The following is a 57,671-nucleotide window of genomic DNA, read 5'->3' on the forward strand; positions in this document are numbered from 1 at the left end:
ACCGTACCTTCTTCTTCTTCCTGCAGGGATCCTGCCAAAACTAAATCGGCATAACGTGCGGTTTCACTTAAAAAGAAGTCTATGGCTACATAGAATTCTAATTTTTCTAAGGCAGAACGTACGTAATTATTATTAGGTAAAGAAACTAAAGGATTAAAGCAAATGGATATAAGTCCTTTAATTTCTCCTCTATGGATTGCCTCAATAATTTCCCAAGCACTGTATCCTTTGTGCGGTAAATCTTTTTCATCGATTCCCCATATTTCGGAAACTACTTTTCTGTCTTCAGGATTTTCAATATCTCTGTTTCCGGGAAGTTGATCACATTTGTGTCCGTGCTCTCTACCTCCTTGTCCGTTTCCTTGACCTGTTATGGTACCATAACCACAATAAGGTTTTCCAAGTCTTCCGGTTGCCAACACTAAATTAATGCATCCAACTACATTATCTACCCCTTTGGAATGTTGCTCGATTCCTCTGGCATGTAATAAGAAGCTGGTTTTGGCTTTACCCCATATTTCGGCTGCTTTTCGTATTTTATCTGCTGAAACACCGGTTACCTCTTCAGCCCATTCTACCGTATGATCTTGAATTGACTGTAAGGTTTCTTCTAAACCTGAGGTGTGTTTTTCTATAAATTCATGGTCTACCCAATCATTGTCAAATAAGATTTTAAGTATAGCTCCATATAAAGCAGAGTCTGTACCCGGACGTAAATCTAAATGTAAGTCTGCAGTTCTGGCAAACGGGGTGACTCTTGGATCGACTACCACTAACTTTGCACCGTTATCTCTGGCTTCCCAAAGTCGATAAGTTAAAGTAGGAAACGTTTCACTCACATTTGCTCCGGCTACCATGATAACTTCCGCATGTTTTAAATCTGCCCAACTGTTGGAAGATCGGTCCATTCCGAATGCTTTTTTATTACCTGCACCGGCACTAACCATACAAAGTCTTCCGTTGTAGTCCAAATTAGCTGTTTTTAAAGCTACACGAGCAAATTTACCGATCATGTAACTCTTTTCATTGGTTAGTGAAACTCCTGAAAGCATAGCAAAGGCATTGTTTCCATATTGCCCTTGAATTCTATGAATTTCTGAAATTATCTTGTCAAATGAATCATCCCAAGAAATAGGCTTAAAACCTTCGTTTTCAACCCTTTGCATCGGATGAAGTAATCGATCCGGATGATTATCTTGCAGATAACGCTGAACACCTTTTGGACAAAGTCTTCCTTCATTAAAAGGAAACTCTTTCCAAGGTTCGAATCCGATTACTTTATTATCTTTTACTTTTAGCTGAATACCACATTGCATTCCGCAAAAACAACAATGTGTTTTTACAAGTTTATCCGGATCTGAAATTCCTTTGAAACCTTCTTTAGGTGTATAATTTTTATGAGGTCCAAATTGCTCTATAATTTTATCTCCATCTACAGGTAATTTAGCCATATAATTAATTTTATTTTATCATTATAATTACTATAGTTTCTATTTTATTATCCGAAGAAACTACCGGATTCTTTTCTAGCTTTGAGGTGAGCGATTGCAAGGGCTGATCGTTTTCCTTCCGGGCTATAGTCTAAATGACTGCTACCGTCTTCTAAGGTAAAGTCAAATCCCAATTCTTTGGTAACAGTTTTAAGGTCATTAACGTGCATTTTGGTAGCAAATTCCTCTTTGGTGTGAGGACACACCGCCATACCTTGTCTTATACCTTCTGTTTTATATATATTGGCACCTAGTTGCGCCGGACGTTGGAATATGTGGAAAAATTTTCCAAACGGCATCCATACTAAAAATAATATCACAGTAACCGCGTGAGAAACTGACATGAATTGATTGGTTTTTCCGTCCAAATAGGTATAGTCGAAAACAATTCCTATTCCTGTTAATGATATGGCTATCAACAAAAGTAGCGGTAACCAATCTCCGTCAAATGTTTGCGTTGCTATTAAGCCTCCGTTGGTAAGCCTTCTTTTCATCATCATAATTGAACCGATGATAACTAATATAGAACACCAAACCAAGGCATGAAATACTAAAAAAGCAAAGAAAGATCCTAATTGAAAATCCATTACTTTAAAACCAAACATATGAGCTTCATAGGTGGACATTGAACCTGATTCTAAGGTAAAATGTATCCAACCGAAAGTTAGCGGAAAAGTTATACAAAATGCGATCAAACAACCGGTGGCTAACATAAAATGTCCTATCCATCGGGTTCGACCTCTCGGGTATATAAATTTTTGAAAAAGTATATTTTGACAAAATAATTTAAGTCCTCTTATTGCATAAGCGATAAAATGCTTACTGAAAAAAAACTGCCAAGAACGTCTCCAATACATTTTAGTTGGCGGACGTTGCAACCAAATGGAATACCGATAGGTTACTCCAAATACACAAAAGACAGCTCCAAATAAATAGGCTATTAATGCGGCGTCAAAATTTTGAAGATTGCGCGAACCTATAAAAACTAAGGCAATAATTAAGAGTGTAGCAATAGTTGCTTTTAATAATGCCGGTTTATTAAGTGTACTAAATGATTTAAACATAATTTTTATGATTTATTTAGCTTGGTCTTTCAGCTCCTTTTCTTTGATAATAATACCAATTTATAGCAGTTGCTAAAAGTGAAAATATAAGTATTCCCCAGAAAAAAGAATTTACACTTTTCAATCCTGAAGCTTTAGATGATTGTAATTCAGCTCCAATAATCATTGAAAAGATAAACGGTCCGTAGGCTGCGATAGCTGCTGTCCACCCTATTACTCCTGCAGAATATACCGGATTATCTTTGAAAATGATAGGAAATTGTCTGAAAGTTCCCGCATTTCCCATTCCTGAGAAAAAGAATATGGTTAACATCATAGCTAAAAATAAAGGAAATTGATCTATGGAAGTCGGTGCTACCAATCCCATAGTAATCATAACTGCAATACAACCGGCAAATCCTAGACCTGTAATTGTTGTTAATACGGCTCCTCCTACTCTATCTGCAACGAATCCAAAAGCTACTCTACTGGCAGAACCGATTAATGGACCATAAAATGCATATTTTAACGGATCCGGAGCTCCCGGAAAGTCTCCATATAATGATTTTATCATTAAAGGAAATGCTGCTGCAAGTCCGGAGAAAGTTCCGAATGTCATAAAATAGGTAATTGTACAAAACCAAGTATGTTTGATTTTGAAAATCCCTAATTGTTCTTTAAAAGATGATTTTAAAGGGATGCTTCGTAAGCCAAACCAACAAACTAAAGTCATTATTATTAGTATCGGTGCATATATTAAAGCCGGGCTTTGTAGATAAATTGGTTTGGTCGTTACTTCATGAGTAATAGGATCGGTAGTTTTTAAAATTTCCGGAGCTCCTACAATGGCTACTCCCAATAAAGCCGGAGTTAAAAATTGTACGATACTTACTCCAAAATTACCAATACCTGCTTGTACTCCTAAAGCTGTTCCTTTTAAACGAGCCGGGAAAAACATATTGGTTGAAGGCATAAAAGATGAAAAGTCTCCACCTCCGAATCCCATGGTAAAAGCCAATACAGCAAATACCCAAAATGGAGTTTCAGGATTCATTACTGCTAAAGCTATACCGATTACCGGTATTAATTTTATTAAGGTAGAAAATGTAACCGTATGTCTTGTCCCGTAAATTGGGATTAAGAAAGTATGGACAATACGCAAAGTTCCGGCTGCTAATCCGGGAAGTGAAGCTAACCAGAATAGCTCTTTTTCGGTAAAGTTAAAACCTATACCCGGAAGTTTAGTTACAATACCACTCATTAAATACCATACGATAAATGATAGTGTTAGGGATATTGTAGTTATTGTCAATGTTCTCCAAGCTATTTTCTTACCTGTAGATTCCCAAAAATTATTGTCTTCAGGCTTCCATTCTTTTAGCCATGTACCCATATTTGAATTTATTTTAAGTTATAATTTGATTCTTTTATTTTTTTTCTATATCATTATAAATTTCAGGCATTTTCTCACGAGTCATTTTTAATATTACTCTGTGCATACAAATTAGACAGGTTAATGAAATAATAAATATTAATATCCAAGAACTGGTCCACAATCCTGTATAATTAAGAAAATATCCAAAAATAATTGGTCCGATGAATCCTCCCAATCCACCGATAAGGCCTACCATGCCTCCTACCACTCCAACTTCATTAGGAAAATATTCAGGTATATGTTTGTAAACAGCTGCTTTTCCTATTCCCCAAGAAATTCCTATACATATTACCAATACTAAATAAACCCACATATTTGCATCAAAACTGATTTCAGTAATTCCTTTGGCTAATAAATCTTTTTTGTTAACCTGCTGGTTTTCTTTTACAACAATTTCTTGCCAAGATTCTTTAGTTGGAAATATATCTTTTTTCTTGTCTGCTCTATCTTCTTTTTCTTTAATTACATATTCTTTAGTATCAACAGTTACGCTATTTGCCGTAATTTTAGTTACTATTCCTTTTTTGGCTGCAGAAACTCCTTGTCCATCCGTATAAATATCCATTTTAGGGAACATTAATAAGAAACTTAATGCGACAGAAGAGCCTAATACCCAATACATAACTTTCCTTGCTCCAAATTTATCTGAAAGATATCCCCCAAAGGCTCTAATTACTCCTGAAGGAAGACTAAAGTAAGAAGCAAACATTCCTGCTACTACTAGAGACGTTCCATAAACGTTCATGAAGTTGGGAACCAACCATTGAGAATAAGCTACGAAAAAACCGAATACTAATAAATAATATAAACCGAAACGCCATACTCTCCCTTTTTTTAATGGAGATAACATCTGATTCAAATTTCTGGCATTTCCAGCCGGTTTTTTATTTTTTGCAAATAGTAAAAATAAAATTCCTATAACCAACAACACTGTTGCATAAGTTATCGGAAGCATTTTCCATCCGTTATCGGGATCATTTTTTGAAAAATAGTTTAAAAGAGTCGGTGCAAAAAAAGTGGTTAAAGCTGCTCCTGCATTCCCCATTCCAAAAATTCCCAAAGCTCTTCCCTGCCATTCTTTAGGATACCAAACAGAGGTATACCCTACTCCTATAGCAAAGCTTGTTCCTACAAATCCAAATAAAAAGCTTAATAAAGCAAATACCCAAAATGATTTGGCCATAGGCAGTAAAAATAAAGGAATGGAACAAAACAGAAGTAAACCTGCAAATACATATTTACCGCCGAATTTATCCGTTAAAATTCCGATAGGTAGTCGTAAAAGTGACCCTGTTAAAACAGGAATTCCCAACAGCCATCCCGTTTCTACCACAGAAAAATCAAATATGCCTTTATCTACTAAGTAAGTTACTAAAACACCATTGAGTGTCCAACAGGCAAAGCAAACCGTAAAGGCTAATGTATTTAAAAAAAGTATTTTGTGAGATTGAAGTAATTTAGTGCTCATTTAATAAAGTAGTTTAATAATAGTTAATAGTTGTATAATAGTTAATTGTTAGACTTCTAAGGTTGAATCCAAAACATAATTTTTAAAATCGTCTTTAATTTTATAAAATTTATGATGTAAAGGACAAGGGTTTTCTGAAGAACAATCTTTTAAACCTAAAAGGCATCGATTTATAGATTTTTCTCCGTCTACCGCTATAACTATATCAGAAATCTTGATTTCCCCCAGTTCTCTGCTTAAAGTGAACCCGCCGTTTTTACCTTTCATTGAAAACAATAAACCTGCTTTAACCAATTGCTGCAAAATTTTAGCAGTAAATGGCCCGGGAGTGCCTAATGCTTCACTTACCTCTTTGACTTGACGCAAATTATCTACTGTACTGTTAGCACTTAGATATATCATAATTTTAATTGCGTATTCACTTGTTTTTGAAAACATTATTTTCTAATGCAGAAATTAAACATAGTTTTATTTCTACAAATATACAAATTTAAAAATTATAATAAGACTTTTATATCCTATTATCTTCAATATTTAAAAAGATTATAAATAACTGATTCATTTTCAATTTCTTAACTTAATACACCATTTAATATTATTATGTTTTTTTAAGATACATGTATGAATATTTTATATTTATTTTACAATTTATATATTAATATTTACCTTAATTTAATTTATTATTCTGTAAATCAAGTATTTTTATCCCATATAAATATTGATAATTTTCTATATAATAAAAGATATTTTTGTCCTTTATTATTTTTTTTATACCTTTGGCACAATTTAAATATCTAGAAATTGTTTTCGAAGAGCTGTGAATATGCTATTAGAGCGACGATATTTGTTGGTGCGCAATCTTTTAAAGGAAATAAACCGGGTTTGAAAGATATTTCTGCAGAAATTAATTCTCCGGAGGCGTTTACCGCTAAAATCTTACAAACTTTAGTTAGGCATCATATAATTACTTCCCATAAAGGACCTTCGGGTGGGTTTAGTATTCCTATTAATTCTTTATCGGAAATTAAAGTATACGACATTGTATCAGCTACTGATGGAGATTCAATTTTTACGGGATGTGCATTGGGATTACCCAAATGCTCGGAGAATCACCCTTGCCCTGCTCACCATAAATTTAAGGCTATTCGGAATCAATTACAGGATACTCTCCAATCAATCAGTATTGAAGATATGATTAGGGATGTAATTTCCGGTTTAACTTTTTTAAAAATAACAAATTAATTATAATATGGAACATAATTGGAACGCAACTATTGGAGAAATTGTAGCAGAAAATTATCAAACAGCTTCCGTTTTCTCAAAATACGGTATCGATTTTTGTTGTAAAGGAGATAGAACCATCGAACAAGCTTGTGATAAAAAATCAATTGATATCAAAGAATTAACCGATCAACTCAATGAAGCAATAGCTGTTCGCGAGGAAAACATTGATTTTAAATCTTGGCCGCTGGATTTATTGGCAGATTATATTGAAAAAATCCATCATCAATATATTCGTGAAAAAAGTCCTTCATTGTTAAAGTTTTTAAATAAAGTACAAAAAGTTCATGGTTTTAGGCATCCCGAATTAGTAGAAGTTTATCATTTATTTGAAGCCTCTGTAAACGATTTAGAAGCACATATACAAAAGGAGGAAAGAATTTTATTTCCTTTTATCCGTCAATTAAATGAAGCTAAAAATAAAAATTTACCCTTTGTAACTCCTCATTTTGGTACTGTACAAAATCCTATTGAGATGATGAAGCACGATCATGACATTGAAGGTGAACGATTTAAAAGAATTTGCGAATTAACTCAAAATTATACTCCTCCCATGGAGGCTTGCAATACGTATCGTGTATCTTTTGCTATGCTGGATGAATTTGAGCAAAATTTACACAAACATATTCATTTGGAAAATAATATTTTATTTCCAAAAGCTATACAATTGGAATCTTCTTTGAACTGATAATACAAACGATGATTAAAAAGTGGATATTTGTAAGCTTTTTAAATGTATTTGTTGCCGGAGTTCTGGGATTTTTACTCAGGATATTTCAATACTATGAGGTAAGTTTTCCGTATGGTAATTTTTTACATACTCATTCTCATATTGCTATGCTGGGAGGATTGTATCAAATATATTATGTATTAATCTATCTGTATTTTATCCCTCAAAACAAAAAAAATTTATCCTCCTATTCTGCCTTATTTTGGATTACTCAAATAACTATTTTGGGAATGTTATTGAGCTTTCCGATTCAAGGTTATGGCTTGTTTTCTATATTGTTTTCCGGTATATATATTTTATGTTCTTATTATTTCTGCTTTATAACTTTTAAGAATCTTACTCAAGAGAATGATTTGAATTCTATTTTTCTTAGATCTGCATTAACTTGTATGCTCATATCTTCTTTTGGAATTTGGGGACTGGGGATTACAATGGGAACATTAGGTAAGAACTCTGTATTGTATTCTATTTGCATACAATTTTATCTACATTTCCAAATCAACGGTTGGTTTTTATTGGGCTCTTTGGCTTTATTATTACGATTGATTACAATAAAATCTTTAAGGATTCCGCCTAAAATTGCCAGGTATTTTTATATTTTGATTTTAGGAGGTATACTTTTAACATTTGGCTTACCTCTTAGCTGGTATTTTCATTCGATTTATATTTATTTTGTATACTCTTTAGGGATTCTTTGTAACATTGCCGCTTTAGTATTGTATTTAAAGTATATTCATCCTTTTTTTGTAAAAATTAGTAAAAAAAATGATTATATCCTATATCTTTTATACGGTTGTTTTGTAATTTCCTTTGTTGCAAAAAACGTTCTCCAACTGTTTCTTTTAGTACCGGAAATGGCTCAATTATCTCATGAAATTAAAAATTTACGTATAGGATTTATACATTTGGAAGTTCTTGGAATGTATACAACTTTAGCTGTTGTTTTACTCTTGATACAATGTCAATGGATTAACTGCAGAAATAATCTTATACAGATCGGTACTTTCTTTTTCTTACTTTTCTTCTTTATTTCGGAAAGTTTATTATTTATACAAGGATTTTACATTTATTTAGATAAAGGTTCAATTCCTTATTATTCTTGTGTTTTGTCTTGGATCAGCTTGTTATTTCCTTTAAGTTTTGGATTATATTTGATGTATTTATATCAAGCTAATCTTTCTTTAAAAAGCAATAGCCAAATCCAGTAAAGTATCGAATAATAAAAATTAAAAAAGGGTTAAAAAAGGCAGAACTAGCTTAATATAGTAGCAACCAGTTTTCTGTTTCCTCCTCTATTTCTAAATTCACATAAATATAGGCCTTGCCAAGTTCCTAAATTAAGTTTACCATTGGTTATAGGTATCGATACACTCGCTCCTGAAAGTATGGATTTAGCATGGGAAGGCATATCATCTTCCCCTTCATAAATATGGGTATAGTAAGGTTCTCCTTCTTTAACTAGATGATTAAAAATATTTTCTAAATCGAATCTGACATCGGGATCGGCATTTTCATTGATGGCTAAGCCTGCAGATGTATGTTTTATAAAAAGATGGAGTATTCCGATCGGAGGAAGGGGTGGTAATTTATTGATTATTTCATCCGTAATCAAATGAAAACCTCTGGCTCGTTCTTTCAGCACAATTTCTATTTGAGATACCATCGGATTTAATGTTTAAAAATTAACCGGTGCAATGTTCAATATATTTTTCATATTTGTCGAATATGATCTTAAACCATTCAGTATAATTAGAGGGATGCAAAACAATATCTTTTTTTAAATCTGTTAAGTTTATCCACTTTATGGACTCTACTTCTAAGGGATTGATAACTATCTCTCCGTCGTATTGGCCTATGAAAACATAATCATATTCATGTTCAATAAGCCCGTCCCCTACCTCTGCTTTATAAATAAAATCGAACTTTTTGTGCAATTCACAATCAAATCCTAATTCTTCTTTAAGTCTTCGATGCGCTCCATCTAAATAACTTTCACCAATTCTAGGATGGCTGCAACAAGTATTGGTCCATTTTAAAGAGGAATGATATTTTATTTTTGCTCTTTGTTGAATTAAAAGTTCCTTTTTTTTATTGAAAATAAATATTGAAAATGCTCGATGCAATTCACCCTTTATATGGGCTTCTTGCTTTTCCATTTCACCTACTATCTCATCTTTCTCATTCACTAAAACTACGTATTCTGTCATCTTTTCAAAAATTCTTCTATCTGTAACGAAATCCTTGCGGATTTATAAAGTTTTCTATATTATATCCTAAACCTACCATTAATCCATCACCTCCTTTTTTGAAAACGTCTGTAATTCCAAAATTATATCCAAAAGTAAAATTTAACCCACCTAATTCTGCTTGTAAAAATGGTGTTACGGAAAGACCGCCGCTAACTTGAGAATCTTTGGCTGTTCTATAACTAACTCCTAAAGCAAAAGCATTGAAATCATCTTTATATTTAGCTTTCAAATTTAAATCCATCATTCTTTCGGAATTTGTATTTAAGCTCATCATAAATGAGGGTTCTAAAAAAAAGGATTCCACTAATTCCCAATTATAGCCTAAATTCAAATAATACCAAGAAGGTGAAGGTTCTATGGAGTTTACCACCGGTTTGTTTTTCCCTAAAGGTATGTCTTGTACAGAGACTCCTGCAAAGAAACCTTCGTAGGCTACGGACATCCCTAAATTCAGGTAAGGCAAAAATACAGATTTATCACCATATAATAGAGGATCATTCGCATCTTCGGGTCTCAATTTGGAATATTCAAATGATTGTGAAAAAAAACTGAACGAAGTACCGAATGAAAACTGACTTTCCGATCTGTTCTCTTCATCCGTTAAAGGAATATGATAGGCTCCAGAAATATTAGCTCCTGTTAGTGTAATCGGACCGTTTTCGTCCCTAAAAAAGTAAGCCCCCAATCCTACCCTGTCAAAAGCATTGAAATGGGTACTGATGGTTTGGGTATTCGGACTTTCATTAAAATTGCTAAATTGTTGATGATACGTAGCTTTTAATACAATATCATCGGTAGATCCTGTATACGACGGATTAATCAACACTTTATCCGACAAGAGATATTGTTGATCAAAAGGAATACTTTGTTGTCCATATAATTTTACTTTAGTTAGAAAAAATGATAGCATTAAAAATAAAAAAAGTCGAAATGATCTCATTAGCAATTATTAAATTAGAATCTAAATAAACGTTTATATATTGTACAAACTTACTAAAAAAAGAAATATTTTAAGTATTAGTAATGTTTTAATTTTTTTTTCATCAATTTTTATTATTTATTCATTTAATATTATATTTTCTAATGCTTTATTCACTTTTTTTGGTAATTCCAATACTAAAAGATGGGATCCTTTTTCTATTATTTCAAGATGGGGTTGTTGGGTAGTAGCATAACTGGTATGTATCTTCTTGAATGGAAAAATAAGATCTTTTGTTCCATGAATTTGATATATTTTTTCACATTCTTTTTCGGGTAACCAATTTACAATTTGATCAATGGACCATTTAAAATACTCTGAATTTAAATTTACCATAAATTCGTCTAACTTAATTTGATTTCTTTTTTGTTTTTTGGATGGTATTGTATTAAAATAGACGGATCTCATAAATGCATATGAAAGCATTTTCTTTCCTGTAAAAAATTTCATGGGAAACCATTTTGCGAATTTAATTTTCTTTAAGATTTTAAATAATTCAGGAATTTGGATTTTATCTTTCATACTTGCTATCAGTATGGTTTTTTCCGGTTTCATAAACTTATTCATTTCTTGAACAATGACACCGCCAAAAGAATAACCGACTAATATAAAAGGTTCGGATTGATCTATTTTTTCTGACATCTTTCGGACATAAGTAGATAAACTATCATTTTTTTCAGGAAGATGCCATTCTATATATATTTTTTCAAATCCTTCAGGTAGCTTAATGAACTTGAAACATTGACATTTTGCTCCTAATCCCGGAATGAAATATACCTTCATAGTTTTATTTATTTTGTAGTTAAGTAATTACTGTTATAATACAAATGTATTTTTTATTGTACAATGCATTAGCTTAAATATTGATACATGTTATAATTAACCTATATATTTGCAAATATTTTCATACGAAATGATTCCAAAGATAAAGTTACACAGAAATTTAATAATAGGTTTACATAAAGCCTTAGAAGAAAGTTTTTTCGAGCCAAATAAATACGCGGACAAGGTGCTGGAAAGAACCCTGAAATTCAATAAAAAATGGGGCAGCAAAGACCGTGGCTTTGTTTCTGAATCATTTTATGAGATTATACGTTGGAAAAACCAATTGGAATTTTTTGCAAATAAGAAGCTATCTCCCGAATCTATTGATAGTATAATCGCCACGTATTTACTCCGTAATAAAATTGAGCTTCAACCTTTTCCTGAATTCGAAAAAGTATATATAAAAAAGATTAAGGATCGTTTTAAACTTCCCTTTCCCACTCTAGCCATAAAATATTCTATTCCTGAATGGATGCAAAAAGTGTTGGAATCAGAATTGGGCGATTCATGGAGCCAAGAAATAAAAGCTTTAAACGTTCCGGCACAAACTATCTTAAGAGCTAATACTCTTAAAATCACAGCAGAAGAACTTAAAGACGTTTTGAGTGAAGAAAATATAACTGTTGATTTTATCAGGGGATACAAAAATGCTCTTATAATGGAAGAGAAGAAAAATATTTTCAAAACACAAGCTTTTAAAGACGGTTTATTTGAAATTCAAGATGCGTCTTCACAAAGAGTGGGAGAATTTGTTGACGTAAAACCCGGGATGAGAGTTATCGATTCATGTGCAGGAGCCGGTGGTAAAACATTACAACTTGCAGCTTTAATGGAAAACAAAGGCCAAATTATTGCCATGGATATTCATGAATGGAAATTGCAAACGTTAAAACAAAGAGCTCGCAGAAATGGTGCTCACAATATACAAACTAAAGTTATTGAAGATTCTAAAACATTAAAAAGACTTGAAAATAGCGCAGATAGAGTACTCATTGACGCTCCGTGTTCCGGTTTGGGAGTGTTAAGACGTAATCCGGATGCAAAATGGAAATTAAATGAAGAGTTTATAAGCCGTGTTAGAGAGGAACAAAGACAAATCTTGCAAAACCATTCCAAACTTGTTAGAAAAGACGGAATCTTAGTTTATGCAACTTGTTCCATTTTACCATCTGAGAATTCTTTACAAGTAAAAAACTTTTTGAAAGAAAATTCTAATTATCAGTTGATTGAAGAGAAAAAATTGATGCCATCCGTTTGTGGTTTTGATGGGTTTTATATGGCTAAAATCGTCCGAACTAGCTAGTCTGTTTGCATTTACTTTTTAAGATATTGACGGTTTGAATGACCTGATTCTTTAAATTTTCATAATCCGAATCATTATTTATATGAAAGGTGGATAATTTTACAATTTTACTCTGAGGCCATTGATGTTGAATACGTTCTTTAACTTCAGTTTCGGATAAATGATCTCTGGATAGTATTCTTTGCATCCGTAGAGAATCGGGAGAAGTAACAGCTATCGTAAAATCGCAATCCTTGTAAGAACCACTTTCAAATAAAATGGCTGCTTCTTTGATTCCAAATAGGGCATTCTGTTTACTTTTCCATAACTGAAAGTCTTGTTGCAAAGCAGTATGAACTAAAAGATTCTGCTTTTTAAGAAGTTCTTTATCGGTAAAGATTTTTTTTGCTATATATTTTCGGTTCAATGTGTCTCCTTCATAAGCCTCTTGCCCTAAAAGTGAAATTATATTCCTTTTGAGCTCATCATTTTCAACCATTAGTTCCTTTGCTCTTGTATCGGAATTAAACACCGGAAAACCAAAATCTTCAAATAAATTGGCTACCGTCGATTTTCCTACCCCCATTCCTCCTGTTAATCCAACTATTTTCATTAAAAATTTATATAATATAGTATACCATAGCGTAATGGGATGCGCTTCCTCCTAAAACAAATAAATGCCATATAAAATGAGCATAAGGCATCTTATCCCTTGCATAAAATATAGTTCCCAGAGTGTATAAGACTCCTCCCAGAACTAAAAAAAGCAAAGCCTGAGAAGTCATAGAATTTGCGATATTCTTAATGTCGAATACCAAAAGCCAACCCATAACCAAATAAAGAAGTAAAGATAACTTATCAACCTTGCCGGTCAAAAAAATTTTCATGATAATACCTAAAGCTGCTATGGTCCAAACGATAGTAAAAAGCGTCCATCCCGAACTTTTTTCCAATGTAATCAGGCAAATCGGCGTATATGTTCCTGCAATCAGTAAAAATATACTCATGTGATCTAAAACGCGAGCTTTTTTTTTCCAATTTTCATTCACAAAAAAATGATAGATGGTTGAAGAGGTATATAAGATGATGAGCGAAAGACCAAACGTCCAAATGCTTAAAGTACTGTATATACTACTATTATTATTTTTTACTAATAGAAATATTAGTCCGACAATACCCAATACAATTCCCATTCCATGCGAAATAGTATTTAAAATTTCTTGTTTATCTCTGGCTATTTGAGTCATTACCTTTAACTTTTAACAAAGTTACTAAATATATTTATCTGAAATTTAATTTTGTAATTTTTAACACTTCTTATTCATGAAAGCTTTATTCATACATACCGGCTATTACATTTATTATAAGTAATTTTGCAGTCACTAAAAACTTTATTGTCATATGTCATCAAAAGAAAAAAAAGTTTTGATTATATATTCTACTACCGATGGTCATACCATTAAAATTTCCAAGTTTATTGCTGCTAATTTAAAGGCGACGGTAACTATAGTATCAATTAATGATCCAATTCCCTCTCTTTCTAACTTTGATGGTGTAATTATCGGGGCTAGTATTCGGTATGGATTCCATAGAAATAAAGTAAAAAATTATATCAATACTCATTCTCAAGAACTAAGTTCGATGCCGAATGCTTTTTTCTCAATAAGTTTAATAGCAAGAAATAAAGAAAGAAGATTGGTTGAAAATAATCCATACGCTAAAAAATTTTTAAATAAAATTAAATGGAAACCAAACCTTATAGGTTTATTTGGTGGCTTATTAAATTATCCTGCCTATTCAACTTTCGACAGGCTCATGATTCAGCTAATTATGACAATGACTAAAGGTCCTACTGACTCTTCAACCGTAATTGAATACACAGATTGGAAACAGGTTAAAAATTTTGCCAACGAGTTTAATTCTCAAATTGATGCTATTTGAACACTATAATTTATAAAATATAACTTATTTTTGTAAGTGAAAAAACCTTGAAAATATATTTTTAAGTAATGGCAAAAGTAAAAATCGGATTGGTACAATCCAGCTGTTCCAATAATATTGAGAATAACATAGAGAAAGCAATTGAAGGAATTAAAAAAGCAGCTTCACAAGGTGCTCAAATAGTTTGTCTTCAAGAGTTATTTACATCCCTGTATTTTTGTGATGTTGAAAATTACGATAATTTTAAAATAGCTGAAACTATTCCCGGCCCCACTACGGACCGATTGGGAAAAGTAGCAGCTGAATTAAATGTAGTTATTGTTGCTTCTCTTTTTGAGAAAAGAGCCAAAGGATTATACCATAATACTACTGCAATTATTGATGCCGATGGTCAATATTTGGGAAAATACCGCAAAATGCATATTCCTGATGATCCTGCTTATTATGAAAAATTTTATTTTACTCCGGGTGACTTAGGATACAAGGTTTTTCAAACCAAATATGCTAAAATTGGAGTATTAATTTGTTGGGATCAATGGTATCCCGAAGCTTCTCGTATTACGGCTTTATTGGGTGCTGAAATTCTATTTTATCCTACAGCTATTGGTTGGGCTTCTACTCAAGATGAAGACACCAACATCGAACAATATAATGCATGGCAAACCATTCAAAGAAGTCATGCAATTGCCAACGGAGTGCATACAGTAAGTGTTAATCGTGTGGGATATGAACAAGACGGCGCGATGAAATTTTGGGGTGGATCTTTTGTTTCTAATCCATTCGGCACTATTTTACAACAAGCTTCTCATGAAAACGAAGAGGTTATGGTTGTGGAAATTGAAACCGAACAATCTGACAGTTACCGAGTGCATTGGCCTTTTTTAAGAGATCGTCGTATTGACTCTTATTCTCCTATTACCAAACGTTTTATTGATGAAGATTAATTTATAGAGTAAATCATCTAAATTTTGGAAATAACAAAAATACCTTTAGGGGACAATCTGGTAAATTTTATTCTCTTAGGATCTTTACTATTATTGATTATTTCGAGATTTTTATTAATTCCTAAAGATGAACCCATTTTCCGTTTTAGGTCCATACCTACCGAAAATGAGAATTTTACTTTGTATGTTGCTATATGTAGTTTTGTTTATACAGTTATTTTAGCTTTAACTCTTCTTCCTTTTTTTACGGTAGTAATTCCTTTTTACAATACGGAAGCTTTAAAATTAATCTCATTATTTGTAATTTTAACCATATATCAAGTATCTTCTTATACGTTAGGAAACGGCTTTCTTTTGATATTAGGAAAAAACAAAGAATATCAGATTAATTATAATAATCGATTTATCTTTTTGTTTATCAAATTGTTTATTACAATACTACTTTGTTTTACAATATATTATACAGATATTTCGGTTCAATATGCTCCTTATCTTGTGGTAGGAACGCTATCATTTTTACTGGTTACAGAATGGATTTGGCTGATGTTCTTCATTAAAAATCAAATAAAACTTCCTGGTTATTATGAATTTTTGTACCTTTGCGCTTTCGAAATCTTACCGGCACTATATGTTTTAAAATTAGTGTTTTTAGGAGATAAATTTTAATTTATTATGAAAATAAAATCCGTTTTAATCTCTCTATCAAAGCCCGCTGGCGATAGTTCACCATATTTTGACATTGAAAAAAAGCATAAAATAAAAATTGATTTTTGTCCTTTTATCCATGTGCAGGGCGCTGATGCAAAAGATGTTAGATTACAAAAAATCGATTTTTCTAATTTTACCGCAATCATATTTACCAGCCGCAACGCGATCGATCATTTTTTTAGACTGGCCGATGAAATGCGATTTACGGTACCCGATTCCATGAAATATGTTTGTCAATCTGAGGCTATTGCTTTATATCTTCAAAGATATATTGTATACCGAAAAAGAAAAATCTATTTTGGAGAGAAAGAGGCGGAAGATATGATTCCTCTTTTGAAGAAGAATCCTAATGAAAAATATCTTTTACCAACTTCTGATGTGCTTAATCAGGATATCCCTGATGCATTAGACAAATCAGGAGTAGATTATACCCGAGCTATACTTTTCCGTACAGTAAGTAGCGATGTGGCTTCACAAATTAAAGATATTAAAGAATACGATGCTTTAGTATTTTTTAGTCCTTCCGGTATCAAATCCTTATTTGATAATTATAAAGATTTTAAACAAGATTCCATAAGTATCGGTATATTTGGTCATTCCACCAAACAAGCTGCTGAAGAAACAGGATTAACTGTTAACTTCTTTGCACCAACCAAAGAAAGTCCATCAATGGCAAAAGCTTTGGATGATTTTTTACAATAAATTTATAAAATATATAAAGCTCAAATTTAAAATTAAATTTGAGCTTTTTTTTACTTTATTTTAGTTCTTACTTGCATATTAACTTTGCGTTACTTATTCCCTATTTAAATACTTGTAAGGCAGACTTACCTCTTTAGCTTCCGATATCAATTAAACTTATTCATTGATAATACACATTTTTTAACTTTCTACTTTTTATAACTGAATTTAATCAACATTATACTATTTATCAGGTATTATGACATAACCATTTGCTTAAAAAGCATTTATTAATTTAAGTTAAATTAATTAAAATGATTCAACATTTCCTTGAGTTATAATATCTTTGCAATGATTTTACTATGTCAGGACTTTATATTCATATTCCTTTTTGTGTAAAAAAATGTAATTATTGTAATTTTCATTTTTCAACTCAATTCAACTATAAATCACAATTGATACAAGCTATAGGTAAAGAATTGATTTTAAGAAAAAATGAATTGATTAGCCCCATTGAGACCATATATTTTGGTGGTGGAACTCCTTCAATCCTTAATTATAAAGAACTTGAATACTTATTTACTATAATTAAGGAACATTACGATATGTCTGAAACAAAGGAAATTACTTTTGAGGCAAATCCGGATGATTTATCTGTAGAATATCTTCAATTCCTCAAAAATCAAACTCCTGTAAATCGACTAAGTGTTGGGATTCAATCTTTTATTGATGAGGATATCAAATTTATGAATCGAAACCACAATGCAGATGAAGCAATTCAATCTATTCGATCCGCTCAAGATATTGGTTTTAACAACATTACGATTGATTTGATTTATGGGGCACAAACTACTACCCATGAAAGATGGATGTATACTCTTGAAAAAGCTATCTCTTTAGGAATTCCTCATATTTCATCCTATGCGCTTACAGTTGAACCAAAAACCGCTTTTGAAGCTCAAATCAGAAAAAATAAACTTCCACCAATTGATGAGGAAAAACAAGCGATTCAATTTGAAACGCTTAGAAATAAATTAATTGAGCATAAGTATATCCAATATGAATTTTCAAATTTTGGTAAAGAAACATTTTTTTCTCAACATAATACTTCCTATTGGAAAAATAAACCTTATTTGGGAATAGGCCCTTCCGCCCACTCCTATAATGGAAAAGATAAAAGAAGCTGGAATGTTTCCCATAATATAAAATACCTCAAAGCAATCGAAAAGAATATACTCAATTATGAGGAAGAAGTTATTAGTGAAAAAGATCGTTTTAATGAAAAAATCATGTTGGGACTACGTACTCTTTGGGGGATCAATATTGATGAATTGGAGAAAGAATTTTCATCTTCTTTGATGAAACACTTTTATAAAGAACTAAAGAAACTTGAAGCAACTAAAAAAGTAAGAATATCCAATCAAATAGTAACTATTCATCCGGAATCTTTATTTTTTACGGATGGAATTATTGCCCAATTTTTTTTCATTGATTAATAACTTATAAACACTTATTTTTGCACCAATGAAAGAAGAAGATCGACCTATTGGTATTTTTGACTCCGGAATGGGAGGACTTACTATTGCGAAGGAAATAAAACGTTTGTTACCTCATGAAAGTCTAATTTATTACGGAGATTCAAAGCATTTGCCTTATGGAGATAAATCTAAAGAAGTTATAACCGAATATTCGATAAAAATAACTAAATTTTTACTCGAAAATAATTGCAAAGCTATTGTTATTGCCTGTAATACTGCTACTGCCAACGCTTTAAAAGAAGTGATTGCATTGGCAAATGAAAAAAATGTGCCGGTATATGATGTTATTTCACCCGTAGCTGAAAAAGTAGCCTTCACTTTTAATCAAAATGTAGGTGTGTTAGCTACCAAATCTACCATATCTTCTCATATATATAAAAAAAGCATTCAAAAACTAAATCCACATATTAATGTTCATGAACTAGCTGCTCCCCTGCTGGTTCCGGTAATTGAAGAAGGTTTTAATAATCATGAAATATCATCTATAGTTCTTAAAACGTATTTAACTAATAAAAAGCTACAAAATATAGATTCTTTAATTTTAGGGTGTACTCATTATCCTATCATTATTAATGAAGTTAAAAATTTCTATTTAAATAAAATACAGGTTATTGATTCTCCGCTGATCGTTGCCAATTACATTAAACAAGACCTTGAAAATAAAAAATTGACTTCACAATCTAAAAATCCTTTCTATGAATTTTATGTTTCCGATTTAACGCCTACTTTTTCTAAATTGGCAAAGAAATTTTTTGGAAGCTGCATTCATCTTAAAATTGTTGATATTTTTAATATTATTAGAAATTAATTTATCAACAAAAAAGGATTTTATTAATTTATATAAATAAAAGTTCCTTTATACCCCTAAAATAAATATCTATTAAAAAATTCTAAAAAAAATTCGTAAATTGCATTGTTATTTCAGTATTTACTATGTTTTCATTGAGTAATATATAATTTATGGATTTAATTCGACTACATATTAGAGGTATTTCATACAGCCAAACTCAATCCGGAGCTTATGCTCTTATTTTAGAAGAAGATTTTGGTAAAAGGAAAATTCCTGTAATTATAGGAAACTTTGAAGCACAATCCATTGCTTTAGCATTACAGAAAGATCTTCCTCCTCCCCGACCAATTACTCATGATTTATTTGCTAACTTTGCAAAAAGTTTACATTTTGTTGTAAAAGCTGTTTTTATATATAAATTGAAAGACGGAGTATTTTACTCCAATATTTTATTTCAAAACATAGATACCGATGAGGAAATTGAAATAGATTCTCGCACTTCTGATGCCATTGCATTAGCCGTGCGTTTTGAAGCTCCCGTGTATGCCAATAAAGAAATTTTGGAAAAAGCAGGGGTATATATGGAAATGAATGAAGAAGAATTATCCAATGAATCAACTTTTGAAAAGGCGTTAGATACCATTGAAAATCAATTAAATACCAATGATATTGAAGATTCATTTGCCCATTTAACCGATTTTGAGATTAATGATTTAATTTCTAAAGCTATAGAAAATGAAGATTATGAGACTGCAGCGAAATTAAGAGATGAACTCGTTAAACGAAAATAAACTATCTCGCAACGTGTTTAAATTTATCATTATTTTATAATATTTTAACATCCTTTAATTGATTATTATTTATAAATTTAAGTTTCAAACTTTAAATTTATTATCTTCCTTATTTAAGTAAATAAAACATTACTTAATTTAATGTAACATTTTTTTTGAAACCTAGGTTTCAAATGATATTTAATGCCTTAACATGTTTTTTTATACAGTAAAAAACCTTTTTTAGTAAAAAGAGTACTATCAATATATATTTTATTACATTTATATTTTTAATATATGAAATTTCAAGTAGTTTCTCAATTTAAGCCTACAGGCGATCAGCCTCAGGCTATTGAATCACTTTCCAAAGGAATATTAAAAAATGAAAAGTATCAAACTCTATTAGGAGTAACCGGTTCGGGTAAAACTTTCACTATTGCCAATGTGGTTGAAAAAATTCAACGTCCGACTATCATCCTGGCGCATAATAAAACGTTGGCAGCCCAACTTTATATGGAATTTAAAGAATTCTTTCCAAATAATGCAGTAGAATATTTTGTTTCATATTACGATTATTATCAGCCTGAAGCATTTATGCCTACTACCAATACGTATATAGAGAAAGATTTATCCATTAATGAAAATCTTGAAAAATTACGTTTAAGCGCTACTTCTGCCCTGCTTTCCGGCAGACGAGATGTATTGGTGGTTTCTTCTGTTTCTTGTTTATATGGTATTGGAAATCCGGTAGAATTTAAAAGTAGCATGGTTTCATTAAAAGTGGGTCAGGCTATTTCAAAAACAAAATTACTGCAATCTTTAGTAAATGCCTTATATTCACGCTCAGAAATCAATTTTGGAAGAGGAAATTTTAGAGTCAAAGGGGATGTAATCGATGTTTTTCCTGCTTATTCAGATACAGGAATACGAATTCAATTTTTCGGAAATGAGATTGAACGTATTGAAAATGTTGATTATGTTTCTAATAATGTAATTGATTCTATTGAAAGTATCAATATATATCCGGCTAACCTATTTGTGACATCTCCGGAAACATTAAATAATGCTATACGAAACATACAAATTGATTTAGGTAAGCAGGTCGACTATTATAATGAAGTAGGTAAAAATCTGGAAGCTCACCGCTTAAAAGAACGAACTGAATTTGACCTGGAAATGATTAAAGAGTTAGGATATTGTTCGGGTATTGAAAATTATTCTCGATATCTCGACGGTCGTCTACCCGGAACCCGGCCTTTCTGTTTATTAGACTATTTTCCTGAAGATTATTTAATGGTAATTGATGAAAGTCACGTTACTTTACCTCAGGTTCATGCCATGTACGGAGGAGACCGAAGCAGAAAAGAAACGTTGGTAGAACATGGTTTCAGACTTCCTGCCGCACTAGACAACCGTCCTTTAAAATTTGAGGAATTTGAAATGATGCAGAATCAGGTCATTTATGTTAGCGCTACTCCAGCTGATTATGAATTGCAGAAAAGTGAAGGAATATACATCGAACAAATTATTCGTCCGACCGGATTACTGGATCCTGTAATTGAAGTGAGACCTTCTTTAAATCAAATTGATGATTTGATGGCTGAAATTCAAAAAAGAATTGAAGAGGATGAAAGGGTATTAGTTACTACGCTAACTAAACGTATGGCGGAGGAATTAACTAAATATCTTACGAAATTTGGGATTAGAACTCGATTTATTCATTCAGATATTGATACGTTGGAACGTGTTGAAATTATGCAGGATTTACGTATTGGTAAATTCGATGTTTTAGTTGGTGTTAATTTATTACGTGAAGGATTAGATCTTCCCGAAGTTTCTTTAGTTGCTGTACTTGACGCCGATAAAGAAGGTTTTTTACGTTCGCATCGTTCTCTAACGCAAACTGCGGGTAGAGCCGCTCGTAATATTCACGGTAAGGTTATTATGTATGCGGATAAAATGACGGATAGTATGAAAAAAACGATCGATGAAACTGCCAGAAGAAGAGAAATTCAAAATCAATATAATTTAGAACATCATATTACTCCTCAACCATTAAATAAAAAAATAACCAATATTTCCATTAATAACTTGGATAATGAAGTGAAATCGTATGCTCCAAGACATGAAATTAAAAAAGTGGCAGAGGATGAACCTCAATATAAATCAGAAGATTTAGAAAAAATTATTTCTAAAAAACAAAAAGAAATGGAAAAAGCGGCTAAAAATTTAGATTTCTTAACGGCTGCTCAATATAGAGACGAAATACAGGCTTTAAAGGATAAAATGAATTTATCTAATTAAATAGTATTTTTTAGCACGTACATCTGGTTCAATACGCTCAATACATTGCTAACAGCGTCATAGGTATATTTGTTACTAATGATCTGAGTTCTTACTCCTGTTCCTTGCGTTTTTGGTGATACCCAAACTTGTAGATCACTAAGTCTTCTTCTTTCAGGATCATATGTATAAGTGGTTTCCGAGCCGTTGCAATATTTTAGATAATTTCTTTGTTCGAATTTATCATAGCCTATTTTATTTACATAGTCATAGCTATAGGCCTTGCTTCCCCTGATTCCGGTTAACAGACCTGCCGTATTATAAATATAATCTACTTTTTCTTGATCCGGATAAATAATCTGCTCTAGTTTATTCCATGTATCGTACTTGGTTTGGGTTACATAGATAGCGATTGCTTGATTAGGAATTATAACCGTACGGCGCACTTCGGTGATTTCTCCTAGCGTACCGTATTTATACTCTTGAGCACCGGTAGCATCTTCAACCAAAGATACTCTTCCTACTCGATTGTATTTGGCGTTTTTATTTCCGTAATGGTAGGTAACATTGTTTTGAGGATTAGGAATAAAATCATAATCTGAAAAATAACTAATGCTTTTTAATCGATTATATTCATACTCATAGGTGGTACGTTTTTTCTCCTTCATCCATTTTTTGATGAACTATAAGGTTTCCTGAAGGATCATACTTCAATAGAATTTCTCCGATACTTGGGTGCCTTAATATTCTTCTTCTACCTGCCATATCGTAATCTGAAAAAGTTATTTGGCCTTCTGTATCTTTTACCTCATATAATTGATTAATCCCATCATATTTATAAAGGGTAGTAATCACTCCTGAAGGACCGGATAATTGTTCGGTCTTAACGGTAAGCCCCGAACCGTTGGCGTAGGTTTTCTGTTTTCCTCCCATAGCATCCGTAACGATAGTTACTTGTTGTCTCTCAGTCGGATTAATCGTATATTCGGTTGTATTGGTAGCTGAATCGGGTAGTATGGTAGCTACGGTACGATCCATGATGTCGTATTTGCTGATTGTAGGGGAAACTTTATCAAATTCACGATTAAATATTCTAGCTTGAGTAGAATCTTCGGTTATCGGATAATAGGTTTTTACTACTCGTCCGAATGGATCCAGCATAGTTCTTCCGCTTACAATAAGTACCTTTTCGTCCTGAGGATTACTTCTGTTTGCATCGGCATGTGTTATCACTCCGTCTTTTTTTACCTGCAAGGTTCTTCCTACTCCGTCAACAAAACTAAACGTTTTTATATCCTCTGTTGGGTGTTGCGGATTGTAATGATAGGTTATTGCATAAGCAGGATTTTCAATGTCTCCATCTGAATTTAAAACTACTGACGGATTATACTTATATTTTATGGTATAAGGTAAATCCAATTCCAATTCATTTGGTCCGGTAATGGTCTCAATTCTTCCCAGATTATCTATTGTGGTTTCTGTGAAATATCCGTTGATATCTTTGCTGGTTAACGGTATTCCATAACGATAATCATAATTTTCTAATAAACCGGTATATCCATTTGTTAATTTGAAAAATTAATAATATAATCAAAAAACCTCGCATTATGCGAGGTTTTTGATTTCTATTTACCTTTTGCCCATTCGGGACGTTCTTTCCAGCCTCCCGGCGGAGCTTGCTTTATGCTATCCGGTACTGGAATATCCTGGTATATTTTTGAATAACTATTATCCTCCAATGAAAATTGGACCAAATAATACCTCCCTTTTTTAGGATTTGCATCTTCATCATGTATATTACTATTTGAATATTTTTTACCATTTACGGTATATTCATAACTTACTTTTTTATAAGATATTATAGGCCAATAGATCCGATCTATATACCCTATCGTGTAATTGCCATAATCTACAGGATTATGTTTGTAACTTATATACATATACAGCAAAATAAAAGGTATTATAATAAATAAATAATTCCATTTTGATTCCTTTTCAACTAAATAATAGCGTAAAGTTTCTATAAACTTATTCATTAGGGTTATTTTCTAATCCAATTTATTTTGAATCACATTGACTCCATAATCCGGTGCATTCATAAATACAGTTGCGGCTTTGCTTCCTGCTGTTTGACCAAAGCGTACGCTGGTTTGCATATATGTCCCGATTACGGTTCCTTTAAATAATTGTGAACCACTGATTCCTGTAGCTGCAGCTCCTCCTATCATTCCTAAGGCTGCCTGGCTTAAAAACTTATCTCCTTTAAGTGTTCCATTAAATATGGATTTCATTTTTTCATTCATTGTTATTGGAGTTGATGAAGAAAGCAAGGCATTACCTACATAATTCATTCCTAGACCCGCTAATCCGCTCTGGGTAAGGTTGACGTCTCCTATAGCTTTGGTCAAATCTCCGCCGTTTGTAGTCATGTTTGCCGCCGTTTGTACAGCTGCATCTGTGCCTACTCTACCTAAAACGGCTGTAGTTGTTGCTCCTCCGGATAAACTAAAGAATCCTGCTGCTATGCCTTCATAAGCCGCAAACGGTCCGAAAATCACGCCTAATGCTCCTAACGTCCAGTTCTTTACATCATCTGTATGCATTAAGGGTTTTCCGCCATAGGCATCCAAATATCGTTGATAGGCTTCTCTTGAGCGTCTTTCTTTTTCCTGCTGTTGCTTGGTTACTTCATCGTTGGACGGTCTTCTTTTTCCTATTACTTCTATTTCTGGTAATACTGTCTCATTCTCTGGATCTACGCCTTCTGTTTTCATTCCTGTTGGATCTGTATACTTTATTGGGTTCTGATAGGTATACTGATATATTAACATTGTTTTATCATATAAGGAATCTACACTTAAAAAGATACTTTCTCGCGGATTATAGTATCTTGCTCCATAATAATACTCATCCAACTCAGTTCTGCGTGCGTTTCCTTCGTCTAAAGCCGTGTGATTCTTCCTCAGAAATAGTGAATAATAGGGATTCTTTCTAATGATCATCATAATGATAAAAATACTTTTTTTTGATATAAAATATTTTTTTATCTTTTTGTTAAAAGTTTTTCTTTTTTTTATTTTAATTACTAGTAAAAACCCCGCTAAAGGCGGGGTTTAGGGTTTATTTTTCTCGTTAACGAAAAAGGATTTAATTATGATATATTTTATTATATCTTTATATAACTAACAAATCCATCATGTCTTATTGAAATAATCCAATTTAAACTTTCATCAAATATATCTATATCATCTGAACTTGGAAACCAAATATCATAAAAGTATTTATTAAAATCAACTAAATTAAATAAATCTATATCATCAAATTTATACCAATTAATATATATTTTTGATAAAGGAGATAACTCTATTATTTCAAAAATTCTACTAATATCAAAATTTTCTTCAACATTAATATCTTCCAACGGTAATTCTATAGAACTTAATTCTTTATTTAATGAATGGATAGATAAATTATACTTCCCAGATATCTTAGAACGTATACTAAAACTATCTTGTTCAGACAAATGCAAATATGACGGAAAATTAATTTTATATTCTTTCTCAAATAATTCTATTTTAAAATCTTGCATAACTATTCTTTTATTGGTACAGCACCAGATTTTCCACCAGTTCCTCTCTTACCATTAGTATAATCCCAAAAATTTATATGCGGATATTCTTCACCTGAACCAGGTTTAGCATTTGGATGAGATGGATCTAAACGATATCCTTTTTTACCATCTCCTCTCTGAGGACTTCCAAATTTTCCTTCTTTCCCTTTTGGTAAACTTTCTCCTGATTTTAAACCAATTTCTTGTTTAGCTTTTTCTAAAGCTTTTTTTGTTCCACTCAAAGATCCTTTTGATGCTCCCTTTAAAGCACTTTTACCCTCTTCTAAAAGAAGTATAGAACTAGATTTACCAGCCTTCCCAAAAAGAACTCCTTCAGGTCCTCCTATTAAAGCTAAGCCTATAGTGGCAACATCGCCTATCGAGTTTACAATCTGTTCACCAAAACTTTCAGCAGGCATATCCGTGACTAAAGTAAGTCTACCACTTCCTGATACTATATATCTAGGAGTAACTGTTTCTTTCTCAGTAAAAAGATTAATAACTCTACTTGCTATGTTAGAAACTGCTGATCTAACCTCATTAATAGCAGCTCCTGTTAATTCAGCTGGACTTAAATATGCATCATGAAATTCCGTCTGCTTTCCGTTGGGATCTACTAATAGAACAGGATTTTGATAACAATACCCATACGTATTTAGGTTAAATGAATTATAAATTCCTCCATTATGTTGACCATCTATATAATGCTCGGTTTCATTATTCGGGTTATATCCACTTAACGGATCTGCACTTAACCATACACTTTCCCTTGGATTATAGTATCTTGCTCCATAATAATACAGTCCTGTTTCTTCATCTAACTCTTTTCCATTAAACAAGTAAGGGGTATTCCAACTGTTGTTTCTCTCCTCTATAAATACTTCTCCAAACGGTACATATTCTACATGCTGTACTATTTCACCGTCTAAGTTAGTGATATAACTTGAGCTGCCCAAATGATCCGGGTGATAATAATACTGCATTTTCTCATAGTTCACATTGCCGATTCCTATCCCTGCTCTTAACGCTGTATTCTGAGAACAACAGAAGCCTTCCCCGTTAATGTAATCATCATTGTCCTTTCCGTTATACGGTACTTCAAAGTACGCATAGTTCCCTTTTAAGTCTTCAATGCTTCTTTGGTATTTCGCTTTCCAGTTGATCGTTACTCCGGGTACGGTTGATCCTGCATATTCTATTCTTCTAGGATCTGCGCCAAAGCTTTCTATATCTCCCAGCTTACTTACTATTCGTTGGTTTCCTGCGTAGTAATGTTTGGTATATTTTCCATTAGGACTTACTACTAAGTAAGGGTTGATATAGGCTGTGAATCCTTGTGTTTCGGTATTGCCGCCTGAGAATAAGGAATTAATATACACTTGTTCGCTCTCGCCGCTTGTTTTGATTACCCGTTCTCCTGTGGCATCGTATACATAGTTACTTACATACCCATTATCATCTATGGACATTAATCGGTTTTCTTCATCCCATAGTAGTTTTCTTTCATGGGTCTTTGATGAACTATTTAAATCTTTCTTCTCTAAATCTGTACTTACATAGATAAGGTTTCCGGTAAATTCGTATTCGTAATTCTTTTCTTCAATACTTTTTACTTCCGGTTGACCTTCTTCCCGGCGATAATTTTCTTCTAAGATACTTTGAATTTGATTCTTATTATAACCATTGTAGGTATATTCTAATTCATATCCTGCTTTCAATCCGCCTTGGAACATAATATCATTTTGCGTCAGATGTTGTTTTTAGTTATTATGTTATGAAGGTTATCGTATGACATTTCAAGCGTATAGCTTGCCGTTTTAGCATCGGCTCCGGTGTACGTTCCATTAGCCTGAATCAAACGATAAAGTCCGTCGTAGGCATATTCATGTTTCATTTGTCCGCCCGGATTATTTTTGTTATTTTCCGGTAGTGGAGAGCCATTAAATACACTCAATACATTACTAACTGCGTCATACGCATATTTGTTATTAATGATCTGATTTCTTACTCCTCCTCCTTGTGTTTTCGGTGATACCCAAACTTGTAATTTTACACCTAGTAGAATTCCATGTCATCGAACTGATTTTTTTGTTAAATTAACCCTTTTTCACCATGACATCCCAAAAAAGTCTTTAACCCTAAGGATTTCTTAGTTACTTTAGAAAACCTTAAATCTATTCCTGAATACAAAACTTAGGCTTTACCCTCAAATCCCTCTGTAAAATTATCCAAAGCGCTTTATTAACGGAAATCTCTTTCCCCAACTACACCGAACATATTCAATGGAATATTTACAATATTCTATCCTTTATTCGCTCACTTAACTCTATAGATGAGTTTGAACTCTTGGATTTAATGTATAAAAAATCTTAAAAGATAAACCCCGCTAATAGCGGGGTTTGGACTTTTGTTTACATTTATGTGGTTAAATGAATAGTTCATTTAATATTATAAATATTCCGACTATTACAGCAAAATATCCACCTATATATAAATTTAATCGAACAGATTTGTCTATTGAATATTTATTATCTTCACTTTCTTTTGTTCTTGTCTTTTTATCATATTTCATATAAGCCAAACATCCAATTCCTATAACTATAGAAAATATGCCCCATAATAAATTTTCATATTTTGCTATTATATTTTCCATTTATTTTATTGGTCTTTTGATTTTTCTTCAGTCTTTATATTTGATTTTTGATCTTGTACATAATTATATAAACGTTCTGTACCTTTTATTTTTACATTTACATTTTGCTTTAATATTTCTTTAGTCAGTTTATTTGCTCCAGGGATTTTATCTAATTTCTTATTTATCTGATTTTGAATTGTTTCAACTACTATTGTTTTTGCAATATTTTTTATTGATTGATCTATTTTTCCTTCCAACAAATCTGACGACATTTCAATATATCCCCCAACAGTAGATACAGCATTTCCTGCTCCAGAAAGAGGAATTCCCAATTCTGATCCTACTCCAGTTAATGTTAAAAAATAATCTGAAAATGACATTCCATCTCCTATGTCTTGAGCTACTTTACCTGTAAAACGAAGTGATTTTGAAACTGCATTTTCCGTAAGATTAGATAAATCTTTTTTAACTCCTGACAGGACATCTTTGATAACGTCTGATGTCATTGGTTTTTGGGGGTATTGTTGATTCATAGCCGCTGCCTGCATCGCCGATTGATTAAACATTCCTTGGAAATATGCTTGTTTTCCGTTGGGATCTACTAACTTAACCGGATTATGATAACAATAAATATTGGTATTTAGGTTAAATGAATTATAAACTCCTCCATTATGTTGACCATCTATATAATGCTCGGTTTCATTATTCGGATTATATCCGCTTAATGGGTCCGCACTTAACCATACACTCTCTCTTGGATTATAGTATCTTGCTCCGTAATAATACATTTTTTCAAATAAATCAGTTAGCTAAATTAGCTTTTTTATCATTATTTCTGAAATCAATTTATCTTTTGAATCATACAAAATTCTCATTTCTATAAAATACCTCTTTAATGTTGCTAATTCTTTTTTATCTAGACTGTGAATCATCCAGAGCTCTCGGAATACAGCTTCTTGATTATTTTATATGCTTTTACAAATAAGCTGGCTTTTATCCCCACGATGAACTGGAATTGTGAAATATGAGAAATAAGTAAACTTCAATAAAAAAGAGGAGTAAATGCTCCTCTTTTTTATTATCCAAAATAAAATTAAATCTAATTTTTACTTTTTAATTCCGAAATAGTTGATAAAGTAGGTGATGTTGGAAATATTTCTCCATCTATAACATCAATTCTTGAAGATAAAATCATTAGATATACATCATTATTATCCTTATATATCAATATATTGACATTCTGATTTCTATAGGACTTAAATGTCATATCTTCCTCTAATGTATTATTAAAACTAAATGAAATTTCATTTGAATCAGTATTTAATTCTAATAAATTATCATTATTTATACTATTATATACTTTCATATTCTGTTTAGTATAAACCGATATAGTACCTAACTCTACTGGAAATGTATGAGTATTAAAATCTATAAAATATGGATTATAAATACTTTTTGAATATTTAATAATAAAACTATTTCTTGTAAAGTAATTCTCTCGATTACTTACTGAAAAAGGCTTAGATGAAATACTGATAACATCAGAAATAGGCCTGTATTTATCTTTTAAATTTCCTATCCTAATTACTATAAAATAATATTTATCATCTACCATACCTTCTGATGAAAAAAATTTATCCTTGAAATTATATTCACCGAAGTACTTTATCCTATCTTCCGTTATATTTAATATTTTACCTATTTTGTATATTTTTATATCGTGCATATCAACTAATTTGCTGGCAGACCAAAAATAATATATAAAACTATAGACAATATAAATTAAACCCAATAAGATAAATCCTCTTAAAACCTTTCTAAATAAATTTATATTTTTCACAATCTCCTAAATTAATTTACTGCTGGTTGCAAAATTGGAGGTGGAGTTAAATTTCCACTTCTGGCTGTACCTATTAATATGAGAGCTCCTGCAGGTTTTATACCTATATTTAATCCTGTACTGGTATTATCTCTATTTATATTTTCTGAAATCCCAATATTAATTTCAGAATTTAATATATCTGGTGTTAATTTCATCCCAACAGAAACATCATAAACTCCTAACAATGACACACCAACACTTGCAGAAATATCACTTTTGCTAAATCCTACATTACTTTTAAATATTCCTAAATCTGCCTGGTTTTCATATGACGTTGATTTTCCACTTGTAACTTTAACATCTGAATTAAAAATTCCTGGACTTCCTTTTGTTGTCGTTGTATTCATCGTTGCTGACATTAAAATATTTTCATAAAAAAGACTTTTTTCATATGAAATACTTGATGTATTCGTGAAAATTGTATTACGAATTGAAGAACTCAAAGAAGATGTTTCTTTTGCAGTTGAAATATTATTACCCTGTGATTGCTGATACTGAGATTGCGCTGATAATGCATTCATATCCGATTGATTAAACATTCCTTGGAAATATGCTTGTTTTCCGTTGGGATCTACTAACTTAACCGGATTATGATAACTATAAATATTGGTATTTAGGTTAAACGAGTTATACACTCCTCCGTTATGCTGACCATCAATAAAATGTTCAACTTCCATAATCGGATTGTAACCGCTTAATGGATCAGTAAACCATACACTTTCTCTCGGATTATAGTATCTTGTTTCATTAAATTACTTTCTTTCTTCAAATTGCTCAGTTAGCTAAATTAGCTTTTTAATACTTAATTTTAAAATTTATTTATCTTTCTTATCACTTACAATTATCATTTCTCTAAACTACCTCTTTTATGTTGCTAATTCTTTTTTATCTTGGCTATGAATCTTCCCCATAGTTCCGAAAAACAAATTTTGAAACACGTTTCTATGCTTTTACAATCACCTAACTCTTATCCCCACGATGAACTGGAATTGTAGGATATGAGAAATAAGTAAACTTCAGTAAAAAAGAGGAGTAAATACCCCTCTTTTTATTTAATTATTTTTTAATAAAAACTATTTTTTATTTTTAAAAAAATATAAAATTCGAAATAATCCTCCATAAACACATCCTAACATAATTCCTACTAAAAATAATATAATTGGAATTTCCCACTTGTTCTCATAAATATATTTTATACTTATAATTATCCACAATATAATAGTTATAAATGTACTAGGATTATTTTTCACTAGTTTTACAAATTTTTTTCGAAAATTATTCTTTTTTATGCTCATTATTATTCTCCATTTGTTTTATTGTCTCAGTACCTACTCCAGATGCTATTGTTGAAGCTGAGGTTGTTCTTTTAGCTCCATAGACATCTAACTTTTTCTGTGCGCCTTTAACATCTGCTTTAGATTTTGGTACTGTATTAGATTTTCCTCTGGCAATATTCTTTTGAGTATTTACTTCAATTTGTAAAGATTTAGCTGTTTTTGTATTCTTTAATAATTTTCCTGCTACTTGCCCTGCTATTTGTCCGATTGCAACATCTACAACTGTTTCTCCAGCACTAACTTCACCTTCATTAATAGCCTGACTAGCAACACTTATTCCTGTATCTGTAGCTAATTCTATAATGGCTGTTCCAACTTTTCCTACATTTTTGGCTTTTGCTGCTATAGCTATTCCTGCACTTAAGGCCCCCGCTCCAGCGGATACTGCTATGGATTTATAATCTATATCGGTCCATGCTTCTATTCCTCTTTTTCCTTCTATATAATTTACCCCTACTTGAACTCCATAATCTACCATTGCTCCTATTAGTGCTCCTGCTATTGCTTGTTTTCCGTTGGGATCTACTAACTTAACCGGATTATGATAACAATAAATATTGGTATTTAGGTTAAATGAATTATAAACTCCTCCATTATGTTGACCATCTATATAATGCTCGGTTTCATTATTCGGGTTATATCCACTTAATGGATCTGCACTTAACCATACACTTTCTCTTGGATTATAGTATCTCGCTCCGTAATAATACAGTCCTGTTTCCTCATCCAACTCTTTTCCATTAAATAAATAAGGACTATTCCAACTGTTGTTTCTCTCCTCTATAAACACTTCTCCAAACGGTACATATTCTACATGCTGTACTATTTCGCCGTCTAAGTTAGTAATATAACTTGAGCTGCCCAAATGATCCGGGTGATAATAATACTGCATTTTCTCATAGTTCACATTGCCGATTCCTATACCTGCTCTTAAGGCTGTATTCTGAGAACAACAGAAGCCTTCCCCGTTTACGTAATCATCGTTGTCTTTCCCGTTATACGGTACTTCAAAATGAGCATAATTACGTTTTATTGTTTCTAAACTTGTTTTGTACTTTTCTTTCCAATTAATGGTTACTCGTGGCAGGGATGCTCCGGCATATTCTATTCTTCTAGGATCTGCGCCAAAGCTTTCTATATCTCCCAACTTACTTACTATCCTTTGAGATCCTATGTAATAATGTTTGGTGTATTTTCCATTTGGACTTACCACAAAGTAAGGATTAATATAAGCGGTGAAATCTGTTGTTTCGGTTCTTCCTCCTGAGAATAAGGAATTGATGTAGACTTGTTCGCTCTCTCCACTTATTTTGATTACTCGTTCTCCGGAAGCATCGTAAATATAGTTACTCACAAAACCGTTGTCATATAAGGCTAATAATCGGTTTTCTTCATCCCATAGTAGTTTTCTTTCATGGGTCTTTGATGAACTATTTAAATCTTTCTTCTCTAAATCTGTACTTACATAGATAAGGTTTCCGGTAAATTCATATTCGTAATTCTTTTCTTCAATACGTTTTTCTTCCGGTTGACCTTCTTCCCGGCGATAATTTTCTTCTAAGATGCTTTGAATTTGATTCTTATAATAACCATTATAGGTATATTCTAATTCATATCCTGCTTTCAATCCGCCTTGGAACATAATATCATTTTGCGACAGATGTTGTTTTTTAGTTATTATGTTATGAAGGTTATCGTATGACATTTCAAGCGTATAGCTTGCCGTTTTAGCATCGGCTCCGGTGTACGTTCCGTTAGCCTGAATCAAACGATAAAGTCCATCGTAGGCATAGTCATGTTTCATTTGTCCGCCCGGATTATTTTTGTTATTTTCCGGTAGCGGAGAGCCATTAAATACACTCAATATATTACTAACTGCGTCATACGTATATTTGTTATTGATGATCTGATTTCTTACTACTCCTCCTTGTGTTTTCGGTGATACCCAAACTTGTAAATCACTAAGTCTTCTTCTTTCAGGATCATACGTATAAGTGGTTTCTGAGCCGTTACAATATTTGAGATAATTTCTTTGTTCGAATTTATCATAGCCTATTTTATTTACATAGTCATAGCTATAGGCCTTGCTTCCCCTGATTCCGGTTAACAGACCTGCCGTATTATAAATATAATCTACTTTTTCTTGATCCGGATAAATAATCTGCTCTAGTTTATTCCATGTATCATACTTGGTTTGGGTTACATAGGTAGCGATTGCTTGATTAGGAATTATAACCGTACGGCGCACTTCGGTGATTTCTCCCAGCGTACCATATTTATACTCTTGAGCACCGGTAGCATCTTCAACCAAAGATACTCTTCCTACTCGATTGTATTTGGCGTTTTTATTTCCATAATGATAGGTAACATTGTTTTGAGGATTAGGAATAAAATCATAATCTGAAAAATAACTAATGCTTTTTAATCGATTATATTCATACTCATAGGTGGTACGTTTTTCTCCTTCATCCATTTTTTGATGAACTATAAGGTTTCCTGAAGGATCATATTTCAATAGAATTTCTCCGATACTTGGGTGCCTTAATATTCTTCTTCTACCTGCCATATCGTAATCTGAAAAAGTTATTTGGCCTTCTGTATCTTTTACCTCATATAATTGATTAATCCCATCATATTTATAAAGGGTAGTAATCACTCCTGAAGGACCGGATAATTGTTCGGTCTTAACGGTAAGCCCCGAACCGTTGACATAGGTTTTCTGTTTTCCTCCCATAGCATCCGTAACGATAGTTACTTGTTGTCTCTCAGTCGGATTAATCGTATATTCGGTTGTATTGGTAGCGGAATCGGGTAGTATGGTAACTACGGTACGATCCATGATGTCGTATTTGCTGATTGTAGGGGAAACTTTATCAAATTCACGATTAAATATTCTAGCTTGAGTAGAATCTTCGGTTATCGGATAATAGGTTTTTACTACTCGTCCGAATGGATCCAGCATAGTTCTTCCGCTTACAATAAGTACCTTTTCGTCCTGAGGATTACTTCCGTTTGCATCGGTATGTGTTATCACTGCGTCTTTTTTTACTTGCAAGGTTCTTCCTACCCCATCAACAAAACTTATCGTTTTTATGTCATCAGTAGGGTGTTGCGGATTATAATGATAGGTTATTGCATAAGCAGGATTTTCAATGTCTCCATCTGAATTTAAAACTACTGAAGGGTTATACTTATATTTTATGGTATAAGGTAAATCCAATTCCAATTCATTTGGTCCGGTGATGGTTTCAATTCTTCCCAGATTATCTATTGTGGTTTCTGTAAAATATCCGTTGATATCTTTGCTGGTTAATGGTATTCCATAGCGATAATCGTAATTTTCCAATAAACTGGTATAACCGAATGCATCATCAATACGTTCTACATACATGTGATATTCTCTGTCGTATCGGTATTTATACCACATTCTTTCTCCTTTGTGATTGGCAGGTAATGTTTTCTTAATAATATTACCGTATTTGTCGTATTCAATATCTGTTTCAGCACCAAGTCTCCATCTGTCTTTACTATCTAATTGTTGATACACTTGAGTAAGATGATTGGCAAAATTCAAATCATATTGTGCTTCAATTTTTCTTAGGTATCTATTTCGATTATCTTGAACCGACACCATGGAAGGCAATCCAAACACATTTTTATCCGGATTAGAAGCATATTGTATTTTGGTAACATAATTAAAATTAGTTGATTTAGCATCTTCTCCTAAATTACCTTTATCACTGTAAGTAAATTGACTTATTTCACCATAATTTTTCGAAAGATCATAAATATACGCTGATTCATTTGTTTCAATTCCTTGATTTTTTCCTTCAAATATCAGATTACGAGTATATTTTAAAGGAGTAAAGGATGCTTCATTATCAGAACATAAATTTTTACTAATAAATGAATAGTCATTTTTACCGTTCTGTTTTACAGAATATTGATAATAGGTATTCTCTGTTTGAGCATATTTTTTACCTTGAGCATCGGTAATAGTTGTTTTTAATAAATTACCTGAATTGTAATAATTCGATACATCGTATTCATCTATTGTCTTACGATATATTTGATTGTCGTTTTCAGTGTCTACACTTATTTTCTCAACTTTTCCAAAGCCTAAAAATTCTCTCTCATGCCTGTCTTGTTTTCCTTCCAGATAACGATATTCCATACGATTATTAGCTCCATCATCATGGATACCGTCGTTAATTTCTACAGATGATAATACCCATTTTCCTCCCGGATGTTCATAAGTAGCTTCAGATCGACTGTAATCAAGCATGTATTTTCCTCCTATAGAATTATAAACCTTGCTTAACTTATTTACCTTTCCTATGAGAGACCTTTTTACTTTTATATTTCCGGATTTATCTGTCCATACCATATCCGGATATCCATCCCCATCGACATCTTTAATTTCAAATAATGTTTGTCCGGTTGAATTAGACGCATTTAATCCCGGATTTAAAGAAATTTTAAGAGTTGGTGCTATAAGTAATGGAATCACAATATTTAACGTATAGGCTACATTAGTGGAAACACTGACTGAAGTTGATTTAGCAATTTGAGTTAATTGCGGCCATTCTCTTTCCGCATCAAAATTTAGCCCTAAATTTTGAGAAACCCTTACTTTTCCTTCTTCAATATACACCTTATCTAATAAACCGTCATTATTCAGATCTATAAACTTAAATGTAGGTTTATTGGTAACAGAGGTTACATTAACACCTCCGGCAAAACTGGATGAAGCTTTATCATCTGACTTGGGTATTATATCAATCCCCAGATCTGCTCCTCCCGAAATAGTTTTCGAACTTGCTCTTTGAATATCAAATATATCCCAAACCAATTCCGGAGTAAAACTATATCCTAAGTTCAATCGTACTGTACCATTCTTATAAAGCTTATCAGGCAATCCATCTCCATTGATGTCTAACAATGTGTGCTCTACCTTTTCATGCATTTTTGGAGCACTGAATGAAAGGTTTACAGCGCTTATACCGACTTGAGATGCTTTAGAGTCACGTGAATTTTGCTTTTCTCCTCCCGTTAATTTGTTGTAGATTGATACAGCTGTTATTGGATTAGCTCCTAAACCATAGGCCTGACTGGTACTGGTACTTCGATGATTTCCAGTAAAACCATTGCGAGAATCAATAACTTCCCCGTCAAACCCTCCTCGGGAATTAGTAAATTGAATTTTATTTTTGGTAATGATATCCGGATAACCATCTCCATTCATATCAGAAAAAGATAAAGTGGTTTCGTCGCTGCCTTCGGAATCGTTATAATTTACTCCAACACCAAATGAGGCTCCTGCTTGTTTAGTTGTGTTTTTAGATTTACTCATCAACTTGACTCCCACCGCTGAAGACCCTTGAATACAACTTCCTGTAGATGAAGATTTACTGCTTAGTCCTTCCAATGGATTGGTTAATTTAACTTCTTTTTCACCTAGTCGGGATGCACTCATGCTTGAATCTTTAGTATATACATAGCGGTCTGCTCCCGTCCAATAACTCTTGGTTTCATTATCTAATCCCATCGGAATGAAGATCATGGTACGAGGATCCATATCAGCTTTTTCATCCTGTGGCAATTGTAATTCCTTTTCATCTATAGGACGTGCATAACGTCCGGAATTGGCATTATAGATAAATTGTCCCCATCCGCGATACATAGGTCCAAAACCTTTGTCTGAATCTTTTATAAAGACATTTGCATATCCAGTAGTAGGCAATCCGTTTTCGGCTTGCAAAGTAAAAGATAAAGCCTTCAAATTTTTGATGATCGTTGCATCCTTGGTAAAAGCTTCCACCCAAATATTTTCAGTTAAAGCCCCATTTGCCTCAACTTTCAAATCTGTTAGAGGGGGAGTAACAACAATTCCATTTTCAACTTTGATTTTATATCTTCCCAATAAACCTGTTTTTTTCTTAATGGTAATCGCAAGGTCTCCATTCAAAAGAGAAGAATTCATTGGATCATTAGCCAACGCTTGAAATGTAAGCGAAATTTTTTTAGTTTGGCCGGCATTTTCAAAAGTTAATGGATAATAATTTCCTTCCCATTTTTGATGGTAAATGCTGTAGTTAACACTTCCCTGTACTGTCTCTTGATCATTATCTAATTTTATCTGCGGTTTCCAACTAATCTTTTTCCAATTCACTTGACTGGGTGAACTCAAAGTAAAATAAAAGTTTGTCCAATTTTTGCCTTCGGATACAGGTATTTCTAAATTTCCTTGATGAGTTTCGTTCCAATTAAACGTTTTTTCATAAACTATAACTTCTTCGGAACGACTGTCATTGGTTTGAATTACTTTTAGCGTAACATTATCAGATGTGATCGGTTTTTCAAAAGTTCCTAATATTACGGCTTTTTTAAAATCACCGACACTGGTAGCTACATCCTGTGAAGCTATATGGGAATCTGAGGATGGAAAACGATACATTTTTTGCCCGTCTGGATTTATACTGTTTAAGTCTGCATCAACAAGGGTAGTTTGTTCGTAGGTTATAATAGGATTCCATTGTACTTGATCAAAGCTTCCATTAGACATTTCCCGGTTTCCGGATTGTACCCGGAAATAAATTTTATCTCCTTTTTTTATAGTCTCGGATAATTTTATATTGGCTGGATAATTAGTAAAATCACCTTTGTTTATACTCTTATTCCATTTTTCTTTTCCTTTATACTGGATGGCTACCCTTATCCCATCGGCTTTTTCATATTCTTCAGTATCGTAATCCCCCGTAGGTGCTTGCAACTGTACATTTCCTTCTATTCTTATTTTCCCGTCAAAAGGAGCTTCCCATACTTTTACAACATCATAAAGTGGAGAATTATAAATAAGGTCTTTTTGTTCCTGTGGATCTACTGCAGTGTCGGAACTATCAATAGTTCCTCCTCCCATAATCGGGCTTGGAGTCAATGAACTTTCTAATGAGAAAGTAGGAATCAAATTTCCATCACTATCTCGGGTAATATGATTAAAATATACTTTACCGTTGGATACGAGATCAATTAACCCATCACTGTTTACGTCTGCAAAATAGACGGTTGTAGTAGTATTAGTAGTCCCCCCGCTGACTCCAACAGTTGCAGTTCCCAATGAAATTCCTGCTCGGGCAGAGCCACCTCCATTAGAACTGGTTGATTTGGTTTTAGAAAATTTATTTATTCCTTTTATGGCTATAGGTTTACCAAATTTTTCACCCTTTAAAGGTGTTGACAATTGAGGCTCGTAGTATAGTGTTCCATTTTTTTGATATACTTTGTCTGCAAGACCGTCACCATTAATATCTATAAACGTCGATCTGCCTTCTGTTACACTGGTGGAATAACTGTAATTCGCTCCTATGGTTCCACTGTTGAAAATTATATCTCCATTATAAATACCTATTCCCGTATAAATAGATCCTCCATATGAGTTAGTATTACTCAGGTTCAACTTTTCACCTTTTGTTGCCCAAATCTCTTCTTGGTCGCTAAAAGGAAAATATTTTTCAATAAAATCATCTTCTCCTTCTGTTTTAACATTGTTATAATATTCAAAACGATTTGAAGTAAATTCAATTCCTTGATCATCTTTATGAATTATTTTATCTAAGAGTTTTGAATTAAATGCGCCTAATTTATATTGTAATTCATATTCTCTAAGTTTTTTTCCTTCAAAGATAACTTCAACATTTTTTAGTAATTCATCATGAGAGGTTAAAAAACCATATCGTGCTGTGATTTTTTCTATTTCATCAAATACTCTATCTGAATAAAATTTTACTATTGTATGAGCTTTTTTTCCTTTATTTCCTGCATGTACCTCTTTAAGATACAAAGCTTTGGAATAAACATCATCATATGAATACTCTTTGGATTCTTCATAAAAATATTCGATCCAATCTCCATGCAGCTCTTCTACTCTGGATAATTTCCATTCTGAAATTACTTCACGACTTTTTCCTGATATATCGGTAAAAGTTCCTTTAAGAACTCCCCCATTTCCACCGTAAGTATATTTAACCCCTTTTCTATTGGTAACTTCCCAAGTATAATTTCCCGGATTAGATCCTTTCCTTTGAATGGTAGCAAAGCTCCCTTCTTTTCTGGAATAAAATAAGCGGTCTGATTTTCGGGCTATTTTTTCTCCTCTGTGGGCTATGGACGTATTTCCATCAGCTCCCAGGGTTACCAACTGGATCCCATCCATCATATAGGTTTCGGTTTCTTTTGAGGTATCATATCTCGGTACACCCCAACGGGTATCTACCGTTATACTTGGTATATTCATATCCCAACCTTCGCCTAACCATCCGCTTCCCCCATCACTGTTATACTGAATACCTAGAGATGGACTCATTCCATTACGAGCGGGAGGCATTTCAAAAGTATAACTTAATGCTGCGGATCCACGATTATTGGCAGTCGGTGCGCTAATTATATTCACCTTTGACAAAGGATCGGCAACCTGGATATCGCTCATGGTTGTGGGAGTAAAACCATTAGTTTCCGGTGATTCCGGTACTTGTATCACCCCGTTAATCATATCGGTGAAATGAGTAGTTCGGGATATGATTACTTGATTTTTGGTATCTATACTGTCTCGTTCCAAAGCAACCCAATGATGACTTTCCAAATCAAAATAGAAGGTACGGATGTCTTTTTCAGTATAGCCGTTCGGAATTTTGGTGCGGTCGTAAGCCAACTTGAGTATTGCTCCTTCATTGAAATGCTCTCCATGAGGTAAGAATTTATACCCGTCTGCTTTTCCCGTTACATTTTTCATACCCATCTCCAATGCAGGAATGTCAATACTTCTTAATCCTCGAATCAATATTTGCTTGTCACTTAACAGATTCTTACCATTTACACTCAATTCAGCTCCTAAAAGATGTATTTTATTATTTGTCTTATCTTTTTTAAACCAAATTTGTTCTTGTGCTGTAAATGATTGCAAGGTATACGAGTAATCTTGTTTTCCGGATACAATTTTGGATTCTCTTACATTTTTAATTCCTTCGGTAACCAATTCTACAGTGGAAACTTTACCGGAAAGTACAGCTTCAAATTCACCTTGACAGGTAGAAATTTCTGTATTGTTAATTACTAATTTGCGATCTTTTCCGTCTGCAAAATATCCTTTTACATAGGTATCTCCTCCTTCAAAAGCAAGTGCTTCCCAGGTAATAGTACCTGACGGAGATTCTTGCTTTTCTACTTCAATTTTTAAGTTCTTTATTTTATATCCGTATCCGGCATCCTGCGGAATAGCAAATTGAATCGTGTTATCACCGGTTTTCAGCCAATCTGAATTTATTTCTTCTTTTTGATGAGTCCATCCGGAATATTTTTTCACTAAATATCCTCCCCTGCTCATTCGGTCGTTGATACTTTTGGAAATACCGTTTTTATCGGAAACTCCATACAATTCATAAGTCAAATATACTTTTTGATCTTGCTGCGGTTTTTGATCCAGATTTATCGTGAAAATATTATCTTCAGGATTATCAAAAATTTTATTCTCTAAAGTACCGATTACTCCTTCTGTAATATTGGAGCTGTAAAGGATAGACTTTGAAGTGATTAATTTTTCTGATTTACTATTTTTTTGGGTTTCCTCACCTTTACTCATCACCGATTTTTGAGGGTGACCTAATTCAGAATTCGCATCAACAGTTTCCGAATGCTTAGTATGGGTTAAACGTTTCTCCCTTATTTTATATTTCCTATGTTCAATTAAAGGAATATATGGAGAAAAGCTCTGTAATGCCATCGTGGATAGTAACACGAGTGATACAAAACGGGCTTGCTTTGAATTTAATTTCATAATAATGTACTTATTTATAGTAATTTAGTTTATTGAAATCTTTTTAGTAAATTCACCTTCCTCGGAAAATATTTTTACTATATATACCCCTTTGGAAAGTCCGGTAAGATCGAAGGTATGTTCAGTATCAATTTTGTTCATATGTTTATTAAAAACCATATTTCCTGAAAAATCGAATACTGTAATCATAATTCCGGATGGTTGTTTTAATTTAATAGTTCCGGTTATTTCTGATTTGTTTTTAAAATCTTTATAATAAAATTGAACATTTTTATTGGTTTTAACCGGTATGTCTTGATTATCTGTTTCTTCCTCTTTTGTACAATCATCTTTCAAAATAATTGTTTGTTCCAAAATACTTTTAGATAGATTTTCGGATTTTGGATAAGAATGAGCCCCTTGATACTTCCAATAATTGGGTTGAGATTCATTAAATCCGTCCGTGTTTCTTATATTATAAACACCTCCCACATTATTGTTTAATTTTATTGCAAAAAAATGATAAAGGGTAATATATTCCGTATAAAAAGTTTCACCGTTTATTTTATAGTATACTTTATACGGCGATTGTTTTTCATTAAAGTCTTTATATATTTGAATACGATCTCCCTCCTTAACTACAACATCTGCTAAAGGAGTGTTACTTTTTACATAGTCTTTTATTATATATATGCGTCCTTGATTGATTTCAAATCCTGCATGGATTGTAATGTCGGCTACTGAATTCGATCTCGGATTAAGAGTTAATCCCATCTGGAAATTTTGATTGGTACCTTTAATAGTTGTTTCAAAAAATCCTCCTCTATCCCAATCGATACTTTGTACACTATGTGCTTTTGCTTCTACACCGGTAGAATCGGATAGAATATTGAAACCGCCCAATTCTTTTAATCTTAATGTGTATTCACCGGTTGAAAGTCCGCTTAAATTTAAATCTTTACCATAAAATACCCCGGATTTTTTTACTTCCTTATCATTTTTATCGATTAGTTCATATTCAAATCCTTCATCTCCTCTAAGAATTTTCACTTGTACGGATCCGTCATTATTACTATGAGAAGAAGCATCACAGGTTGGATTGCTTTTATTTATTTTAGCAATTATATTGGTTGGTCGGTATCCGAAAGTAAACACAATTTTTCCGTTGCGATTCGTTTCAAAAAATACATTATTAAAAATTATTTTTTGTCTGTATGGATCGTATTCATCCGACAAATAAAAATCGGTATTTTCTAATTTAAAATCTCCTATTCCGGATCGGTCAATTAAGAGATACGTTTTTCCGTCTTTATATTCCGAGAATTCTTCCGCCCGATGTTGAGTATATCCTAATTCAACTTTGTTACCGCTATAAACAAATCCTCCAGTCCTCACATCTTTGACAATCGATTCTAAATTCCACTTGTACATGACCAGACTGACATGGAATTGTTTATCTATATCTTCTTTATCCAAAGGTATATTTGGAGAATCTAACCCGGGAATAGGGGGGGCATATCCGTTAAATCGTATGATAAAATCATCTTTAGTTTTATCGATTTGTACCCGATCTCCTACATTTACTTTGTGGTTGATATAGTGTGTTACTATACCTCTAATAACGGTAAATACTTTTCCTTGATGGTCTATAAATACTCCATAATCAGCACTTGGTTTTTGCTGATTTGTAACCTCTTTTGTCCCGAACTTTAACATAACTCCTCCATAAGGATTGCCTAAGGTTAAAGAGGCATGACCATCATATCCTTTTAAGGGTTTTTGAGTATACATGATCGCTGTCTCGGAATCTTTGCTTCGATCATTAACCATTTTCACTTGGGAAAATTTGAATTTTTCTTTTACTGCCTCGAAATTATCCGGCACATTCCAGGATACATCTTTTATATTATCCTTAATTACATAACTTTTGAAATTTATTAACCAACGCCGATTCATAATATTCATTCCGGCTATGCTTTCTATCTGAGATGTTTTAATATCTTTGTTATTATCTCCCCAAATTAAATATTCGGTATCAAACAAGGAATTAGCCGGGAAGTTTTCAATAACCAATAATTTATTTCTATTTGGTAAATTATAATTATTAGCTTCATCATATGAATCTCCTTCTGCTGAATAGGTGAAATAAGGGCTTTCTTCATAGGATGTGGTACTTCTGCGTTGATATAATCCACTTATATCATCTCTGTAAATACCTGTTACTCGATGATTATACATTGCATTCTCATCTTTGTCCCAAAGTAATCGATTATAACTATCTATTAAGGAATTTTCTAACATAAAACCGTATTTTAAGGCTAAATACGATTCTACTTTAATTTTTTCAAGCGGATTTAATATACGATCGTACATGATTAATTCCGGCATGTACGCTCTATATATTGTGTTAGGATCAAAAAGATCTGTATTATAAGTCGAATTATTATATTTATTGAATGAATAAAATTTCTCACCGATGGATAAGGTAGAACTCATTCTTTCACCCCATACGTTAGTTGCACGTTTATTTGCACGAAAATAGGTGAACAAACGCATGGTCTTTTCTTGATAAGCCGTTAAATCTGAATTTGAATTTCCGTTTGGGTGATACATTAAATCATAGCCTTCGTCGGAACCATAGTCTAAAATTCCTTTGTTGCTTTCATTACTGTGTATAATTTTATCTTTATTTAAGACAAATCCTTTTCCTTCAACTCCGTTAAGTGTAAAAATATAATCCGGATATTCAAATTTACTTCCAAGTATACTAGCTTCAGCATAAGTACCTAGAATAGTGGCAGTGGATAAATTTCCACTTTTAATTTGAATTTCTTTACTGGAGCTTGGATTAGTTAAGAGTATCGATGGATTAAAATTAATGGATCTCCCGAATGGATTCCATTCAACAATATACTCTCCACCGCTATCATAGTAATTAAGACTTAAAGAGTCTCCTGAAAAATCTTTCCAAAGATATCTACCATTTAGATTCTTTGTTTCAGGGACTGTTTTCATCCATAAGACAGCGCCCGGTACTCCACCAGGCCCGACAATTCTACTTTTTTGTGCTGTGATAAATATAGAATTTATCCCTATAAGCATTATCAAGTATAATTTTCTCATAGTAGTATGATTATTTTTATTTAAAGCGACAAATATATTATTTTATTTTTATTAAATATATACATAATCGTTTTACAATTAAAAAAATCAATATTTTTAATTAATTATATTGTAGAATTGATAATTTTAAATTTAATAGACATAATAGACATAATATAAATTATTGTCTATTAAAATTTTGTATCAAAATATTTTTATAGAACCAACTTTTTTTATGATAAAATATATGAAGCGGTATTCGTAAGTTTCGTACTTGCACTAGTTGTAGTATAAAAAAAAGATATTATGTAATTTTGAAAAAAATAATCTATGTCACCTCAAGAAATTCTCGCTAATATGCTTCTTGCTCATGACCTACCCAGCATTGAATATAAAGACTGGCTTTTGGTTGATGAACAACTTCCTGCCATGCGTGCTGAAACATTTGATTTTAAAGAATATGAAAATGGAGCCGGTATACGTTTAGATATAACCTTACTTTTAGCCAGTAAAAAAACTATCTCGGAAAGCTACTTAGGTATTGGTAAAAATAAAATTAGTGCCATACAAAATGCTTTTCAAAATTTTGTAACTAATTCATTTCATGTGTTATTATCTGCTTTTTGGCAGATTACAAATGATGATCAAATTGGAATTGAAGAATGGGAAATCAAAGGCAAAAAATGGAAGGTATATATCGGTAATTTTGGGTGCAAAGGCGATTTCAATATTCCCGAGAATTTATTTAAAATCATAGAGGAACAAATTCAAGAGGAAAATCTAGAGGAAGATTTATATTGGCTTCGCATCTATTATGCTAATGTAAACAGCCGAGAGATTATGATTGAAACTTTAAAAAATAATGAAGTATGGCCGGAAATGGAAAATAAATTAAAAACAGTTGCATGGGACAGTTCCGATAAATTTTACAGTCTAAGAAATTTTATAATATTGAAGCGTAAGTAAGTTTGTAAGAATTATTATATATATTTCATATCATATATCCTCTTTCACTATTGAAATTAATACGTATGCTTTGAGCTGAAATACAATTTTAAAAATTGAATAAATCATTACCTTTGCAAAAAATTAATTCAATTTTACCCATGCAATATAATTTTCAGGAAATCGAAAAAAAATGGCAAAAAAAATGGAAAGAGCAACAAACATTTGCTGCTTCAAACCATACAGATAAACCCAAGTTTTATGTATTGGATATGTTTCCGTATCCTTCGGGAGCCGGTTTACATGTAGGTCATCCACTGGGTTATATTGCCTCTGATATTTATGCAAGGTTTAAACGCCACCAAGGTTTTAATGTACTTCATCCCATTGGTTATGATAGTTTCGGGCTTCCTGCCGAACAATATGCTATTCAAACAGGCCAACATCCGGCGATAACCACAGAAGTTAATATTAACGGGGGGATAGATAATAAAGACAATGTTATTGCAGGATATAATAATCAGTTGAAAAAGTTGGGATTTTCTTTTGACTGGAATCGTGAAGTGAGAACATCTGATCCCGGCTATTATAAATGGACCCAATGGATTTTCATCCATCTTTTTAACTCATATTACAATACTTCTTCGCAAGAGGCTCGTCCTATTACTGAATTAGTAGATATTTTTTCAAAGGAAGGTAATGCTAAAATAAATGCCTGTACCTCACCAATTGAAATATTTTCGGCTGAAGATTGGAAACGTTTTTCAGATGAAAAAAAACAACATATTCTTTTAAATTATCGATTGGCATATCGTGCAGAAACAACCGTTAACTGGTGTCCCGCCTTAGGTACGGTCCTAGCAAATGATGAAGTAGTAAATGGAGTTTCTGAACGAGGAGGATTTCCTGTTTATCAAAAAAGTATGATGCAATGGTCCATGAGGATCACGGCTTATGCTGAAAGACTTCTTTCCGGATTGGAAACCATCGATTGGAGCGAATCAATCAAAGAAAGTCAACGTAATTGGATCGGAAAATCTTTAGGAGCAGAAATCAATTTTGCTGTTGCTGATTCCGAGGCAACCGTGACAATTTTCACCACTCGTCCGGATACAATATTTGGTGCAACTTATATGGTTATGGCTCCTGAACATCCTCTTGTGGATCAAATTACTACCGGAACTTATTACGAAGCCGTAAACCAATATAAAGATCAAAGCACCAAACGATCGGAAAGGGAGCGAATCGCAGATGCTAAAACTGTTTCAGGACAATTTACCGGTGCTTATGCTATAAATCCTTTTACTCATAAAAAAATTCCTATTTATATTGCAGATTACGTATTATATGGATACGGAACAGGTGCCATAATGGCTGTTCCTGCTCATGATGAGCGTGATCATCGATTTGCTAAACATTTTGGACTTCCAATTGTTGAAGTAATTAAAGGAGGAACCGATGTTCAAGAAGAGGCTTTTTCTTCTAAAGAAGGAATCTGTATCAATTCCCAAATTTTAGACGGATTGACTGTTAAAGATGCTCAAGCTAAAATTATTGAGGTAATAGAAAAAATGAAAATCGGGCACGGAACCACCAACTACCGATTACGAGATGCCGTTTTTTCTCGTCAACGATATTGGGGGGAACCTATTCCTATATATTATAAAAATGATATTCCCTATGCTTTACCGGAATCTGCATTACCTTTACTTCTTCCGGAGGTTGAAAAATATTTGCCCACTGAAGACGGAGACCCTCCGTTGGGACGTGCTGCACAATGGGCTTGGGATACTGAAAATGAACAAGTTGTAAATAACGACCGTATTAATCATACCACTATTTTTCCTTTAGATTTGAATACAATGCCCGGTTGGGCCGGAAGTTCCTGGTATTTTCTCAGATACACAGATCCAACTAACCATTCTTGCTTTGCGGATACTAAAAAAATAAATTATTGGGAAAACGTAGATTTATATATTGGAGGAAGTGAACATGCTACGGGACATTTATTGTATTCACGTTTTTGGAATAAATTTTTAAAAGATTATGGATACTGTGCCCAAGAAGAACCGTTCCAAAAATTAATTAATCAAGGGATGATTTTAGGTCAAAGTGCTTATATCTACCGAATTAACGGAACTAATAACTTCATCTCTTACAATTTATTACATGAAGCACAAGATACCACTCCGCTGCATATTGATGTAAAACTTCTTAAAGGAACAACGGATGAAGTTGATTTAGAAAAATTAAGAAATTGGAGAGATGAATTCAAAAATGCAGAGTTTATTCTTGAAGAAGGTAAATTTATATGCGGGAGAGAAGTAGAAAAGATGTCAAAATCTTACTACAATGTTATTAATCCGGATGATGTTTGTGATGAATACGGAGCCGACAGCTTACGTATGTATGAGATGTTTTTAGGACCTATTGAACAGGCTAAACCTTGGAATACTCAAGGACTTAGCGGAGTTCATGGATTCTTAAAAAAATTCTGGAAACTGTATCATTCCGGTGAAGGAGAAACTTTCTTTGTATCAGATGAAAAACCTACTAAAGAAGAACAAAAAATAATTCATCAATTAATAAAAAAAGTTAAAGAGGATTTGGATAACTTTTCTTTCAATACATCCATAAGTTCTTTTATGATTGCTACCAATGATTTGGTAAAAATAAAATGCTATAAAAGAGAAATTTTAGAATCCTTGTGCATTTTAATCTCTCCTTATGCTCCACATATTGCAGAAGAACTATGGGAAAAATTAGGACATGAAAACAGCATTGAATTTCAAGCATTCCCTGAATTCAACGCTGAATATCTTGTTTCCGAAATACATGAATATCCGGTTAGTTTTAATGGAAAAGTACGTTTTAAAATTGAAATGCCTATTTCCGCTACTCCTAAAGAAATTGAAGAAGCAGTAATGGCCCATGAAAAAACACCGAATTATCTTGACGGCAAACAACCTAAAAAGATTATTGTAGTGCCTAAACGAATTGTCAATATTGTACTATAAATAGACTTGAAAAACCAATCCCAAAACGGATTGGTTTTTTTTATATTCCTTTATGCTATCTTTTATTAACTAATTAGTTGTTAATCCACCATCAACTGATAGAATCGCTCCGGTAATCCATCGGGCTTGATCGGAAGCCAGGAAAACAGCCGCCGCCCCAATATCTTCTACCGTTCCAATACTTCCCATCGGATATATAGATTTAATCATTGTATGAAAATTTGTTTTCCCTTCTTCGCTAAGTTGTTCTAAATTATATCGAAGAAGAGGCGTATCGATACTTCCCGGAGCAATAGCATTAACCCGAATTCCATCTTTTCCTGCCTCAAAAGCCAATGATTTAGTAAATGAATCTATACCGCCCTTAGTCATGGAGTAAGCAGTAGATTCTCTTCCCGGTAACATTCTGTGTGAAAAATAAGATGAAATATTAATTATATTTCCTTTAGATTTTTTCAAAGATTGATACAAATTTTGAGTCAGTATATAAGGTGCTTTCATATTAAGATTAATATGTTTATCTAACAAATCTTCAGATGTTTCTTCAAAAGGATTAAAACGACCGATTCCTGCATTATTGATTAACACATCAACTGTCTTTACTTTTTCTAAAATTAGTTTACCAACTGAAGGTAATTTATCAATTTCCGTTAAATCCGCAGAAATCAGAAAAACAGTTACGTGATACGACGAAAATTCTTCTTTGATGTTGTTTAATCTTTGAGGATCTCTGGCAATTAGAACAAGATTTGCTCTTTGTTGGGCGAAAGCACGAGCAATTCCCAAGCCTATTCCTTCTGTAGCGCCGGTTATAATAACATTTTTGTCTTTGATCATAGTGTTTAAATTTTAATTATATTTTATTGTTAAATATTTACATTTTATGCAAATTATTTACAATTACAAATTTAACTTTTATTTTGTATATTTACTTCAAATAATGTAAATAATTTACAAAATGAACGAAACCAATCATTTATCTTTCGATTTTAAATTTTTAGAGCAATTAATTGTGGGCATTGGCGAAGTTTCTCAAATAACGGGAATTCCTACCCGACAAATTAGGTATTGGGAAGATAAAGGAATTATCAAAAGTCTTACAGAACAGGAAGGAAAAAACAGAAGATACAATTATGAAAATATTAAAAAAATGATTCTAATAAAAGAATTATTGGAAGAAGGGTTTACATTAGATGCTGCGTCACAAAAATTAGACAGCCGAATACAAATGATTGAAAATGTATTAAAAAAGTTTTCCAACAAATAAAATCAGTATATAATAAATGGGTTGTTAAAAGATCATTTATATTGCAAAATATTATAATTAATCTTACTATAAATCATGCTTTACAGTAAATTATTTACCATCACAAAAAATTGTATTATTTCAACATGAAATTAATTTCGACGGTTATTTAAACGCTTCTGTTGGTAAATTCATTTCTGTTTAGCATATTTTAAATCTTATATTATAATGATTACTAAAGATGCATTACCTTTATAAATATTATAATAAAATGGTTTTTTATTGGAAATTAAAAAATAAAACGTATCTTTGTAATATATTTAGCGATCATTAATAAAATTACTTATCAAGAAAGGTGGAGGGAATTGGCCCTATGATACCTTAGCAACCCTCTTATATGAGTAGGTGCTGCATCCAACCGTAAAGGAAAGATAAGTCGAAACAGCTTACATACAAATACAAATAATACGAGCTTCTTTCGACCTACATAAAGAAGCTAATTCATAATTTAGCATTTAAATGGGAATCTTGTATAAGTTGTTTTATGATGATTAATGAATTTTAAGGCATTTATTAATTAGAAAAAACAACCTAGTCATGAAATTAGAAACAAAATTAGTACATATTTCTACTCCTGATGTACTTACCGGAGCTATTTCTACTCCTATTTACCAAACCTCTTCTTATGTTCAGGAAGAACCGGATGTGAATAAAGGATTTGCTTATACAAGAACGGCTAATCCTACTCGTAAAGTTGTAGAACAAGCCATTGCTGAATTAGAGGGCGGTATTGCCGGATTTGCTTTTTCATCGGGATTGGCAGCAACGGATTGTGTTTTAAAGTTATTAAAACAAGGGGATGAAATTATTGCTGTAAATGATGTTTACGGAGGTACTTATCGAATAGTTACTACAGTTTATAATAAATTTGGTGTAACCTCTAAATTTATTGATACTACTGATCTTCAAAATGTCTTACAAGCAGTTTCAAATAAAACTCGCTTCATCTGGCTGGAAACCCCTACAAATCCAACTTTAAAAATATCCGACATTGAAGAAATCGCTAAAATTTCCAAGCAAGTGGGAGCATTATTAATTGTAGATAATACATTTTTATCTCCTGCTTTACAACAACCGCTACGTTTAGGAGCAGATATTGTTGTACACAGTGGAACTAAATATCTTTCAGGACATGGAGATGTTTTATCCGGATTTATAGTTGTGAAAGATCCTAAAAAAGCCGAAGAATTAAAATATTTACAAAATACCTCAGGTGGTGTTCTCTCTCCTTTTGATAGTTGGTTAACCTTACGCGGAATTCAAACTCTATCTCTGCGTATGGAAAAACATTCACAAAATGCTCAAAAAATTGCTGAATTTTTAACTACACATCCCAAAGTAGATAAAGTATATTATCCGGGATTAAAAAATCATCCCAACCATCATATTGCGGCCAAACAACAAAAAGGGTTTGGCGGAATGGTATCATTTAGTTTAAAAGACGATACTTTAGAAGCGGCAAAAGATTTTTTAACCCGTACCAAAATTTTCCTTTTAGCTGAAAATTTAGGCGATGTTAGGAGTTTGGGTAGCCATCCAGCCACCATGACCCATAAATCAACCCCTCTTGAAGTTCGTAAAGAAACAGGAATACAAGATTCTTTAATTCGTTTATCGGTAGGAATTGAAAATGTGGATGACCTGATTAATGATATCAAACAAGCTTTAGATTAACGGTTAATTTTATAAATTGAATAATTGAATGATAAGAAATAAACTTAAATTAGGAATTTTTGGATTTGGATGTGTGGGAACGGGATTGTATAAAGTGTTAGAAGAAGCCGAAAGTGTAGATGCAAATATTAAAAAAATATGTATTAAACATCCCGATAAACCGAGATCAATCGATAAAAAGTATTTTACTACTGATAAATACGAGTTATTATCGGACCCTGAAATTGAAGTTATTGTTGAATTAATAGATGACGCTGATGCTGCTTTTGATATTGTTTCAGAGGCCATGAAAAACGGAAAAGCTGTAGTTTCGGCAAATAAAAAGATGATTGCCGAACATTTACCTGAACTTCTAAAGTTGGAAAAAGAATACCAAGTTCCCCTACTCTATGAAGCCTCTGTTTGCGCCAGTATTCCCATCATCAGAAATTTAGAAGAATATTATGACAATGATTTGTTAACATCGGTATCGGGAATTTTTAATGGTTCTACCAATTTCATTTTAACCAAAATGATCCATGAAAAACTTTCTTATCCTGTGGTTTTAAAAGAAGCACAAGAAAAAGGCTTCGCAGAATCAGATCCTACCTTAGATGTTGAAGGAATTGATCCTAAATATAAATTGTGTATTATTCTTTTTCATGCTTTTGGACTTATTACTAAACCGGAATCTATATTTAATTTTGGAATATCAAGAATTAGTGATTTTGACTTGGAATTTGCTCGTCAAAGAAATTTAACAATCAAGTTAATAGCAAGATGCAATAAAAATAATAATGAAATTACGGGTTTTTGTGCTCCTACTTTTATAGAAAAAGAAAATACATTAGCTCATGTAAATTATGAATATAATGGAGTGGTTTTAGAAAGTGCTTTTTCTGAAAAGCAACTGATGATCGGTAAAGGTGCCGGAGATAAACCCACCGGATCTGCCGTGCTTTCTGATATTTCAGCTTTAACGTATGATTACAGATATGAAAACAAGAAATATATTCATCTAAATAAACAATTACAATTAGTAGATACTAAAATTTATAAAGTTTATGTGAGATATCACGATCAATTTTCCGGTTTTGATGATTTTGAGTCCATCGAAGAACAATACAGCAGCCTTTCAGGTAATTATTTTATAGGCTTCATCTGTTTACATAAATTAGCGCATTCTTTATGGATTAAAGACCCGAATATAAATGTTATTTTTTTCAGCTGATTGGGTTGATAAGTATGTAAATTCAACTATTTAGTTATATGATTGCCCAATGCTCGGTCATACAATTCTTTATATATAGGAATTATCTTAGAATTATCAAAAAGTAAAGCTTGATCTTTCGCTTGTTTTTTGAAAAGTGAAAGCATTTTTTCATCTTTCAGCAGCCTAATGGCATTCTTTGCCATGGAAGGAACGTCACCAACAGGTGATACAAATCCTGAAAAACCGTCTTTATTAACTTCTGTAATTCCCCCGGCATTACTGGAAATAACAGGTATGCCACAGGCCATTGCTTCTAAGGCTGCCAATCCGAAACTTTCTTGTTCAGAAGGTAATAAAAATAGATCTGCAATGCTTAAAATTGAAGATACATCTACCATTTTTCCCAACGTTTTTATTTTATCCTCCAAATGATACACTTTAGTTAAATGCTCAATAGTTTCTGTCTCCGGTCCTTCTCCAACAATCAAAAGTTTCGATTTAACTTCTTTTTGTACCAGATTGAAAATCGACATTACATCATCAATGCGTTTAATTTTTCTCAAGTTAGATACATGGATGAGTAATTTTTCATCTTCAGAAGCAAAATTCTTTCGGATACACGGGCTTGATATTTTCAAGGAATTATCAATAAAATTCGGAATTACTTCAATGTCTTTTTTAATAGTAAATGCCTCAAAAGTATCTTGTTTTAAACTTTGGGAAACAGAGGTTATATAATCGGATTTATTGATCGAAAATTCGACACCGGATTTATAAATGGGATGACTTCCTACCAAAGTAATATCTGTACCGTGTAAGGTAGTGATTACCGGTAAGTCAACACCCTTCTCTTTTAAAATTTGCTTGGCAAAATAGGCTGCATAAGCATGAGGTATTGCATAATGTACATGCAGCAAATCTAATCCGTAAGTTTCTGCAACATTTACAATGATTGTAGACAATGCTAAGGAAAAGGGTTGATATTCAAATAAAGGGTACTGTTTAATGCAAACTTGATGAAAATATACATTAGGCAAAGTGACATCCAGTTTTGCCGGAATGCTATAGCTTATAAAATGAGCTTCATTACCTAATGCGGCCATCTCCATTCCTAATTGGGTGGCAACTATCCCGCTCCCACCGAACGTAGGATAACAAACAATTCCAATTTTCATCTTATTGCAAAAAATTTAAAAGATCATAATAGTTTTCAGAATTTATGCCATGACCTTCATTGTATTCATGATATTCATAATCTAAATCTAATTCCTCACATATTGATTTGAATTGACGAGACCATTGAATGGGAATAATAGGATCTTCTTTTCCATGAGAAAAGAAAAATTCCAATTGTGAAAAATCATCCCCCATGTTTACGTCTTTCAATAATTCCGGATCCGGATATCCACTTAAACAGGCTATTTTTTTAAACCTTTTTGGATGGTGTAATGCTAATGAAAAAGAAAGGATAGCTCCTTGACTAAAACCTAATAAGGTTATGGAATTAGTATCGAAAGGATATTTAGTTTGGATTTGATCCAAAAATTTCATAATAATTTTTTGCGATTCAATGGCCTGGTAGGAATTAATCATTTTGGCTCCTGAAGTAAAATCTAAATCGTACCAGGCATATCCACCCATGCTAATTTCTCGTATGGCTCGTAAACTAATCACGTAGGCATCATCGGGTAATTCTTCTGCAAAACTGAACAAATCTTGCTCATTACTTCCATATCCATGCAGCAAAAGTATTAATGAAGGCGTCTCGGTAGCTGACTTAGGTTCTCTTAATAAATAATGGACCATATTTAGAAATTTAGTAAAACAAAGATACTCTTTTTTGTATAATACATTTTAGAGGATCAAGCTATCTAACGTTATCTATACGTTTCTTATGAAATTTATGCTTCTTAGTGAGTATCTTGAAAATGATTTTTTTTAGATCAATTGTTAATAAGAACATTAGATTAGATTATATTATATTTTTTCAAATTATTAAAACATAATGCTTTTTAGTAAAATAGATACGGTTTAAAATTATTAGTAGTAACCAATCGATTTTTTATTCAATCACTCTATTTTCTAACATGGGAACAAATTGATAATCTCCAAACTCCATAGTCTCAAATGTATTTTCATCTAATTTAAGAACTGTATACATTTTTTGCTCTTTTTCTCCTATAGGAATAACCATGACCCCTCCAACTGCTAATTGCTCCAATAACTTTTTAGGCATGGTGGGAACCCCCGCTGTCACTATAATTTTATCAAAAGGAGCAAAAGAAGGAAGACCTAAATATCCATCGCCAAAAATTTGATGTTTAGGAGTGAAATTAATTTTTTTAAGAATTCTTTTGGAGAATTCAAATAATTCTTTTTGTCTTTCAATGGTAAAGACTTGTGCTCCTAGGGCTACTAAAACAGAAGTTTGATATCCGGAACCCGTTCCGATTTCTAAAACTTTTTCTCCTTTCTGAACGTGTAATAATTGAGTTTGAAAAGCTACTGTAAATGGATGGGAAATCGTTTGATTAGATAATATTGGAAAAGCTCGGTCTTCATAAGCCAGATCTTCAAATATTGAATCTATAAAAAGATGACGAGGAATTTTATTTAGGGCATTTAATACAATTTCATCATTTATTCCTTTTTGCTTAAGTAAATTAATTAGTTTATTTCTCTTTCCTTTATGTTTTAATGTATCCTGTTTCATTGTCTTGCAAGTTATTTAAAATATCAATGAGAAACAATATTTACCGGGACGCATAAAGGCGAAAATTAAGCGATAAAAAATATTTTTTACATGAAAATTATTGTAATTTAAAAAGTTCCTTATTTTTATCTTATTTGTATTTTTTTTGAATTTTTTAATTTTTTAATCTTTTGGGAAGGATAAAAGTTAAATTAAGTAAAACAATAGCGATAAGGATAAGTACAATGCCCACCCATTGCAGGGAAGTTACTTTTTCGCTAAGCACAAATTTCGCCATCATAACAGAAACCGGAAGTTCCAAGGAAGCAATTATACTTCCTATTCCAATTCCAACCACCGGCATACCTTTGGTAAATAAAAATGGAGGAAGAATAGTACCGAAAACAGCTAATATAATACCCCATTTATAGAATATTGAAAAATGGAAGGGTTCAGTTATCAGCGCATGAGCCCAAATTAATGAAACCATAAGGGTGGCTCCCACTAACAGATAAACAGACCGCAAAGTAGAGGGCATAGATAAGGCTACTTTATTGGATGTAAACATTGAAAAAGTATAGGATAGTGCTGCTAAAATTCCAAAAATTACACCTGTTGCATTCAAATGAACGTGAGATTCATTGATAAGATTGGTTGCTAATAAAGTACCCAAAAGAATGGTTATAATGGCTACAATTTCAACAAGTGTAGGTTTCTTACGATTTACAATAAAATCCACTAATGCACCCATCCATACCGCTTGCATAAGTAAAACTATGCATATGGATACAGGGATTCCGTAATGAACGGCTAAGTAATAAAAGGTGCTGGTAAGACCAAAGGATGTTCCACACAAAACTAAATATACTTTGTCTTTTAAAGTGTATTTTTTTTCTTGACTTACCTGTTTATTTTTACTAAAACCATGAAGTATGATAAGACCTAGCAATCCGAGGACCGCTTGAGAAAAGGTAACCTCCGCTGTAGTATAACCGTCGTTATAAGACAGACGAACAAAAGTTGCCAATACTCCATAAGAAGCTGCTGCAAACGCCACAAAAAATAGCGATTTTAAGTAGTTCACGTTCATTTATTTGTATTTATATAATTTTAAGCAGGTTCAAAGTTAAAAACTTAAATTCAGATACTTGACGAAAAATTCATTCAATTGTTGATTTTTTTTAAATTTAGATTAAACAATTATCAATTAGAAAGATAAAATTTTAAATAAATAATCATATGAATCAGTGGATTATGAGCGTATTATTTTTTGCATTTATAAATAAAAAGCACTACATTTGCAAACTTAAAAATTAAAAGAGCATAAATGCCAACTATTCAACAATTAGTAAGAAAAGGAAGAGCCACACTTACCAAGAAGAGTAAATCGGCTGCTTTAGATTCTTGTCCACAAAGACGTGGAGTATGTACTCGTGTATATACCACTACACCAAAGAAACCGAATTCAGCACTTAGAAAAGTAGCCAGAGTTCGTTTAACTAATGGTAAAGAGGTCAATGCGTACATCCCGGGAGAAGGACATAATCTGCAAGAGCACTCGATAGTATTGGTGAGAGGCGGAAGGGTAAAAGATTTACCTGGTGTTCGTTATCACATTGTCAGAGGTGCTTTAGACACAGCCGGCGTTCAAGGACGTTTACAAAGAAGAAGTAAATACGGAGCTAAACGACCTAAAGAGAAAAAATAAGTAATAACGAAATTATTCAGGTAAAATGAGAAAAACGAAAGCAAAAAAACGTCCGCTTTTACCGGATCCTAAGTTTAACGATCAGTTAGTAACTCGTTTCGTTAATAACTTAATGAAAGACGGTAAAAAAAGCATAGCTTTTAAAATTTTTTACGATGCGTTGGAAATCGTAGAAACTAAAAAAGAAAATCAGGAAAAAACATCTCTGGAAATTTGGAAAGATGCTTTAGAAAACGTAATGCCTCACGTTGAAGTACGCAGCAGAAGAGTTGGGGGAGCTAACTTCCAGATTCCAATGCCTATTCGTCCGGATAGAAAAATTTCTA

The 57,671-nt window shown here is 32.6% G+C and carries 48 protein-coding genes and 1 riboswitch (2 of these 49 running past the window's edge); of the genes, 19 read left to right on the forward strand and 29 right to left on the reverse strand.

Annotated elements, in window-relative coordinates:
• The 5 genes in view from G8C41_RS05490 to G8C41_RS05510 are tightly spaced (at most 48 nt apart) and all read right to left on the reverse strand, a layout consistent with a single transcriptional unit that may run on beyond the window.
• A protein-coding gene (locus G8C41_RS05490) for a molybdopterin oxidoreductase family protein (protein WP_160542292.1) crosses the window boundary here: on the reverse strand, nt 1-1,451 show its 5' portion. The gene continues 772 nt to the left of window position 1, outside the view; 1,451 of the gene's 2,223 nt are visible here — the first part of the coding sequence; its start codon is at nt 1,449-1,451; its stop codon lies off the left edge, out of view.
• A gap of 47 nt (nt 1,452-1,498) precedes the next feature.
• On the reverse strand, nt 1,499-2,554 hold the full coding sequence (locus G8C41_RS05495; RefSeq protein ID WP_160542293.1) for a respiratory nitrate reductase subunit gamma: 1,056 nt from the start codon (nt 2,552-2,554) through the stop codon (nt 1,499-1,501).
• Nucleotides 2,555-2,570: 16 nt separating this feature from the next.
• Nucleotides 2,571-3,926: an MFS transporter gene (locus G8C41_RS05500; protein ID WP_166006565.1), complete on the reverse strand. Its 1,356-nt coding sequence runs from the start codon at nt 3,924-3,926 to the stop codon at nt 2,571-2,573.
• A 34-nt stretch (nt 3,927-3,960) separates the two neighbouring features.
• Nucleotides 3,961-5,436, reverse strand: coding sequence for an MFS transporter (locus G8C41_RS05505; RefSeq protein WP_166006567.1), 1,476 nt, complete (start codon nt 5,434-5,436; stop codon nt 3,961-3,963).
• Between the two features lie 48 nt (nt 5,437-5,484).
• On the reverse strand, nt 5,485-5,874 hold the full coding sequence (locus G8C41_RS05510; RefSeq protein WP_255466913.1) for an RrF2 family transcriptional regulator: 390 nt from the start codon (nt 5,872-5,874) through the stop codon (nt 5,485-5,487).
• 363 nt (nt 5,875-6,237) lie between these two features.
• Here G8C41_RS05510 and G8C41_RS05515 point away from each other — a divergent pair, with 363 nt between their 5' ends.
• The 3 genes from G8C41_RS05515 to G8C41_RS05525 are packed head-to-tail and all read left to right on the forward strand — an operon-like array spanning nt 6,238 to nt 8,655.
• Nucleotides 6,238-6,678 (forward strand): RrF2 family transcriptional regulator, encoded by a 441-nt coding sequence (locus G8C41_RS05515; protein WP_166006571.1) that lies wholly within the window; start codon nt 6,238-6,240, stop codon nt 6,676-6,678.
• 7 nt (nt 6,679-6,685) lie between these two features.
• Complete coding sequence (gene ric / locus G8C41_RS05520; RefSeq protein WP_166006573.1) at nt 6,686-7,405, forward strand: iron-sulfur cluster repair di-iron protein; 720 nt, start codon at nt 6,686-6,688, stop codon at nt 7,403-7,405.
• 11 nt (nt 7,406-7,416) lie between these two features.
• Nucleotides 7,417-8,655, forward strand: coding sequence for a hypothetical protein (locus G8C41_RS05525; RefSeq protein ID WP_166006575.1), 1,239 nt, complete (start codon nt 7,417-7,419; stop codon nt 8,653-8,655).
• A 44-nt stretch (nt 8,656-8,699) separates the two neighbouring features.
• On the opposite strand, the gene G8C41_RS05530 is transcribed toward G8C41_RS05525, so the two are convergent.
• The 4 genes from G8C41_RS05530 to G8C41_RS05545 form a co-directional block, all read right to left on the reverse strand.
• Entirely contained in the window at nt 8,700-9,110 is a 411-nt protein-coding gene (locus tag G8C41_RS05530) for a secondary thiamine-phosphate synthase enzyme YjbQ (RefSeq protein ID WP_166006577.1), read from the reverse strand.
• Between the two features lie 19 nt (nt 9,111-9,129).
• Nucleotides 9,130-9,654, reverse strand: a complete 525-nt coding sequence (gene idi / locus G8C41_RS05535) for an isopentenyl-diphosphate Delta-isomerase (RefSeq protein WP_166006579.1) — start codon at nt 9,652-9,654, stop codon at nt 9,130-9,132.
• Between the two features lie 16 nt (nt 9,655-9,670).
• Complete coding sequence (locus G8C41_RS05540; RefSeq protein ID WP_166006581.1) at nt 9,671-10,636, reverse strand: PorP/SprF family type IX secretion system membrane protein; 966 nt, start codon at nt 10,634-10,636, stop codon at nt 9,671-9,673.
• 117 nt (nt 10,637-10,753) lie between these two features.
• Nucleotides 10,754-11,458 (reverse strand): alpha/beta hydrolase, encoded by a 705-nt coding sequence (locus tag G8C41_RS05545; RefSeq protein ID WP_166006583.1) that lies wholly within the window; start codon nt 11,456-11,458, stop codon nt 10,754-10,756.
• Between the two features lie 130 nt (nt 11,459-11,588).
• On the opposite strand from G8C41_RS05545, the gene G8C41_RS05550 reads away from it, so the two are divergent.
• Nucleotides 11,589-12,803: an RsmB/NOP family class I SAM-dependent RNA methyltransferase gene (locus G8C41_RS05550; protein WP_166006585.1), complete on the forward strand. Its 1,215-nt coding sequence runs from the start codon at nt 11,589-11,591 to the stop codon at nt 12,801-12,803.
• On the opposite strand, the gene coaE is transcribed toward G8C41_RS05550, so the two are convergent.
• Nucleotides 12,796-13,395, reverse strand: a complete 600-nt coding sequence (coaE, locus tag G8C41_RS05555) for a dephospho-CoA kinase (RefSeq protein ID WP_160567488.1) — start codon at nt 13,393-13,395, stop codon at nt 12,796-12,798. The genes G8C41_RS05550 and coaE overlap by 8 nt on opposite strands.
• Before the next feature lie 7 nt (nt 13,396-13,402).
• Nucleotides 13,403-14,029, reverse strand: coding sequence for a PAQR family membrane homeostasis protein TrhA (gene trhA / locus G8C41_RS05560; RefSeq protein ID WP_166003351.1), 627 nt, complete (start codon nt 14,027-14,029; stop codon nt 13,403-13,405).
• 154 nt (nt 14,030-14,183) lie between these two features.
• Here trhA and hemG point away from each other — a divergent pair, with 154 nt between their 5' ends.
• From hemG to uvrB, 8 genes are all read left to right on the forward strand, one after another.
• The gene (gene hemG / locus G8C41_RS05565; protein ID WP_166006587.1) at nt 14,184-14,723 is read left to right on the forward strand and encodes a menaquinone-dependent protoporphyrinogen IX dehydrogenase; all 540 of its coding nucleotides are present in this window, start codon (nt 14,184-14,186) and stop codon (nt 14,721-14,723) included.
• Between the two features lie 68 nt (nt 14,724-14,791).
• Nucleotides 14,792-15,667: a carbon-nitrogen hydrolase gene (locus G8C41_RS05570; protein ID WP_160542307.1), complete on the forward strand. Its 876-nt coding sequence runs from the start codon at nt 14,792-14,794 to the stop codon at nt 15,665-15,667.
• Between the two features lie 24 nt (nt 15,668-15,691).
• A complete protein-coding gene (locus G8C41_RS05575) occupies nt 15,692-16,333 on the forward strand; it encodes a DUF4271 domain-containing protein (RefSeq protein WP_158254223.1) in 642 nt (213 codons plus the stop codon).
• Nucleotides 16,334-16,339: 6 nt separating this feature from the next.
• Complete coding sequence (locus G8C41_RS05580; protein WP_166006589.1) at nt 16,340-17,077, forward strand: uroporphyrinogen-III synthase; 738 nt, start codon at nt 16,340-16,342, stop codon at nt 17,075-17,077.
• A 341-nt stretch (nt 17,078-17,418) separates the two neighbouring features.
• Nucleotides 17,419-18,552, forward strand: coding sequence for a radical SAM family heme chaperone HemW (gene hemW / locus G8C41_RS05585; RefSeq protein WP_166006591.1), 1,134 nt, complete (start codon nt 17,419-17,421; stop codon nt 18,550-18,552).
• Nucleotides 18,553-18,580: 28 nt separating this feature from the next.
• Nucleotides 18,581-19,402, forward strand: a complete 822-nt coding sequence (gene murI, locus G8C41_RS05590) for a glutamate racemase (RefSeq protein WP_166006593.1) — start codon at nt 18,581-18,583, stop codon at nt 19,400-19,402.
• Between the two features lie 152 nt (nt 19,403-19,554).
• On the forward strand, nt 19,555-20,175 hold the full coding sequence (locus tag G8C41_RS05595; RefSeq protein WP_160567498.1) for a bifunctional nuclease family protein: 621 nt from the start codon (nt 19,555-19,557) through the stop codon (nt 20,173-20,175).
• 276 nt (nt 20,176-20,451) lie between these two features.
• Nucleotides 20,452-22,458, forward strand: coding sequence for an excinuclease ABC subunit UvrB (uvrB, locus tag G8C41_RS05600; protein ID WP_166006595.1), 2,007 nt, complete (start codon nt 20,452-20,454; stop codon nt 22,456-22,458).
• Here uvrB and G8C41_RS05605 read toward each other — a convergent pair.
• The 13 genes from G8C41_RS05605 to G8C41_RS05660 all read right to left on the reverse strand — a co-directional run bounded on the left by G8C41_RS05605 (nt 22,455) and on the right by G8C41_RS05660 (nt 44,832).
• Complete coding sequence (locus G8C41_RS05605; RefSeq protein ID WP_166006597.1) at nt 22,455-23,105, reverse strand: hypothetical protein; 651 nt, start codon at nt 23,103-23,105, stop codon at nt 22,455-22,457. The two genes, uvrB and G8C41_RS05605, sit on opposite strands and share 4 nt — an antisense overlap.
• Nucleotides 23,077-23,862: a hypothetical protein gene (locus G8C41_RS05610; RefSeq protein WP_166006599.1), complete on the reverse strand. Its 786-nt coding sequence runs from the start codon at nt 23,860-23,862 to the stop codon at nt 23,077-23,079. Before G8C41_RS05610 ends, G8C41_RS05605 begins: the two co-directional genes overlap by 29 nt.
• A 200-nt stretch (nt 23,863-24,062) precedes the next feature.
• Nucleotides 24,063-24,473: a hypothetical protein gene (locus tag G8C41_RS05615; RefSeq protein WP_166006601.1), complete on the reverse strand. Its 411-nt coding sequence runs from the start codon at nt 24,471-24,473 to the stop codon at nt 24,063-24,065.
• A 12-nt stretch (nt 24,474-24,485) separates the two neighbouring features.
• On the reverse strand, nt 24,486-25,442 hold the full coding sequence (locus G8C41_RS05620) for an RHS repeat-associated core domain-containing protein (RefSeq protein WP_166006603.1): 957 nt from the start codon (nt 25,440-25,442) through the stop codon (nt 24,486-24,488).
• A gap of 161 nt (nt 25,443-25,603) precedes the next feature.
• Nucleotides 25,604-26,026, reverse strand: a complete 423-nt coding sequence (locus G8C41_RS05625; RefSeq protein WP_166006605.1) for a hypothetical protein — start codon at nt 26,024-26,026, stop codon at nt 25,604-25,606.
• 2 nt (nt 26,027-26,028) lie between these two features.
• Nucleotides 26,029-27,780, reverse strand: coding sequence for an RHS repeat-associated core domain-containing protein (locus G8C41_RS10160; protein ID WP_255466914.1), 1,752 nt, complete (start codon nt 27,778-27,780; stop codon nt 26,029-26,031).
• A gap of 14 nt (nt 27,781-27,794) precedes the next feature.
• Nucleotides 27,795-28,001, reverse strand: a complete 207-nt coding sequence (locus G8C41_RS10110) for a hypothetical protein (RefSeq protein ID WP_221411717.1) — start codon at nt 27,999-28,001, stop codon at nt 27,795-27,797.
• Between the two features lie 471 nt (nt 28,002-28,472).
• Nucleotides 28,473-28,700, reverse strand: coding sequence for a hypothetical protein (locus tag G8C41_RS05635; protein WP_166006607.1), 228 nt, complete (start codon nt 28,698-28,700; stop codon nt 28,473-28,475).
• 5 nt (nt 28,701-28,705) lie between these two features.
• Nucleotides 28,706-29,470: a hypothetical protein gene (locus G8C41_RS05640; RefSeq protein ID WP_166006609.1), complete on the reverse strand. Its 765-nt coding sequence runs from the start codon at nt 29,468-29,470 to the stop codon at nt 28,706-28,708.
• A 311-nt stretch (nt 29,471-29,781) separates the two neighbouring features.
• Nucleotides 29,782-30,408, reverse strand: coding sequence for a hypothetical protein (locus tag G8C41_RS05645; protein ID WP_166006611.1), 627 nt, complete (start codon nt 30,406-30,408; stop codon nt 29,782-29,784).
• Between the two features lie 125 nt (nt 30,409-30,533).
• Nucleotides 30,534-31,241, reverse strand: a complete 708-nt coding sequence (locus G8C41_RS05650) for a hypothetical protein (protein WP_166006613.1) — start codon at nt 31,239-31,241, stop codon at nt 30,534-30,536.
• 598 nt (nt 31,242-31,839) lie between these two features.
• Entirely contained in the window at nt 31,840-41,730 is a 9,891-nt protein-coding gene (locus G8C41_RS05655) for a toxin TcdB middle/N-terminal domain-containing protein (RefSeq protein ID WP_166006615.1), read from the reverse strand.
• A 24-nt stretch (nt 41,731-41,754) separates the two neighbouring features.
• Nucleotides 41,755-44,832, reverse strand: a complete 3,078-nt coding sequence (locus G8C41_RS05660; protein ID WP_166006617.1) for a T9SS type A sorting domain-containing protein — start codon at nt 44,830-44,832, stop codon at nt 41,755-41,757.
• Between the two features lie 309 nt (nt 44,833-45,141).
• Here G8C41_RS05660 and G8C41_RS05665 point away from each other — a divergent pair, with 309 nt between their 5' ends.
• Complete coding sequence (locus G8C41_RS05665; protein WP_166006619.1) at nt 45,142-45,777, forward strand: DUF6348 family protein; 636 nt, start codon at nt 45,142-45,144, stop codon at nt 45,775-45,777.
• Nucleotides 45,778-45,917: 140 nt separating this feature from the next.
• Nucleotides 45,918-48,773, forward strand: a complete 2,856-nt coding sequence (gene leuS / locus G8C41_RS05670; RefSeq protein WP_166007678.1) for a leucine--tRNA ligase — start codon at nt 45,918-45,920, stop codon at nt 48,771-48,773.
• A 69-nt stretch (nt 48,774-48,842) separates the two neighbouring features.
• Here leuS and G8C41_RS05675 read toward each other — a convergent pair whose 3' ends face one another.
• Nucleotides 48,843-49,610, reverse strand: a complete 768-nt coding sequence (locus tag G8C41_RS05675; RefSeq protein ID WP_166006621.1) for an SDR family NAD(P)-dependent oxidoreductase — start codon at nt 49,608-49,610, stop codon at nt 48,843-48,845.
• A 121-nt stretch (nt 49,611-49,731) separates the two neighbouring features.
• On the opposite strand from G8C41_RS05675, the gene G8C41_RS05680 reads away from it, so the two are divergent.
• From G8C41_RS05680 to G8C41_RS05690, 3 genes are all read left to right on the forward strand, one after another.
• Nucleotides 49,732-50,040, forward strand: a complete 309-nt coding sequence (locus tag G8C41_RS05680) for a MerR family transcriptional regulator (RefSeq protein WP_166006623.1) — start codon at nt 49,732-49,734, stop codon at nt 50,038-50,040.
• A 319-nt stretch (nt 50,041-50,359) separates the two neighbouring features.
• Nucleotides 50,360-50,457, forward strand: a riboswitch (SAM riboswitch).
• Nucleotides 50,458-50,616: 159 nt separating this feature from the next.
• The gene (locus tag G8C41_RS05685) at nt 50,617-51,753 is read left to right on the forward strand and encodes a trans-sulfuration enzyme family protein (protein ID WP_166006624.1); all 1,137 of its coding nucleotides are present in this window, start codon (nt 50,617-50,619) and stop codon (nt 51,751-51,753) included.
• A 28-nt stretch (nt 51,754-51,781) separates the two neighbouring features.
• Entirely contained in the window at nt 51,782-52,963 is a 1,182-nt protein-coding gene (locus G8C41_RS05690) for a homoserine dehydrogenase (protein ID WP_221411718.1), read from the forward strand.
• A gap of 26 nt (nt 52,964-52,989) precedes the next feature.
• Here G8C41_RS05690 and bshA read toward each other — a convergent pair whose 3' ends face one another.
• The 4 genes from bshA to G8C41_RS05710 form a co-directional block, all read right to left on the reverse strand.
• A complete protein-coding gene (gene bshA, locus G8C41_RS05695) occupies nt 52,990-54,120 on the reverse strand; it encodes an N-acetyl-alpha-D-glucosaminyl L-malate synthase BshA (RefSeq protein WP_166006626.1) in 1,131 nt (376 codons plus the stop codon).
• Nucleotide 54,121: 1 nt separating this feature from the next.
• Nucleotides 54,122-54,751, reverse strand: a complete 630-nt coding sequence (locus tag G8C41_RS05700; protein ID WP_166006628.1) for an alpha/beta hydrolase — start codon at nt 54,749-54,751, stop codon at nt 54,122-54,124.
• A 256-nt stretch (nt 54,752-55,007) separates the two neighbouring features.
• Complete coding sequence (locus tag G8C41_RS05705; RefSeq protein WP_105297009.1) at nt 55,008-55,658, reverse strand: protein-L-isoaspartate(D-aspartate) O-methyltransferase; 651 nt, start codon at nt 55,656-55,658, stop codon at nt 55,008-55,010.
• A gap of 154 nt (nt 55,659-55,812) precedes the next feature.
• Entirely contained in the window at nt 55,813-56,727 is a 915-nt protein-coding gene (locus G8C41_RS05710) for an EamA family transporter (protein ID WP_166006630.1), read from the reverse strand.
• Between the two features lie 237 nt (nt 56,728-56,964).
• On the opposite strand from G8C41_RS05710, the gene rpsL reads away from it, so the two are divergent.
• Nucleotides 56,965-57,345 (forward strand): 30S ribosomal protein S12, encoded by a 381-nt coding sequence (gene rpsL, locus G8C41_RS05715; protein WP_055425682.1) that lies wholly within the window; start codon nt 56,965-56,967, stop codon nt 57,343-57,345.
• A gap of 25 nt (nt 57,346-57,370) precedes the next feature.
• Nucleotides 57,371-57,671, forward strand: the 5' portion of a protein-coding gene (gene rpsG / locus G8C41_RS05720) for a 30S ribosomal protein S7 (RefSeq protein ID WP_055425681.1). The gene runs 176 nt beyond the window's last position; only the first 301 of its 477 coding nucleotides appear in the window; it begins with the start codon at nt 57,371-57,373; the stop codon falls past the right edge of the window.

The sequence above is a fragment of the Apibacter sp. B3706 genome (assembly GCF_011082725.1).
Lineage (GTDB): Bacteria > Bacteroidota > Bacteroidia > Flavobacteriales > Weeksellaceae > Apibacter.

Bases quoted from the DNA above. Each gene is read 5' to 3' on its own strand.
- idi (WP_166006579.1), bottom strand. From the start codon at position 9,654: ATGACAGAATACGTAGTTTTAGTGAATGAGAAAGATGAGATAGTAGGT.
- hemW (WP_166006591.1), top strand. From the start codon at position 17,419: ATGTCAGGACTTTATATTCATATTCCTTTTTGTGTAAAAAAATGTAAT.
- G8C41_RS05510 (WP_255466913.1), bottom strand. From the start codon at position 5,874: ATGTTTTCAAAAACAAGTGAATACGCAATTAAAATTATGATATATCTA.
- G8C41_RS05525 (WP_166006575.1), top strand. From the start codon at position 7,417: ATGATTAAAAAGTGGATATTTGTAAGCTTTTTAAATGTATTTGTTGCC.
- leuS (WP_166007678.1), top strand. From the start codon at position 45,918: ATGCAATATAATTTTCAGGAAATCGAAAAAAAATGGCAAAAAAAATGG.
- G8C41_RS05500 (WP_166006565.1), bottom strand. From the start codon at position 3,926: ATGGGTACATGGCTAAAAGAATGGAAGCCTGAAGACAATAATTTTTGG.
- rpsL (WP_055425682.1), top strand. From the start codon at position 56,965: ATGCCAACTATTCAACAATTAGTAAGAAAAGGAAGAGCCACACTTACC.
- G8C41_RS05655 (WP_166006615.1), bottom strand. From the start codon at position 41,730: ATGAAATTAAATTCAAAGCAAGCCCGTTTTGTATCACTCGTGTTACTA.
- G8C41_RS10160 (WP_255466914.1), bottom strand. From the start codon at position 27,780: ATGTTCCAAGGCGGATTGAAAGCAGGATATGAATTAGAATATACCTAC.
- G8C41_RS05550 (WP_166006585.1), top strand. From the start codon at position 11,589: ATGATTCCAAAGATAAAGTTACACAGAAATTTAATAATAGGTTTACAT.
- hemG (WP_166006587.1), top strand. From the start codon at position 14,184: ATGTCATCAAAAGAAAAAAAAGTTTTGATTATATATTCTACTACCGAT.
- G8C41_RS05660 (WP_166006617.1), bottom strand. From the start codon at position 44,832: ATGAGAAAATTATACTTGATAATGCTTATAGGGATAAATTCTATATTT.
- bshA (WP_166006626.1), bottom strand. From the start codon at position 54,120: ATGAAAATTGGAATTGTTTGTTATCCTACGTTCGGTGGGAGCGGGATA.
- G8C41_RS05635 (WP_166006607.1), bottom strand. From the start codon at position 28,700: ATGGAAAATATAATAGCAAAATATGAAAATTTATTATGGGGCATATTT.
- G8C41_RS05640 (WP_166006609.1), bottom strand. From the start codon at position 29,470: ATGTATTATTACGGAGCAAGATACTATAATCCAAGAGAGAGTGTATGG.
- G8C41_RS05700 (WP_166006628.1), bottom strand. From the start codon at position 54,751: ATGGTCCATTATTTATTAAGAGAACCTAAGTCAGCTACCGAGACGCCT.
- G8C41_RS05685 (WP_166006624.1), top strand. From the start codon at position 50,617: ATGAAATTAGAAACAAAATTAGTACATATTTCTACTCCTGATGTACTT.
- ric (WP_166006573.1), top strand. From the start codon at position 6,686: ATGGAACATAATTGGAACGCAACTATTGGAGAAATTGTAGCAGAAAAT.
- G8C41_RS05570 (WP_160542307.1), top strand. From the start codon at position 14,792: ATGGCAAAAGTAAAAATCGGATTGGTACAATCCAGCTGTTCCAATAAT.
- G8C41_RS05530 (WP_166006577.1), bottom strand. From the start codon at position 9,110: ATGGTATCTCAAATAGAAATTGTGCTGAAAGAACGAGCCAGAGGTTTT.
- trhA (WP_166003351.1), bottom strand. From the start codon at position 14,029: ATGACTCAAATAGCCAGAGATAAACAAGAAATTTTAAATACTATTTCG.
- G8C41_RS05545 (WP_166006583.1), bottom strand. From the start codon at position 11,458: ATGAAGGTATATTTCATTCCGGGATTAGGAGCAAAATGTCAATGTTTC.
- murI (WP_166006593.1), top strand. From the start codon at position 18,581: ATGAAAGAAGAAGATCGACCTATTGGTATTTTTGACTCCGGAATGGGA.
- G8C41_RS05595 (WP_160567498.1), top strand. From the start codon at position 19,555: ATGGATTTAATTCGACTACATATTAGAGGTATTTCATACAGCCAAACT.
- G8C41_RS05605 (WP_166006597.1), bottom strand. From the start codon at position 23,105: ATGAAGGAGAAAAAACGTACCACCTATGAGTATGAATATAATCGATTA.
- G8C41_RS05505 (WP_166006567.1), bottom strand. From the start codon at position 5,436: ATGAGCACTAAATTACTTCAATCTCACAAAATACTTTTTTTAAATACA.
- coaE (WP_160567488.1), bottom strand. From the start codon at position 13,395: ATGAAAATAGTTGGATTAACAGGAGGAATGGGGGTAGGAAAATCGACG.
- G8C41_RS05580 (WP_166006589.1), top strand. From the start codon at position 16,340: ATGAAAATAAAATCCGTTTTAATCTCTCTATCAAAGCCCGCTGGCGAT.
- uvrB (WP_166006595.1), top strand. From the start codon at position 20,452: ATGAAATTTCAAGTAGTTTCTCAATTTAAGCCTACAGGCGATCAGCCT.
- G8C41_RS05645 (WP_166006611.1), bottom strand. From the start codon at position 30,408: ATGCACGATATAAAAATATACAAAATAGGTAAAATATTAAATATAACG.
- G8C41_RS05705 (WP_105297009.1), bottom strand. From the start codon at position 55,658: ATGAAACAGGATACATTAAAACATAAAGGAAAGAGAAATAAACTAATT.
- G8C41_RS05690 (WP_221411718.1), top strand. From the start codon at position 51,782: ATGATAAGAAATAAACTTAAATTAGGAATTTTTGGATTTGGATGTGTG.
- G8C41_RS05710 (WP_166006630.1), bottom strand. From the start codon at position 56,727: ATGAACGTGAACTACTTAAAATCGCTATTTTTTGTGGCGTTTGCAGCA.
- G8C41_RS05495 (WP_160542293.1), bottom strand. From the start codon at position 2,554: ATGTTTAAATCATTTAGTACACTTAATAAACCGGCATTATTAAAAGCA.
- G8C41_RS05540 (WP_166006581.1), bottom strand. From the start codon at position 10,636: ATGAGATCATTTCGACTTTTTTTATTTTTAATGCTATCATTTTTTCTA.
- G8C41_RS05680 (WP_166006623.1), top strand. From the start codon at position 49,732: ATGAACGAAACCAATCATTTATCTTTCGATTTTAAATTTTTAGAGCAA.
- G8C41_RS05620 (WP_166006603.1), bottom strand. From the start codon at position 25,442: ATGATGATCATTAGAAAGAATCCCTATTATTCACTATTTCTGAGGAAG.
- G8C41_RS05615 (WP_166006601.1), bottom strand. From the start codon at position 24,473: ATGAATAAGTTTATAGAAACTTTACGCTATTATTTAGTTGAAAAGGAA.
- G8C41_RS05675 (WP_166006621.1), bottom strand. From the start codon at position 49,610: ATGATCAAAGACAAAAATGTTATTATAACCGGCGCTACAGAAGGAATA.
- G8C41_RS05665 (WP_166006619.1), top strand. From the start codon at position 45,142: ATGTCACCTCAAGAAATTCTCGCTAATATGCTTCTTGCTCATGACCTA.
- G8C41_RS05625 (WP_166006605.1), bottom strand. From the start codon at position 26,026: ATGCAAGATTTTAAAATAGAATTATTTGAGAAAGAATATAAAATTAAT.
- G8C41_RS05650 (WP_166006613.1), bottom strand. From the start codon at position 31,241: ATGGAAGTTGAACATTTTATTGATGGTCAGCATAACGGAGGAGTGTAT.